46 protein-coding genes and 2 pseudogenes (1 of these 48 running past the window's edge) are annotated in these 57,671 nt (G+C 44.0%); 32 read left to right on the forward strand and 16 right to left on the reverse strand.

What is annotated here, in order from left to right; genetic code table 11:
- Positions 1–245, reverse strand: a pseudogene (locus ABYB02_RS00260) (urocanate hydratase); the annotation flags it as partial.
- A gap of 53 nt (positions 246–298) precedes the next feature.
- A complete protein-coding gene (hutC, locus tag ABYB02_RS00265) occupies positions 299–1,006 on the reverse strand; it encodes a histidine utilization repressor (protein ID WP_372759866.1) in 708 nt (235 codons plus the stop codon).
- Between the two features lie 111 nt (positions 1,007–1,117).
- Between hutC and hutI the strand changes: the two genes are divergently transcribed.
- Complete coding sequence (hutI, locus tag ABYB02_RS00270; protein WP_372759868.1) at positions 1,118–2,365, forward strand: imidazolonepropionase; 1,248 nt, start codon at positions 1,118–1,120, stop codon at positions 2,363–2,365.
- Positions 2,366–2,394: 29 nt separating this feature from the next.
- The gene (locus ABYB02_RS00275; RefSeq protein ID WP_372759870.1) at positions 2,395–4,155 is read left to right on the forward strand and encodes an EAL domain-containing protein; all 1,761 of its coding nucleotides are present in this window, start codon (positions 2,395–2,397) and stop codon (positions 4,153–4,155) included.
- On the opposite strand, the gene ABYB02_RS00280 is transcribed toward ABYB02_RS00275, so the two are convergent.
- Together ABYB02_RS00280 and rraA are read right to left on the reverse strand one after the other, a co-directional pair.
- Entirely contained in the window at positions 4,152–5,201 is a 1,050-nt protein-coding gene (locus ABYB02_RS00280; protein ID WP_372759872.1) for a formimidoylglutamase, read from the reverse strand. The genes ABYB02_RS00275 and ABYB02_RS00280 overlap by 4 nt on opposite strands.
- A 1-nt stretch (position 5,202) precedes the next feature.
- A complete protein-coding gene (gene rraA / locus ABYB02_RS00285; protein WP_372759874.1) occupies positions 5,203–5,700 on the reverse strand; it encodes a ribonuclease E activity regulator RraA in 498 nt (165 codons plus the stop codon).
- Positions 5,701–6,078: 378 nt separating this feature from the next.
- On the opposite strand from rraA, the gene ABYB02_RS00290 reads away from it, so the two are divergent.
- Complete coding sequence (locus ABYB02_RS00290; RefSeq protein ID WP_372759876.1) at positions 6,079–7,959, forward strand: methyl-accepting chemotaxis protein; 1,881 nt, start codon at positions 6,079–6,081, stop codon at positions 7,957–7,959.
- Between the two features lie 27 nt (positions 7,960–7,986).
- On the opposite strand, the gene ABYB02_RS00295 is transcribed toward ABYB02_RS00290, so the two are convergent.
- The 5 genes and pseudogenes from ABYB02_RS00295 to priA form a co-directional block, all read right to left on the reverse strand.
- Positions 7,987–8,361: a gamma-butyrobetaine hydroxylase-like domain-containing protein gene (locus ABYB02_RS00295; RefSeq protein WP_372759878.1), complete on the reverse strand. Its 375-nt coding sequence runs from the start codon at positions 8,359–8,361 to the stop codon at positions 7,987–7,989.
- Between the two features lie 64 nt (positions 8,362–8,425).
- Entirely contained in the window at positions 8,426–9,754 is a 1,329-nt protein-coding gene (hslU, locus tag ABYB02_RS00300) for an HslU--HslV peptidase ATPase subunit (RefSeq protein ID WP_372759880.1), read from the reverse strand.
- A gap of 11 nt (positions 9,755–9,765) precedes the next feature.
- Positions 9,766–10,284 (reverse strand): ATP-dependent protease subunit HslV, encoded by a 519-nt coding sequence (gene hslV / locus ABYB02_RS00305; protein WP_002958366.1) that lies wholly within the window; start codon positions 10,282–10,284, stop codon positions 9,766–9,768.
- Between the two features lie 79 nt (positions 10,285–10,363).
- Positions 10,364–10,891, reverse strand: a complete 528-nt coding sequence (locus ABYB02_RS00310; protein WP_372759883.1) for an SPOR domain-containing protein — start codon at positions 10,889–10,891, stop codon at positions 10,364–10,366.
- A 20-nt stretch (positions 10,892–10,911) separates the two neighbouring features.
- A pseudogene (gene priA / locus ABYB02_RS00315) lies at positions 10,912–13,098 on the reverse strand (primosomal protein N').
- A gap of 256 nt (positions 13,099–13,354) precedes the next feature.
- Here priA and rpmE point away from each other — a divergent pair.
- Positions 13,355–13,570, forward strand: coding sequence for a 50S ribosomal protein L31 (rpmE, locus tag ABYB02_RS00320; protein ID WP_372759885.1), 216 nt, complete (start codon positions 13,355–13,357; stop codon positions 13,568–13,570).
- 534 nt (positions 13,571–14,104) lie between these two features.
- Complete coding sequence (locus ABYB02_RS00325; protein ID WP_372759887.1) at positions 14,105–15,346, forward strand: malic enzyme-like NAD(P)-binding protein; 1,242 nt, start codon at positions 14,105–14,107, stop codon at positions 15,344–15,346.
- A 70-nt stretch (positions 15,347–15,416) separates the two neighbouring features.
- On the opposite strand, the gene metJ is transcribed toward ABYB02_RS00325, so the two are convergent.
- The gene (gene metJ, locus ABYB02_RS00330; protein WP_372759889.1) at positions 15,417–15,737 is read right to left on the reverse strand and encodes a met regulon transcriptional regulator MetJ; all 321 of its coding nucleotides are present in this window, start codon (positions 15,735–15,737) and stop codon (positions 15,417–15,419) included.
- A gap of 195 nt (positions 15,738–15,932) precedes the next feature.
- On the opposite strand from metJ, the gene metB reads away from it, so the two are divergent.
- A complete protein-coding gene (gene metB, locus ABYB02_RS00335; protein ID WP_372759891.1) occupies positions 15,933–17,171 on the forward strand; it encodes a cystathionine gamma-synthase in 1,239 nt (412 codons plus the stop codon).
- A gap of 5 nt (positions 17,172–17,176) precedes the next feature.
- On the forward strand, positions 17,177–19,522 hold the full coding sequence (metL, locus tag ABYB02_RS00340) for a bifunctional aspartate kinase/homoserine dehydrogenase II (RefSeq protein WP_372759893.1): 2,346 nt from the start codon (positions 17,177–17,179) through the stop codon (positions 19,520–19,522).
- A gap of 76 nt (positions 19,523–19,598) precedes the next feature.
- On the opposite strand, the gene ABYB02_RS00345 is transcribed toward metL, so the two are convergent.
- Positions 19,599–22,094 (reverse strand): penicillin-binding protein 1A, encoded by a 2,496-nt coding sequence (locus ABYB02_RS00345; protein ID WP_372759895.1) that lies wholly within the window; start codon positions 22,092–22,094, stop codon positions 19,599–19,601.
- A 130-nt stretch (positions 22,095–22,224) separates the two neighbouring features.
- Between ABYB02_RS00345 and ABYB02_RS00350 the strand changes: the two genes are divergently transcribed.
- From ABYB02_RS00350 to ABYB02_RS00370, 5 genes are read left to right on the forward strand one after another with little or no spacing between them, the layout of a single operon-like run.
- Entirely contained in the window at positions 22,225–23,304 is a 1,080-nt protein-coding gene (locus ABYB02_RS00350; protein ID WP_372759897.1) for a pilus assembly protein PilM, read from the forward strand.
- On the forward strand, positions 23,292–23,864 hold the full coding sequence (locus ABYB02_RS00355; RefSeq protein ID WP_372759899.1) for a PilN domain-containing protein: 573 nt from the start codon (positions 23,292–23,294) through the stop codon (positions 23,862–23,864). The genes ABYB02_RS00350 and ABYB02_RS00355 overlap by 13 nt, the downstream gene beginning before the upstream one ends.
- A complete protein-coding gene (locus tag ABYB02_RS00360) occupies positions 23,854–24,459 on the forward strand; it encodes a type 4a pilus biogenesis protein PilO (protein ID WP_372759901.1) in 606 nt (201 codons plus the stop codon). Before ABYB02_RS00355 ends, ABYB02_RS00360 begins: the two co-directional genes overlap by 11 nt.
- A complete protein-coding gene (locus ABYB02_RS00365; protein ID WP_372759904.1) occupies positions 24,456–24,992 on the forward strand; it encodes a pilus assembly protein PilP in 537 nt (178 codons plus the stop codon). Before ABYB02_RS00360 ends, ABYB02_RS00365 begins: the two co-directional genes overlap by 4 nt.
- A complete protein-coding gene (locus tag ABYB02_RS00370; protein WP_372759906.1) occupies positions 24,979–27,069 on the forward strand; it encodes a type IV pilus secretin PilQ in 2,091 nt (696 codons plus the stop codon). Before ABYB02_RS00365 ends, ABYB02_RS00370 begins: the two co-directional genes overlap by 14 nt.
- Here the strand turns inward: ABYB02_RS00370 and ABYB02_RS00375 are convergent.
- Positions 27,044–27,166 carry a hypothetical protein gene (locus tag ABYB02_RS00375; RefSeq protein WP_372759954.1) on the reverse strand — a complete coding sequence of 41 codons (123 nt, stop codon included), beginning with the start codon at positions 27,164–27,166 and terminating at the stop codon, positions 27,044–27,046. The genes ABYB02_RS00370 and ABYB02_RS00375 overlap by 26 nt on opposite strands.
- Positions 27,167–27,512: 346 nt before the next feature.
- Here ABYB02_RS00375 and aroK point away from each other — a divergent pair, with 346 nt between their 5' ends.
- The 4 genes from aroK to ABYB02_RS00395 are packed head-to-tail and all read left to right on the forward strand — an operon-like array spanning position 27,513 to position 31,371.
- Positions 27,513–28,031 (forward strand): shikimate kinase AroK, encoded by a 519-nt coding sequence (gene aroK / locus ABYB02_RS00380; protein WP_372759908.1) that lies wholly within the window; start codon positions 27,513–27,515, stop codon positions 28,029–28,031.
- 27 nt (positions 28,032–28,058) lie between these two features.
- Positions 28,059–29,129, forward strand: a complete 1,071-nt coding sequence (aroB, locus tag ABYB02_RS00385; RefSeq protein WP_372759910.1) for a 3-dehydroquinate synthase — start codon at positions 28,059–28,061, stop codon at positions 29,127–29,129.
- Positions 29,129–30,460: an AAA family ATPase gene (locus ABYB02_RS00390; RefSeq protein WP_372759912.1), complete on the forward strand. Its 1,332-nt coding sequence runs from the start codon at positions 29,129–29,131 to the stop codon at positions 30,458–30,460. The genes aroB and ABYB02_RS00390 overlap by 1 nt, the downstream gene beginning before the upstream one ends.
- 53 nt (positions 30,461–30,513) lie before the next feature.
- Positions 30,514–31,371 (forward strand): Dam family site-specific DNA-(adenine-N6)-methyltransferase, encoded by an 858-nt coding sequence (locus ABYB02_RS00395; protein ID WP_372759914.1) that lies wholly within the window; start codon positions 30,514–30,516, stop codon positions 31,369–31,371.
- On the opposite strand, the gene ABYB02_RS00400 is transcribed toward ABYB02_RS00395, so the two are convergent.
- Both ABYB02_RS00400 and ABYB02_RS00405 read right to left on the reverse strand, forming a co-directional pair.
- Positions 31,328–31,513, reverse strand: a complete 186-nt coding sequence (locus ABYB02_RS00400) for a DUF2970 domain-containing protein (protein ID WP_372759916.1) — start codon at positions 31,511–31,513, stop codon at positions 31,328–31,330. The two genes, ABYB02_RS00395 and ABYB02_RS00400, sit on opposite strands and share 44 nt — an antisense overlap.
- A gap of 1 nt (position 31,514) precedes the next feature.
- Positions 31,515–31,814: a hypothetical protein gene (locus tag ABYB02_RS00405; protein ID WP_372759918.1), complete on the reverse strand. Its 300-nt coding sequence runs from the start codon at positions 31,812–31,814 to the stop codon at positions 31,515–31,517.
- Between the two features lie 216 nt (positions 31,815–32,030).
- On the opposite strand from ABYB02_RS00405, the gene rpe reads away from it, so the two are divergent.
- From rpe to trpS, 3 genes are read left to right on the forward strand one after another with little or no spacing between them, the layout of a single operon-like run.
- Positions 32,031–32,714, forward strand: coding sequence for a ribulose-phosphate 3-epimerase (gene rpe, locus ABYB02_RS00410; RefSeq protein ID WP_372759920.1), 684 nt, complete (start codon positions 32,031–32,033; stop codon positions 32,712–32,714).
- Positions 32,714–33,379, forward strand: a complete 666-nt coding sequence (locus tag ABYB02_RS00415) for a phosphoglycolate phosphatase (protein WP_372759922.1) — start codon at positions 32,714–32,716, stop codon at positions 33,377–33,379. Before rpe ends, ABYB02_RS00415 begins: the two co-directional genes overlap by 1 nt.
- A 31-nt stretch (positions 33,380–33,410) precedes the next feature.
- On the forward strand, positions 33,411–34,415 hold the full coding sequence (gene trpS / locus ABYB02_RS00420; protein ID WP_372759924.1) for a tryptophan--tRNA ligase: 1,005 nt from the start codon (positions 33,411–33,413) through the stop codon (positions 34,413–34,415).
- A 99-nt stretch (positions 34,416–34,514) separates the two neighbouring features.
- On the opposite strand, the gene uvrA is transcribed toward trpS, so the two are convergent.
- Entirely contained in the window at positions 34,515–37,334 is a 2,820-nt protein-coding gene (gene uvrA / locus ABYB02_RS00425; RefSeq protein ID WP_372759926.1) for an excinuclease ABC subunit UvrA, read from the reverse strand.
- 162 nt (positions 37,335–37,496) lie between these two features.
- Here uvrA and ABYB02_RS00430 point away from each other — a divergent pair, with 162 nt between their 5' ends.
- From ABYB02_RS00430 to ABYB02_RS00455, 6 genes are all read left to right on the forward strand, one after another.
- On the forward strand, positions 37,497–38,864 hold the full coding sequence (locus ABYB02_RS00430) for an MFS transporter (RefSeq protein ID WP_372759928.1): 1,368 nt from the start codon (positions 37,497–37,499) through the stop codon (positions 38,862–38,864).
- Positions 38,865–38,884: 20 nt separating this feature from the next.
- On the forward strand, positions 38,885–39,583 hold the full coding sequence (gene ssb, locus ABYB02_RS00435; protein WP_372759930.1) for a single-stranded DNA-binding protein: 699 nt from the start codon (positions 38,885–38,887) through the stop codon (positions 39,581–39,583).
- 226 nt (positions 39,584–39,809) lie between these two features.
- Positions 39,810–42,617 carry a cadherin-like domain-containing protein gene (locus ABYB02_RS00440; protein ID WP_372759932.1) on the forward strand — a complete coding sequence of 936 codons (2,808 nt, stop codon included), beginning with the start codon at positions 39,810–39,812 and terminating at the stop codon, positions 42,615–42,617.
- Positions 42,618–45,329, forward strand: coding sequence for a TonB-dependent receptor plug domain-containing protein (locus ABYB02_RS00445; protein WP_372759934.1), 2,712 nt, complete (start codon positions 42,618–42,620; stop codon positions 45,327–45,329).
- A gap of 118 nt (positions 45,330–45,447) precedes the next feature.
- Positions 45,448–46,608, forward strand: coding sequence for a cytochrome-c peroxidase (locus ABYB02_RS00450; protein ID WP_372759936.1), 1,161 nt, complete (start codon positions 45,448–45,450; stop codon positions 46,606–46,608).
- 159 nt (positions 46,609–46,767) lie between these two features.
- Positions 46,768–48,423, forward strand: a complete 1,656-nt coding sequence (locus ABYB02_RS00455; RefSeq protein WP_372759938.1) for an EAL domain-containing protein — start codon at positions 46,768–46,770, stop codon at positions 48,421–48,423.
- A gap of 20 nt (positions 48,424–48,443) precedes the next feature.
- On the opposite strand, the gene ABYB02_RS00460 is transcribed toward ABYB02_RS00455, so the two are convergent.
- Positions 48,444–49,352: a 1-aminocyclopropane-1-carboxylate deaminase/D-cysteine desulfhydrase gene (locus tag ABYB02_RS00460; protein WP_372759940.1), complete on the reverse strand. Its 909-nt coding sequence runs from the start codon at positions 49,350–49,352 to the stop codon at positions 48,444–48,446.
- A gap of 403 nt (positions 49,353–49,755) precedes the next feature.
- On the opposite strand from ABYB02_RS00460, the gene ABYB02_RS00465 reads away from it, so the two are divergent.
- The 7 genes from ABYB02_RS00465 to ABYB02_RS00495 form a co-directional block, all read left to right on the forward strand.
- Positions 49,756–51,789 carry an SUMF1/EgtB/PvdO family nonheme iron enzyme gene (locus ABYB02_RS00465; RefSeq protein ID WP_372759942.1) on the forward strand — a complete coding sequence of 678 codons (2,034 nt, stop codon included), beginning with the start codon at positions 49,756–49,758 and terminating at the stop codon, positions 51,787–51,789.
- A 135-nt stretch (positions 51,790–51,924) separates the two neighbouring features.
- On the forward strand, positions 51,925–52,968 hold the full coding sequence (locus ABYB02_RS00470) for a rod shape-determining protein (protein WP_011329327.1): 1,044 nt from the start codon (positions 51,925–51,927) through the stop codon (positions 52,966–52,968).
- Positions 52,968–53,810, forward strand: a complete 843-nt coding sequence (gene mreC / locus ABYB02_RS00475) for a rod shape-determining protein MreC (RefSeq protein ID WP_372759944.1) — start codon at positions 52,968–52,970, stop codon at positions 53,808–53,810. Before ABYB02_RS00470 ends, mreC begins: the two co-directional genes overlap by 1 nt.
- Positions 53,803–54,282 carry a rod shape-determining protein MreD gene (gene mreD, locus ABYB02_RS00480; RefSeq protein WP_372759946.1) on the forward strand — a complete coding sequence of 160 codons (480 nt, stop codon included), beginning with the start codon at positions 53,803–53,805 and terminating at the stop codon, positions 54,280–54,282. The genes mreC and mreD overlap by 8 nt, the downstream gene beginning before the upstream one ends.
- A complete protein-coding gene (locus ABYB02_RS00485; protein ID WP_372759948.1) occupies positions 54,283–54,852 on the forward strand; it encodes a nucleoside triphosphate pyrophosphatase in 570 nt (189 codons plus the stop codon).
- 1 nt (position 54,853) lies between these two features.
- Entirely contained in the window at positions 54,854–56,326 is a 1,473-nt protein-coding gene (rng, locus tag ABYB02_RS00490; protein WP_372759950.1) for a ribonuclease G, read from the forward strand.
- Positions 56,326–57,671 carry part of the coding region annotated (locus ABYB02_RS00495; RefSeq protein WP_372759952.1) for a YhdP family protein on the forward strand (this coding region is incomplete at its 3' end). The annotated region continues 1,835 nt past the right edge of the window, so 1,346 of the 3,181 annotated nt are shown. The genes rng and ABYB02_RS00495, both read left to right, overlap by 1 nt.

The following is a 57,671-nucleotide window of genomic DNA, read 5'->3' on the forward strand; positions in this document are numbered from 1 at the left end:
ACCAATAAGGTTTCGTCATCTTCGAGCCTGTCGAGGGTGGCGATGATTTTGTCATAACTAGGCCAATCACGCGCGGCTCGGCCAATGCCGCCATACACCACAAGCGCATGTGGATGCTCGGCAACATCGGGATCTAAATTATTCATCAGCATGCGTTTAGCGGCTTCGGTTTGCCAGCTTTTCGCGCTAATTTTATCGCCATGTGGTGCGCGGATCACGCGGCTGTGGTCGAGTCGATTATTCATAATATGCTCCTGTTTTTGTGCCAAGTTACCCTAATGGCCTGATTTGGTTGTTGTTATTCTTTAATGGTTAAATGCCCACCTAAGCGGTATTTACTGCCCGAAGATACCAGCCGCGCAAAGCTAACAATGCCCTGACTAGACCAAGTACGGCGCATTATTTGCAGGCATGGCTCTGGGGTCGCTAACTGCAGGTGGTGGCAAATATCTTGATTGGGGGCAATGGCTTCGACGGTATGGCTTGCTTGAGTGAGCGGTGCAACACGGGTTAAATATTCGTGCGGAGTAAGCAAACTAAAGTTTTGCTGTAAGTAATCGGCTGCCAATTTAGGGTTTACAAAACGCTCTTCTACTTGCAGCGGCTGGTGGTTTTCGTTATGTACAATAACACTGCGATACACGCTACTATGAGCAGCAACACCCAGTGCAATAGCTGTACTCGCGGTTGCTTCGGTTGCTTCAAGCGCCACCACCTGAGCACTGTAATTGCCATTACGTAGTTTTACTTCGTCGGCAATATTTTTAATTTCCAGCAACGATGATTGCGATTTAAAGCTCGCCACAAAGGTGCCCAAACCTTGACTGCGGGTGAGTACGCCGGCTTCGGTAAGCTCACTTAAGGCACGTCGAGCTGTCATTCTGCTCACCGAAAACTGACTGCTTAGCTCGTTTTCTGAGGGCACGCGCTGATCTTCTCGCCACAATCCACGGCGAATATTGTCGATGATAAACTGCTTTATAAGCGCAAATTTAGGCGTTGTCATGCTGTACTTTTTGGTTTTAAAAATAAATTATATTTATTAAGATGGCACAATTACCTTGTATATACAAGTGGTGTTGTTAGACTAAATGGCAACCACATTAAGGAGAGTAACATGCCAAGTAACACAACCAATGACCGATTAGACGATATTGATTTACTGCTCACTGATGCCAATATAGCCACCATGGATGACAGCATTGCAGCGCCTTATGGAGCGATTGAAAATGCCGCTCTCGCCATTAAAAATGGCAAAATTGTCTGGTTGGGCGAGCAAGCTAATCTGCCTCCTTTTGATGTATTCGCCACTCCAACCCTGAGTATAAAAGGGCAGTGGCTTACCCCAGGGTTAATTGATTGCCATACTCATTTAGTGTTTGCCGGCTCCAGAGCCGAAGAGTTTGAGCAGCGTTTGCAGGGCGTAACTTATGAACAAATTGCGGCTCAGGGAGGGGGCATTGCCAGTACGGTAAGAGCCACACGAGCGGCCGATCACGAGCAGCTGTTTGTTGCCGCTAAAGACCGCCTTAATGCGTTACTTGCTGAAGGGGTGACCACAGTAGAAATAAAGTCGGGCTATGGCCTGGATTGCGCCAACGAAATAAAAATACTCGAAGTGGCCCGCTTGCTAGCAGAGCACCATCCAATTGATATTAAGAGCACTTTCTTAGGTGCGCATGCCTTGCCTGCTGAATTCCAAGGTCGCAGTGATGAGTACATAGATTGGGTATGCGGTGAAATGCTTGAGCAGGTGGTGGCCAATAACCTTGCGGATGCGGTGGATGTATTTTGTGAAAACGTTGGCTTTAGCTATGCGCAAACTAAGCGTGTTTTTCAAGCAGCACAAAAACACGGCTTAGCGGTGAAGTGCCACGCGGAGCAACTTTCTAACCAACACGGTGCCGAGCTGGTGGCTGAGTTTAATGGCTTGTCGGCCGATCATATTGAATATTTAGATGAAGCTGGTGTACAGGCGATGGCGAATGCCGGCACCACGGCAGTATTACTGCCTGGCGCGTTTTATTTTTTAAGAGAAACGCAACAGCCACCGATAGCGCTGTTACAGCAATATAATGTGCCAATTGCCATAGCCAGCGACTTCAACCCTGGCACCTCTCCGTTATGTTCGCTGCACTTAATGATGAATATGGCGTGTACGTTATTTCGCTTAACGCCAGAGCAAGCGCTTGCAGGGGTAACCCGAAATGCGGCTAAAGCCTTAGGCTTGCATGATCGCGGCGTATTAAAAGTAGGAGCTAGAGCAGATATTGCGCATTGGCAAATAGCTCACCCATCACAATTAAGTTACCAATTTGGGGTGAATAAACTGTTAAATTTATGGATATTGGGTAAACTTAATTAATTCGTATTAATTCTTTGCTTTGACTAACTATGCTTTTATCCAGTTTTTTAGCCAGTAATAGCACCGCAAGTTTAAGTGTGCTCAGCGTCAGTAATTTTGCTATTTTTTTTAGTGGCGGCTTACTGATGGCGATGATTGCAACTTTATTTACGGTGAAAAATAGTGCCATTAGGCTCAGTTACTTAACGACTGGCTTGGTAGGCTTAGCGCTGCTAAGCACAGGTATTAGCTGGTTGATCGGACTACTTGCGTTGGGGTTTGGCTTTAACTTGTGGCATACCATTACGCGAAACAATGGTTTAGCCGTGGTGTTAAGTAGCGCAGCAAATGTGTTATTAGTGCTATTAATTGCGGCCCACTTTTTATTAGCAATAGAGTTATTTTGGCTGGCCAGTGCGGTGATATTTTTATCTTTGCCTGGCTTTGTCGGGCATATAGCAGCGCAGAGTAAAGCAAATTTAGCACAGCCACTTGACGTGACCCCCTATATTGAAGACTCACCCCTGCATGCTTTTCCAGATAAACAAAAGTTGTGTCAAAGTTTTTATGCTTGGGGTAACAAACATAATCTACAAGCCGCATTGGTGGTTATTCGTTTAGAAGGTTTTGGGCAAGTTAATCAGCATATTGGGCGCGATTTCGGGGACTTATTACTGGCACAATCGGCGAACCGCATTAAAAACTTGCTGAATGATGACGAAGTCATTTCGTTAACTGACACAGAAAAACTGGCGCATTTGGGCGGCCTCAACTTTGCGTTTATTTGTAATTTAGCTCATCAAAAACATCTGCACGAAAAAATTATCGCGCAAATATTAGGGGCGACCCTCAAGCCTTTTAACGTCGCAAATTGCACCATAGAGGTAACAGCGAGAGCAAGTTATGTTTACTGCGATGAGCAAGATGATAACTTTGATAACCTAATTTCCTACGCTTACTTAGCGCTTGATAGCCGACCACAGCAGCAAATAGTGGCTTATCATCAGCAAATGTTAGTGCAGCATTTAGAGCAACAAACACGACTTAAAGAGCTGGCAGAAATTGATTTTCTTACCGAATTTGAACTTTATTTTCAACCGATTATACGCAACTCAGATGGGCAAATTGAATATTTAGAATTGTTACTGCGCTGGCAGCATAAAAAGCAGGGGATTTTATCTGCCAGTCGTTTTATTGAAGACATCAGAATTGCCGGATTGGCTTTTTCGTTAGCGACCTTTGTAATAGAACGTGCCGCTGAGCTGGCGATGGCGCTGCGTATGGAAGGGATTGCGATACCCTTGAGTATTAACGTGTTCGGCCCAGAAATGCTTAATGAAGAATTTGTCGAGTTTGTTGATAAAACCATTACTGAACATCATTTAAAAGCCGGTGATTTAATCGTTGAGTGTCCGTTGCATATCTTTACCAGCTTAGATGATAAAGGCAGAGCGATGATAGTGCGGTTGCATAATATAGGGCTAAAATTGTGTGTTGATGGCTTAGGCGATAACCCTATTTTACTGTCTAAACTACCGGGTTTAGCAGTAGAATATATTAAGGTCTCACCGTCGCTGACATCTGATTTTAGTAATCAAAATAATATACGCAGCCTAGTCGGGGGCATGGTTGAAATGCATAGCCAGCAGCGTAGTAAAGTGATTTTTGAAGGGGTAGAAACACTCGATCAGCTTAAATTTGTGAAAAGCTTAAAAGGCTATGCCGCTCAAGGTTATTATTTTGGTCACCCGTTAAGCAGTGTGGGGTTGATGAGTTGGTTAAAGCAATGGTTGCAAGCACAGCGCAGTTAACACGCTTCTCTGGCTTGTAAGTAACTGTTTACTAATGCACTTATTACTTGTCCACAATGCATTTTACCCACCTCAATGCCACTGGGGTGCTGTTGCGGGGCCGCTTCGCACAAATGTAAATACTGGCTACTGGCTTGGCTTGCCGCCAGATGTACGAAGTGCTCGGCATCACTGACACTAAAGCCACTACAGGTATAAGCACTTACCGGCATATAAGCAATACTATCGAGATCCACTTCGACTGCTAACGGCGCTGCATCAAAGCGGTTAAGGGCATCATTAACGGCTTGCGTTAGACTAAGCTCACGTTTAACTTGAATAGCTTGGTAGCTCGAAAACGTAAACTGTGCTGCATTCATTGCAGAAATAATTGCTTGGTTGTTTTTTAATTCATGTAAGCCAATAACATGGTAATTTTTTAGCTGCTGCTCGTTATAGGCATAACGAAAGCCATTACCACTATGACGGCCTTCGCAGTCTCTAAAGTCAGCATGAGGGTCAAAGTTAATGGCGTTTATGGCGCTGCGTTTAAACTTTGCCAAAGCACGAATAATGCCTAAGCAATTATTATGGCCACCACCAATAACAATAGGCTCAAGGCCTGCCTTGAAGATCATACTTAACACGGCTTCTACGCGTTGATCGAGCTGTGCACATAATTCGCGTAATTGCGCTAATTGGTCGGCTTGGCGGTTATCGAGTAATGCACTTTGCGCCATTAAATCGTGGCAATTCACCTCACCCAGTAATAGCACTTTTTGGCTGGCGATAAATTGGTTATGAGGTTGGTTTAAAAAGCGTTGTAAAAAAGCAGGCCATGCTTGCTCAGCACCACCGACACCTAAATTAGCCTTAGGGCCAATATCTTCACAAATACCCACTAACACATAGCGCATGCCAAATTGGGCGGCATCGCTAAGTGCTTGTTGAATATCTACGTCGGTATCAAGCAGTGACATTGCTTGCCATGCTTTGTTTTCATGCGCGCGGTGAGTACAAAAAGACTTTACCGCGCTTTCATCATAGACCGTTAAATACTGCTGCACGTTAGAGCTCTACGATTTCCAATTCTAGTTCTTCTGCAGATAACACAATACCTGTGCTGTCGGCGTAAACAAAATCGTCATCAAAAAACGACACCCCAGCAAAGTTAACGCCGATGCCTTCTTCACCAGCGCCTTCACTGTCTGCGGCAACGGGAATTGAGGCAATGGCTTGAATTCCTAAATCGAGTTCTTCAAGTTCATCGACATGGCGTACTGCGCCATAAACAATAATCCCTTGCCAGTTATTTTCTAGTGCCAGCTCTGCCAGCTCAATGTCTATTAGCGCGCGACGAGTAGAGCCCCCCCCGTCAATCAGTAGCACAAGGTCTGTACCATCTTGAGAAAGGAGTTCGCGGATCAGTTCATTATTTTCAAAACATTTAACCGTTTTAATGCGGCCACCAAAGCTGTGTCGGCCACCAAAGTTGATGAACATAGGTTCAAGCACATCAACCACATCTGCAAAGTGGTCACATAAATCAGAAGTGCTGTAATCCATTTTTATATCCTCAAAAGGTACGTTAGTTTAATCATCAGTATACCCTCCTTGTATGCAATAACAACGACTTAATCGCAGTAAATTTAGACAAATCAGCATTAACAACAGCATTAACTAACTATTAGCTAGCAGCACGCTATAGGCGTTAACTGCAAGCTGACTTATAATCCGCGATTATAGTGTTGTGTACATTACTGCTGCTAATAAACGCGCTTTAAGCGGTGTAACAAAACTGCAATATAACCAAGTTACACTGGCTAATTTTAACCCTTTAGTAGCACGTTTTTTTTCAGTATTTATCGGCATTTAGCTTTATTTTTAGCTTTACTTTTTTGTAGCAAAAATAGAGTGACTCACTCAACTTTTCTAGGTGTAACAATGATTGTTTTACAAAACTTTACCATTAAGCGTCGTTTGCAACTAAACGCTGCTGTTGTGGCGTTAGCGATGCTCGCTTTTTTATATATGATTATTAGCGGCTCCAAAACTACGCTTAAGTTAGCGAATATTACCCAGTTGGCTGAACAGTTAAATATTCATCAATTACAACTGCGCCAGCATGAAAAAAACTTTATATTTTATAAACAGCCAGAGGCACTTAGTTTATTTGCACAAGAGTACCAGCAGTTAAATAACCAGATCAGTACCTTACAGTCACAGATGCAGGGATTAGCCATCGCTACGCCACAACTCACCCGCTATAGCGAGTTAATTAAGCGTTACCACAATGACTTTAATGGTGTGGTCACGTTACAAAAAACCATAGGTTTAACCCCCAAAAGCGGTCTTTATGGGCAGCTGCGTAGTGCAGTGCATGACGTTGAAAGTGTACTCAAGCAACAAGATGAGTTTCAGTTATTAACTTTGATGTTGCAGCTTAGGCGGGCGGAAAAAGATTTTATGCTGCGGTTGGACGAAAAATATTTACCGATATTTCAACAGCACTTAGGCACATTGCAGCAAAAAATAGCCAGCTCTGCACTGCAATCGAGTATTAAAAGTAACTTAAGTGGCTTATTAACGAATTACCACCACGCTTTTCAAGCATTAGTCAGCGCGCAGCTCGAGCTGGGAGTTGATCTAAACGCCGGCGCACTGGGTAATATGCGGCAAACTATTGAACAAAGCGAGCAGCTAGTGATGCAACTGGTAGCCGATACTAAGCAACAGGTTGCAAGCAATATCGAAACCGCGCAACGGGTAGCCATTATAGTGTTTGTGCTTGCGGGAATGCTGGTATTAACTTTAGTGTATTTAACCAGTCGTTCTATTATTCTGCCGGTAGAGCGTATTTACCACTCTATTAATCAGATACGACGTCATAATGATTTAACAGTAAAAATTGAGCAGCAAGGCAATGATGAAATTACCGTGATGTCGAGCGACTTTAATAGCTTAATAAGTGACTTTAATAACCTTATTAATGAAGTGAATGGGGCGTTAAATAGCTTAAATATCGCCACCGAGAACCTCTCGGCCAGCACTGCAGCCACTAGTGCGGGAATGCAAGAGCAGTTACATGAAGCCGATATGGTCGCCACCGCAGCGACCGAAATGCAGGCAACCATTCAAGATATTTCGCACAATACTGAAGCGGCCGCTAAAAAAGCAGAGTCAACCAATATTAGTGCGCAACAAGGACGCAGCGAAGTGGAGTCAACGGTCAAGCATATTCATGGGCTGTCTGATTCGTTAGAGCATGCGTCAAGTGTGGTGTCTTTATTAGAAAAAGATGGTGAAACCATTGGCTCGGTATTGGATGTGATCCGTGCCATTGCCGAGCAAACTAACTTGTTAGCATTAAATGCCGCAATCGAAGCCGCTCGCGCTGGTGAGCAAGGGCGAGGATTTGCCGTCGTGGCTGATGAAGTGCGCTCATTAGCTCAGCGCACGCAAGAGTCGACCAGTGAAATAGAAAGTATTATTAATACCTTACAGCAACGTACTCAACAAGTTGTGAGCATCATGCAGCAATGCCGCTCGCAAGGTGATGAAAGTGCATCGCAAGCAAATAGAGCCGGCGAGCTGTTAGCCGCGATCACCGATGATGTACAAACTATTATGGAGATGAGCACGCAGATTGCGGTGGCAATTGATCAGCAGAGCCAAGTCGCCTCTGAGGTTAATAAAAATGTGGTGAGCATTCGTGATATTGCGCGCACTACCGCAGGGCATGCTGAAAATAACGCGCAAACAAGCGAAGAAGTGGCAGCGCAAGCTAAGGTGCTGTATGCCGCCATTGCTAAGTTTAAGGTCTAATATTCAGCTGACAAAGACCGATAATGTTTAAGGTATAAACTTTATCGGTACGCTGTCTTGATGATTATTATGCTCAGCAACACGGGCTACATAGTCATGCCATAAAGTGTCTTGCTGGGCTTGAAGTTTAGCGAAATACTGCCAACTAAAGAGGCCGCTATTGTGGCCATCATCAAACTCTAGGCGCAGTGCGTAATGCCCCACCGGGATGATATGGGTAATAGCCACAGCGTGTTTGTTGAGCACTAACTTCATCGGTGCTGATCCATGCCCTTGTACTTCGGCAGACGGGGAGTGAACACGTAAAAATTCAGTACTAAAGATGGCTTTGCTGTTATCGTCAAAGTAAACATCTAAGTTTTTGCTAACACGGTGATAATGCACTTTGGTAACGTGTTTCATAGAATATCTCTCAATAAAAAAGCCTCCAATAGGAGGCTTTGAGTATAATGCTTTTTTATTCTAATTACAGAATAAAGCGGCTTAAGTCTTCATCTTCAACTAAAGCACCTAAGTGTTTTTCAACATACGCGGCATCGATAACCAAAGTAGTACCGGCTTGCTCTGAGGCGTCGTAAGAAATCTCTTCCATTAACTTTTCCATCACAGTATGCAGACGACGAGCACCAATATTTTCGGTTTTTTCGTTCACTTGCCATGCCGCTTTTGCAATCCGATCAATGGCCTCATCGCTAAACTCAATACTCACTTGCTCAGTTTTCAGTAGTTCACGTTGCTGCTCGGTAAGTGAGGCATGTGGCTCAGTTAGAATGCGTTTAAAGTCATCGGCTGTCAGCGCTTCAAGCTCTACACGAATGGGTAAGCGACCTTGTAGCTCAGGGATCATGTCCGATGGCTTTGCCATTTGGAAGGCACCCGAGGCAATAAATAACATATGGTCCGTTTTCACCATGCCGTGCTTGGTACTAACGGTAGAGCCTTCAATTAACGGCAGTAAATCGCGCTGAACGCCTTCGCGGCTAACGTCTGGGCCTGAAGAATCGGCACGCTTACAAATTTTGTCAATTTCATCAATAAACACAATACCATTTTGCTCTACGGCAAAAATAGCTTGCTCTTTTAGCTCTTCAGGATTAACCAGTTTTGCGGCTTCTTCTTCGGTTAATAGCTTGAATGCTTCTTTGATTTTTAGCTTACGCTTAGTGCGTTTGTCGCCGCCCATGTTTTGAAACATGCTTTGTAGCTGGTTGGTCATTTCTTCCATACCAGGAGGCGCCATGATCTCTACATTAGGTTGTGCTTGGGCTAAATCAATATCAATTTCTTTGTCGTCTAATTGGCCTTCGCGTAGCTTTTTACGAAATGCCTGACGCGTCGATGAAGTATCATCGCGCTGAGCTTCACCGTACTGATCTTTTGCCGGCGGTAATAATGCATCTAAAATACGTTCTTCTGCGGCTTCTTCGGCGCGATGCTTAAACTTTTTCGTTTGTTGCTCGCGCGTCATTTTAATTGAAACATCCACTAGATCACGGATAATAGTTTCAACTTCTTTACCTACATAGCCAATTTCAGTGAATTTAGTCGCTTCCACTTTAATAAAGGGGGCATTAGCTAATTTAGCTAAACGGCGCGCAATTTCGGTTTTACCGACACCGGTTGGACCAATCATTAAAATGTTTTTTGGCGTCACTTCCGCGCGTAAGTCATCATTAAGTTGCATGCGGCGCCAGCGATTACGTAGTGCAATAGCAACGGCTTTTTTTGCATTCGCTTGACCAATGATGTGCTGATCTAGCTCGTGGACGATTTCTCTTGGGGTCATAGCAGACATAGCGGTTCCTATTACAATTCTTCGATAGTTTGAAAGTTATTGGTAAATACGCAGATGTTGCCGGCAATGGTAAGGCTTTTTTCTACTATTTCACGTGCGCTTAAATCGGTGTTTTCAAGTAACGCGGTGGCCGCCGATTGCGCGAAGTTACCGCCACTGCCAATCGCGATAAGGTCATTTTCGGGCTGCACTACGTCACCATTACCGGTAATAATAAGCGAGGCGGTTTCGTCGGCCACCGCCAATAATGCTTCTAGTTTTCGCAGTGCACGGTCGCTACGCCAATCTTTGGCCATTTCGACAGCCGCTTTGGTGAGGTTACCTTGGTGCATTTCTAATTTGCTTTCAAAGCGTTCGAACAGGGTGAAGGCATCAGCAGTACCGCCGGCAAAACCAGCGATTACTTTGCCATTATAAAGACGTCGAACTTTGCGGGCGTTGCCTTTCATTACGGTGTTACCAAGTGAAACTTGGCCGTCACCACCGATCACAACTTTATCGCCGCGGCGTACACTTACTATAGTGGTCATATTTTTCCTCATCATCGTGCTGCAGGGGCAGCACGTAAAAAACGATTATGAGGAGGTTATATGGGTGAATGCTTTATTTTCAAGTCCAGCCCCAAATTCCGCAGCCGACTATTTTTACGCGTTTCAGTTTGTTTTTATCGCTCTCGGCTTGGCGCTTGGTTTTATAAGGGCCTAAACGCACTTTATACCACTTGCCATTACTACCGGTGGTTTCTTTAATTTCAGATATTAATCCGGCAAAGGCAATTTTGGCTTTGAGTGATTCTGCCTGCTGGTAGGTTTTAAACGAACCACATTGCATCACATAGGGCCCTTTTTGTTCTAGTTCTTTTACTTCAACTTGAACTTCGTGGTTTTTAATTTCTTTAATAAACTCGGGAGTACGCGGCCTAACTACTGTCACGGCTGGAGTCGCCGTGGGGTTAGCTTGCTTTTCAACCAGTGCCGGATCTGCGTTATTTTTAATAAACCACAAGCCATAGCCAAATCCGCCCACGAGCAAAGCAGCAACCGTAACTAACACTATTGGGAAGGGTTTTTTAGTGGGGGCTTGCTTGGTTTTTTTGCGGTTAGCTGGTTTTTTATTAATGTAATCGTGCTGTGCCATAGCGTTATTTTGGCCTTAACCTAAATCATGTCTATAGGGTCTACGTCTAAGCTCCAACGTACTTTTTGTGCTAGTTTGCTGGTGCTGAGATAATTAACCATTTGTGCAAGATACTGATGCAATACGCGGCGATCTTGCGCTTGAATATGTAATTGAAAACGATACATGCCGGCGACCTTTTCTAATGGTGCCGGGATCGGACCGAGCAATTGTATACCAGTTACCCCAATAACAGGAACCAAATCCGTCAAAAAGTCGACAACGTGTTTTATATTATGCCCTTGCGCACGCACAATAGCCATATTGGTGATCGGTGGTAAGTCGGCATCCTCACGTTCGCTAAGTGCAAAGCGGGCAAAGTCTTGGTACCCATTATTCACTAAATCTTGTTACAGTGGGTGCTCTGGAAAGTGAGTTTGTAACAACACTTGGCCAGGCTCTCCGGAGCGTCCTGCTCGCCCTGCGACTTGGGTGACTAATTGGGCTAAATGTTCGGTCGCTCTAAAATCACACGAATATAAGCCGCTGTCGACATCTAAAATAATCACTAAACTCACATCTGCAAAATGATGGCCTTTGGCAAGCATTTGCGTGCCAACCAAAATACGAGCACCGCCACGATTTATTTCATCGAGGGCTTGTTCTAAACTGCCTTTACGCCGCGTTGAATCGCGATCGATACGGGTCACTGGTACCTCGCTAAATTCGCTGGCTAAAAACTCGGCTATTTGTTCAGTGCCTTTGCCGTTGGGGAATATTTGCGTGCTGCCACAATCGGGGCATTGATGGGGCACAGGGTGTTGCTCGCCGCAATGATGGCAAATCATTTGCCCAATTGCTTTATGAAAGGTGGCGCTGGTGCTGCAGCGACTACATTCACTTAACCAGCCGCATTCATGGCAAATAAGTGTGGGTGAAAAGCCACGGCGATTTAAAAAGACCATCACTTGCTTACCACGCTTTAAGTGTTGGCGCATGGTAGCTAGGCTTGCGTGACCAATACCGGCTTGGTCAGGTTGGCCTTTCATATCGAGTAATTGAAACTGGTTGTTTGTCGCTGTTTGCGCGCGCTCGGTTAGCGTTAAAAGCTGGTATTTATGATGAATGGCTTTATGCAAGGTTTCTAGTGCCGGTGTGGCACTGCCAAGTATCAGTGGTATGTTATGCTGATAGGCACGATAGGCGGCTAAATCTCGCGCATGGTAACGCAAGGTATCTTGCTGTTTAAATGACGAGTCATGTTCCTCATCAACAATAATCATCCCTAAGCGTAAAAAAGGCAGAAAAATACTTGAACGGGTGCCGATCACTATGGCACAGCTGGCTTTTTCGCAAAAACGCCAGGTTTGCAACCGCTCGTTATCGGTCAGTGCCGAGTGCCACAGCATAATCGGCGTGTCGGGAAAGCGGCGGCGAAAGCGGTTAACCGTTTGCGGCGTTAAGCCTATTTCAGGCACTAGCACTAGGGCTTGCTCTCCGCGTTTCAGTACTTCTTCTAAGCACTGTAAATACACTTCGGTTTTGCCGCTGCCGGTCACGCCTTCTAATAAAAAGCTGTTAAAACCGCGGCTTTGATTAATAGCCGTGCAGGCTACGGCTTGTTCTTTATTGAGTGTGGGTTTACTGCCGACGGTAGGCGCCGTGCTTTGCCATTGATTATCGTGTTCAATGGTTTGCGTTATTAGCGCTTTACTAATAAGGCTATCAATGGTTTTTTTACTAAACCCCAACGCTTTTAATTCGGTTAAGGAAGATTTACCCGATTGCGCTAATTGCGTTAATAGGTTGCGCTGAGTTTTAGCCTTTAATGACGGCAATTGTGCGCCTTTTTCGGTTAATGCCACCATGTTTATGCTGGTTTTATCGGGCGATTCGCCTTGGCGCAATGCATTGGGTAACGCAATATGAATGGTTTCACCGAGCGGGTAGCAGTAATAGCGCGCAGTAAAGCGCAGTAACTCAAGGTGAGTGGTGGATAAAATAGGGCTGTCGTCGATGACTTCAAAAATGTTTTTTAGCTTATTTTCAGCAATGTCACTGCTGTCTTTAATAGCCAGTACCACCGCCACTTTACGTTGCTTGCCAAATGGAACGAGCACACGCATACCGGGTACTAATTGCTTTGATAAGCCGATTTGCTGTTGATCTACTTTGTAATCAAAGGTGCGAGGGAGTGGGACTTTTATGGCAACTTCAACAAAATACATAGTAACTCAACTGTTTAAAATTAATCGGCGAGAGCAATGGTGCTATTGGGCTCTAATGTACTAAATATACAGCTAAAAACCTACTAACAAATAATGCCGCAGGCAGATAACGCTTACTTTATTAGCAGAAACGATAATTAAAGCTTGTGTGCGTGCTGGTTGTTGGATAAAATCCGCCACCAACAAATTTGTTTTAACGACGTATGGTGCCAGACTTCGGGTTTGGAGAGCGATGCGGCCTTAACTAGAGGTTTCTATGAAAGAAGGTATTCACCCTAAGTACGAAGTAATTTCTGCTACATGTTCATGTGGAAATAAATTCGAAACAAGCTCTACTCTATGTAAAGACATTCACCTAGACGTATGTTCTGCGTGTCACCCGTTTTACACTGGTAAGCAAAAGATTTTAGACACTGGCGGCCGTGTTGATCGCTTCAACAAGCGCTTCGGTGCACTTGGTAGCAAAAAGTAATTATTGCTGTCTAGTTAAAAAAAGCACCTTCGGGTGCTTTTTTTGTGGCTATTATTCACTCATCTCGCGCCAACGTTGAGGTTATGCGTTCTGCATAACTATTTCCTATTGTTATTCTCGGTATGCATAAACCTTTGCAGACAAAGCTGCAGATCTTCTCTATATTTTTACTAGCTTAGTTTTAAATTCGCAGCTAAAAGTAGTAAATGTGGCGCTATGTGTTGATAACGTGAGAAAACTAAGCGTTTCAATTGATTTGACTATATTTATAAGCAGAATTTTGGGCAAAACTATTAAACAACTAAAAATAGCGCTAAATATCCTTTTTAGCACAATATCTATTTTTTAAAGTGCGGCTATATTTGGGCGAAGTTGCTGAAATATCGGTTAAAATCAATAGAACTAGCATATAACAGGATAGACCTGATATTGCTTGGAATTTAAAATTAATAAGGGTATCGTACTTTAAAGCCTACTATAGATGTTGCTTTACTCTCTCTCACTTTAACTTAAATTGCAGGATATAATCGCGTTATGTCGGACTTTCGTGAACAAGCATTACATTACCACTCTCATCCCGTTCCCGGTAAAATTAGCATTGAGCTAACTAAGCCCGCAGAAACGGTTCAAGATCTCGCTTTAGCTTACAGCCCAGGTGTGGCTGAACCGGTGCGTGAAATTGCCGCAGACCCTGCAAATGCGTATAAGTACACAGGTAAAGGGAATATGGTTGCGGTGATCTCCAATGGCACCGCAATTTTAGGACTGGGTAACCTAGGGCCTTTAGCATCAAAACCTGTAATGGAAGGCAAGGCGTTATTGTTTAAGCGTTTTGCGGGCCTTGATTCAATCGATATCGAAGTAAAACACCGTACTACCGAAGACTTTATTAATACAGTGGCGAACATTGCCGACACCTTTGGGGGAATAAACCTCGAAGATATTAAAGCGCCTGAATGTTTTGAAATTGAAAAAGCATTAATTGAGCGTTGCAGTATTCCGGTATTCCATGACGACCAACACGGCACCGCGATTGTAACCGCCGCGGGCATGCTGAATGCGCTTGAAGTCCAAGGTAAGTCAATTGAAGACGCGGTCATTGTGTGTTTAGGTGCCGGTGCGGCAGCAGTTGCCTGTATGGAGTTATTAATTAAATGTGGCGCTCTGCGCGAGCATATTTATATGCTAGATCGCAAAGGCGTTATTCACACACGTCGTGATGACTTAAACGAGTACAAGCAACTATTTGCTAATAATACCGACAAACGTACTTTGCAAGATGTGATTGAAGATGCCGATGTATTTGTAGGTGTATCGGGGCCAAATTTACTGTCGGCTGAAGACTTAAAGTTAATGGCGCCTAAGCCCGTGGTATTTGCGTGTTCTAACCCCGATCCAGAAATTGCGCCTGCGCTTGCACATGCTGCACGCAATGATTTAATTATGGCAACCGGGCGCTCAGATTACCCAAATCAAGTGAATAACGTGTTGTGTTTCCCGTTTATTTTCCGCGGCGCACTGGATGTGCGTGCTAGTGCAATCAATGATGAAATGAAAATTGCAGCCGTTGAAGCAATTCGTAGTATAGCCAAAGAGCCAGTGCCAGCCGCGGTTCTAAAGGCGGCTGATATTGATAAGCTAGAGTTTGGTGAAAAGTACATTATACCTAAGCCGATGGATCCGCGTTTATTACCGCGTATTGCCAGAGCCGTGGCATTGGCGGCAATAGAGTCGGGCGTGGCGCAAATCGAGTTACCCGAAAATTACATGCAATAACGCTAACTGTAATTTAGCGCAAAAAAAAACCTCAGCATGCTGAGGTTTTTTTAGTTTTACGAAGTGCAGATTAATCTTCGTTTAAAATAGGCACTTCTAAGCCCATTTCTTGCATTATTCTTTTTACTTCATCCGGTACTTTTTCGGCATTATCTTTACGTAAGTCATCGTCATTAGGTAAAGGCTGCCCAGTAAAGGCGTGTAAAAACGCTTCACAAAGTAGCTCGCTATTCGTGGCATGACGCAAATTGTTAATTTGCCGACGAGTACGCTCGTCAGTCAATACTTTTAATACATTTAGCGGGATCGAAACGGTGATCTTTTTTACTTGTTCTGATTTTTTGCCGTGTTCTGCGTATGGGTGAATATACTCACCATTCCATTTAGCCATAAGATGTATCGTTGCCTCAGATTATTAATTGCTCACCTACTGAAAAGTAGCGTGATTATGCGTGAAATTCTATCGATTTACACAAGATAGTCAAATACTTGTTAAATAGACGTCTAGATGCTTAAATGTTTGACATCTTTAGTGGGATATATTATCTTTTAGACGTCTAAACATCTAAATAGGTATAGGGTAACTATGAGCACAACAAATAAAGCAACAATCGCCGTGCGCAGTGGAGTAGATGCCGATAAGCATCATGGTGCCGTTGTACCGCCGTTGTATTTATCCACCACGTATTCATTTGCTGACTTTGATACTAAACGTCAATACGATTATGGCCGCAGTGGTAATCCAAACCGTGATATTTTGGCCGACACATTAGCGCAGCTTGAAGGCGGCGCGAAAGGCATTATTACCGCAACGGGCATGGCCGCTGTGCACTTAACTACCCAACTCCTGAATAGTGACGATACCTTAGTGATCCCCCATGACTGCTACGGCGGCAGCTACCGGTTATTTACTTCTCTACAGCAGCGCGGCTTATTGAAACTCGAAGTGCTAGATTTAACCCAGCCAGACAGCCTACAGCAAATTTTAGCCATAAAGCCTAAACTTATTTGGGTTGAAACACCCAGTAACCCTATTTTGCGTCTTACCGACATTAAAGCGGTCACCGCCGTTGCTCAGCAATGCGGGGCATTGGTTGCGGCCGATAACACCTTTTTATCACCGGCACTACAAAACCCCATTAAGTTTGGGGTTGATATTGTGGTGCACTCCACCACGAAATACATTAATGGTCATTCTGATGTCGTGGGGGGGGCCGTTATTGCGGCAACACAACAACTAGGTGATGAATTGGCATGGTGGGCCAATAACATTGGCATTACCGGCGCCCCGTTTGATAGTTATTTAACGTTACGTGGTTTGCGTACCTTAAAGGTACGGTTACGCCAACATCAAGAAAATGCATTAGCGATAGCTCAGTATCTGGAAAATTCGGAATTTGTGAGTCAGGTTTACTATCCGGGGCTCACTTCTCACCCGCAACATGAATTAGCTAAAACGCAGCAGTTGGGTTTTGGCGGCATGGTGAGTTTTGCTATAAAAGGTGATATCAATGATGCTGCAGCCTTCTTAACCGGCCTTGAACACTTTAGTTTGGCGGAGTCACTGGGCGGTGTAGAGAGCCTGATTTGCCATCCTGCAACGATGACACACGCTGGTATGGAAGCGACAGCACGTTTGGCCGCAGGCGTTGGCGATACATTGATCCGCGTGTCGGTAGGTATTGAAGATATTGCAGATTTAATTGCTGACTTAGAGCGGGTATTTAACTTGGTAAAACCGGGACAAAAACAGCCAGTAGCAATAGCCGCCGGTCAATCCACTGGCAAGGTGACGCTAAGCGCTGCGCACCCGGCATTATGGTAATAACAATGAACAACAATATTCATAAATTTGGTGGTTCGAGCTTAAGTTCAGTAGAGTGCTATAAACGCGTTGCGAATATTGTTTTAGCGCATAGTCAAGCCGGTGATTGTGTGGTGGTATCGGCGTCGGGGAAAACCACCGATACGTTAGTCACCCTTTGGCATAGTTATCAGCAGCAAGATAGCCACGCTGTGGCGAATATTTTATTACAATTAAACACGCATCAAGCTGAGTTAATTGAGCAGTTACTGCAAGGTGATGCTAAAAACGCTGCACTTAGGGCATTACAGCAACAGCTACAAGCGGTGGCGCAACAGGCTGAGTGCCGACAATTACACGAAGCGGCGTTATTGGCACATGGCGAGCTGTGGTCGGCAAGTTTACTGGCGGCATACTTACAACAGCTAAGCGTTGCAGCGTGTATGCATGATGCAAGAACGCTGTTTACCCTTAATGCAGGGCAGTTATTACATGCACAAAATCAGCAGCAATGCCGTGCGTTAATCAGTGCCACGCAGATTAATGTGGTGACGGGCTTTATCGCAGCAAATAGCGCCGCTGAAACGCTTACCTTGGGGCGTAATGGTAGTGATTACAGCGCCACATTACTTGCCAGCTATTGCGATGCCAAACATGTCACTATTTGGACCGATACCCAAGGGATATTTAGCACCGATCCACGCAAGGTAAACAAAGCGATTAAGTACGCCAAAGTATGTCGAGCGCAAGCGAATTTATTAGCTAAATTAGGTAATCCGGTATTGCATGCTAAAACATTATCCCCTTTAAAAGATACCGATATAACACTGAGTGTACGCAGCAGCTTTGACCTTCAGGCAAGCGCTACAGAGGTGGTTAAAGAAGGTGGCGTGAAGCAAAAGCGCTTTATTACTAGTTTACAAAATATTGCTTTACTGACTGTTGAGCAGCTTGTAACAGCAGAAATAAGCGCTGTAAGCCAACTGATTCAGCACAGTGTGCATCATTTTAGCTCTGGCGATGATACTTACCTAGTGGTGCCTGAGGAGGCTACTCACCAAGTGATCAGTTATTTTGCTGGCCGAGCAAATATAGCTGAGTCGAACTTACATGGCTGCGCCATTGTGGCGCCGTCACCAGCTATTAATAACCTAACCGCACAAGCTCGTGAGGTATTAAGCGAGCATAATATTGCACCTCGCTTAATACAACAAGATAACGGCTATGTGTTGCTGCTAACCGATCAACTGATTGATAGTGATGTGCTGAGTGTACTGCACGATAAACTCATTAATAAAGGCCAAGAAATAGCGCTCATAGTGGCGGGGGTAGGTAATGTCGGGGAGGCGTTTATTGCGCAATTAGCCACGCAAGTTACACGACTTTCCACAGATTATAGTATTAAGTTGGTAGGCTTAGTACGTTCGCAACAGCTGTTATTTAATGCCAGTGGCATTAATATAGCGCAATGGCAACAGCAGTGGCAGCAGGAAGCGAAAAGTTACACCACCGAAGGCTTATTAACGGCGATTAGCCAGCTAGATTATGAACATAAAGTGGTGATAGATATTACTGCTAGCGAATCATTTAGCCAGCTTTACACTGATTTTGTTGAGCGGGATTGCCATTTGATCAGTGCCAATAAATATGCTGGTACAGCGCCAATGGCATGGTATCAAGCGCTACAAACTCGTTTAGCAGCACGTAATTTGTATTGGCGTTATAACACCAGTGTGGGTGCAGGATTACCGATTAACTTTGCTTTGGCAGACTTACAACATAGTGGCGATAAGATAACCCGTATAGAAGGGGTGTTTTCGGGGACGTTATCGTGGTTATGTAGTCAGTATGACGGGTCGGTGGCATTTTCTGATCTAGTGCTGGAAGCACAAAAAATGGGCTTTACGGAACCCGATCCGCGTGAAGATTTATCGGGGCGTGATATGCAGCGTAAATTACTGATTTTAGCGCGAGAGCTGAATATAGCGTTAGACCTGGACGATATCAGTTTAGCGCCATTAATGCCCGATGAGCTGGCTTTAGGCGCATGGGATGACTTTTTGGCCAATAAACATCAGCTTGATGCTTTTATTGAAGGGCATGCGCGCGAGGCCAAATTACAACATGCAAAACTATGTTATACCGGTTTACTCAATATTGCAGATAACAAAGTAACAGCGAAAGTGGGTATCGCTTATGTTGCAGCCAGTGATGTGTTGGCAAATTTAACCCCCGGCGACAATATTTTTGTCATTAACAGTCACTGGTACCGTGATAATGCGCTGGTGATTCAAGGGCCTGGTGCGGGTAAAGAGGTCACCGCTGCGGGGGTGCACTCCGATTTATATTGGTTAGTTAAAAACTTAAAGTAAGCCACTAAGAAAAGCATTCAGTGTGTGTCAAAACAAAAACGGCAACTTAACTAAGTTGCCGTTTTTTTATAACCAGTTAAAACAGCTCTTCTTCTGTTTTAGTGCTTTCTTCAAAAATATCACTAGGCTGCGATAGCACGTATTTAGTGGGGGCGGTGCCTTTTTCAAAGTATTCAAAGCGACTAGTGTAATCATTTTTATGGCTTAGTAACCCAGTGGCTAAGTCAATACGAATAGAGACTAAGCCTTCGGGGGGCTCAATGGGAGCCTCAGGTTGGCCAGCAAGTACTAATTTCATAAACTTGTTCCAAGCCGGCTGAGCGGTTTTCGCGCCTGACTCGGCCCCCGAAATTTGCCCACTATCGAGGTTATTATTATAGGTTGATCGTCCTAACGGATTACCAGGGTTATCAAAGCCCACCCACACTGAGGTTAATACATTACGGTTAAAGCCGCTAAACCAGGTGTCTACGGAGTTATTGGTGGTACCGGTTTTACCCGCTAAATCTCTGCGCTCTAACGCTTGCGCTCGCCACGCGGTGCCGCTCCAACCGGTTTTATGGGTCCAGCTGCCGCCGCCCCAAATTGCGCTATGCATGGCATCGGCAATTAAAAACGCATTTTGTTTCGAAATAATCCGTGGTGCACACTGGATTGGTTGTTGCGTCTCGACCTCATCACTTACAGAGGTTAAGGTGCTACTTGCTAATGATAATTGGGAGTCATCACAGGCGAGCTTTGGGTTCGTTTTAAATAGCTGGTTACCAAATGCATCTTGAATTTCGGTAATAAAGTACGGTTCAATTAAATGTCCGCCATTGGCAAAAGCACTCATACCGCGAGCAAGTTCCAGCGGGGTAATGGAGGCACTCCCTAACGCGAGTGATTCGCTACGGTTTATATCTTGGTTTTGAAAGCCAAATTTAAGTAAGTGATCGGCTGTGCGCTGTAAGCCTACACCGCGTAGCAAACGCACCGAAATAACGTTCTTAGATTGCGCTAAAGCACGGCGAATGCGAATTGGACCATTGTAAACTGCTGGGCTGTTTTTAGGGCGCCAAGCAATGCCTTGGCTTTTATCCCATTGGTTAATGGGCGCATCATTTAAAATAGACGCTAACGTGTAGCCTTTTTCCAGCGCCGCAGAATAAATAAATGGTTTAATGTTTGAGCCAACTTGGCGTTTCGCTTGCACCGCTCGGTTAAATTGGCTTTGTTCAAAACTATATCCTCCGACAATGGCTTTAATACGACCATCTTGGGGGTCTAACGATACTAAAGCACTGGAGGCTTCAGGGATCTGGCTCAACAGGTAGCTATTATCTGTGTTTTTGCGCAGCCAAATTTGTGCACCGGGTACTAATATATCGGAGGCTACTTTTGGTGCAAAACTTTGCCGATAGCGAGTAATAAATTTACGCGCCCACTTTAAATTATCCCATGTTAATGTAGTTTGCTGGCCATTTTTAAGTATTACGTCGGCTGTCTTTTCATTGACCGCAACCACCACGCCGGCGTGTAAATCGCCCAGTTCGTAAACGTCTTTTAGCGCGTTTAAGATTTGGCTAGTTGTAAATGGCGGTTGGCTGTCGGCATCCCATAATAACCGCTCGGGTCCTCTAAAACCGTGGCGCATATCATAATTATGTAAATTATTAACTAACGCTGTTTGCGCAGCTTGCTGCACCTGAGACTCCACTGAGGTGAATACTTTAAAGCCAGAATTATAGGCTTTATCGCTGCCGTAGCGGGCTACCATTTCAGCTCGCACCATCTCTGAAATATACGGAGCGTATAAATCGATTTCGGCGCCATGATACACAGCCGTAATCGGCTGGTTGATGGCGTCGTTGTATTGCGAGCTAGTGATGTATTTTTCTGACAGCATACGGCCCAGCACCACATTACGGCGTGCTTTAGCGCGCTCGGGGTTGCGAATTGGGTTAAGTGCAGAAGGTGCTTTAGGTAAACCTGCAATCATCGCCATTTGTGCTAGGCTTAGTTCATGTAGTTGTTTACCATAATAAACTTGTGCTGCAGCACCAATACCAAAGGCACGATTACCTAGTTCAATTTTATTCAGGTAAAGCTCAAGAATTTCGTTTTTAGATAATAAGTTTTCGATATGAATGGCAATAAAAATTTCTTTTACTTTACGAATGTATGCTTTTTCGCGCGTTAAGAAAAAATTTCGCGCTAATTGCATGGTGATAGTGCTAGCGCCTTGCTTTTTTTCGCCGGTAGAAATAAGCACCAGCGCAGAGCGAACAATACCAATAGGATCGATGCCCATATGATCATAAAAGCGACTGTCTTCGGTGGCTATAAATGCGTCAATCAGTGGTTGTGGAATTTGCTCAATGGTGACTGGAATACGGCGTTTTTCACCAAATTGATTGATCAATAGGCCATCTTTGGTGAATACTTGCATAGGAGTTTGTAATTGCACGTCTTTTAAAACTTGCACACTTGGAATATCAGGTTTAACGTAATAATAAAGGCTGAACAGTGTGATCAGTCCAATTAACGCGCAAATGATAATAAATTGTAAAGTTCTTTTTAATAAAATCACTGATATTTCCCTAAGTGGACTCCCAATTACAGGTTGAGGCTGCTAGTATATATTGATTAAAAATTGAATAATATTTTTTCAGATAAGAATTATAACTTGTTTATTATTAAAACAAAGGCAAAGTTGCAACATGCTAAGTCAACTATTTAAAAAGCCATCAACTATGATGGTCGGCATTGATATAGGTTCACACTCTATCAAAGCGGTACTGTTAAGTGAAACAGACTCAGGACTTCGACTAGAAGCACTTGCCATTGAGCCTATGCCAAAAGGTGCCATGAGTGAGCGTACAATTCAAGATATTGAAGCGATTGGCAATGTAATAACCAAGTTAAAGCGCAAGCTACCTAAATCGATAAAAGCAGCAGCGGTGGCTATTTCTGGACAAACGGTGATTACCAAAGTTATTTTCATGGATGTTTCCTTAAGTGACGCTGAACTTGAGTCACAAATTGAAATTGAAGCCGACAGCTTAATTCCTTACCCATTAGATGAAGTTAATCTCGATTTTGAAAAGTTATCGACTAACTCGGCCGATCCCAGCAAGATGAATGTACTACTTTCAGCTGCTCGAACGGAAAGTGTTGAAGCGCGAGTAGGGGCATTAGAAGCTGCTAATTTAGAGGCAAAAGTGGTTGATGTTGAAAGCTATGCCTTGAGCCGCACCATGGATGTGTATTATCAGCAATTACCCAGTGATGCCTTTAATAAAAGTGTCGCCATTATAGATATAGGCGCAGTTTTAACACTTGTCAGTGTGGTACAGGCGGGCGAAACCATCTATACCCGAGACCAAGTGTTTGGTGGCGATCAGTATACCAATAGCATTGTGGCTTATTATAATAAAGGCTTTGATGAAGCTGAAATTGGTAAGACGACCGGTGACTTACCGCCAAATTATACCTTTGAAGTACTCGCCCCTTTTCAAACCGCGTTATTACAACAAGTACGCCGTGCGGTACAAATGTTTTTAACTACCACAGGCAAAGAACAGCTAGACTACATAGTGCTTACTGGCGGCACCGCAATGCTCAATGGCCTTGATAGATTGCTAATAGAAGAATTAGGCATCCATGCTGTGGTGGTTGAGCCATTTGTAAATATGGAAATTTCTCCTAAAGTTGACCGTAATGTATTGCAACGCCATCGCACCCAATTTGCTATCGCAACAGGACTGGCATTAAGGAGCTTTTCATCATGCCACATATAAATTTATTGCCTTGGCGTGAACAACAGCGTGAAGAGTCAAAAAAGAAATTCATCACCATCTTGATAGTGGTTGTTGCCCTGTGTTTTTTAAGCATGTACTTACTAAGCTCGTTTTATAGCGCATTGAAACAAGGGCAAAATATAAAAAATAATTACCTCAGTTCAGAAATCACCTTGTTAGATAAACAGATTAGTGAAATAAGAGAGCTGGATAAGAAAAAAGAAAACTTACAGCAACGTATGCGCTTAATTGAAGACTTACAAAGTAGTCGAAATTTAGGCACCCAAATTATGGATGAAGTTGCAAAAATTGTCCCTGCCGGTGTGTATTTAACTAAGCTAGAGCGCCGCGGAAGTCAAATTCATGTACTGGGTAAAAGTGAGTCTAATAACCGCCTGTCTACTTTGCTTCGAGAGGTGCAGGGCTCTTACCTACTAGAACGCCCCATTATGCAAGGCATAGTCGCTGGCGATAAGTCCTCGCGTTTATTGAGTGATTTTAATATGGAATTTTATGTAAAACCATTCGATAAAATTGGCGAGGTGCGCAATGAACCTTGATTTTAAAGCGCTTACAGAGATTGATTGGAATGAAATAGAACTTGATAACATTGGCGAATGGCCGGTTATTGTTAAAGCGATTTGTTGCACACTGGTTGCGGGATTAGTGTTATTTTTTAGTTTTAGTTTTTTAGTTTCGGATGAAATTGACAGCTATCATTATGCCGTAGCGAAAGAAGTTGAGTTACGCACAACATACCGCACTAAGTACACAGTAGCGAGCAAACTTGATATTTATCGCCAACAAATGAGTGATATGGAAGATAAGTTTTCGCAGTTGTTAAAACGCTTACCTACCTCAAATGAAACGCCTGGCTTATTAGATGACCTTTCGTATGTAGGTACCACTAGTGGCTTAACGTTTTTAAAGATAGGCTGGTTACCTGAAGTAAAAAAAGAGTTTTACACCGAATTACCGATTAAAATAGAAGTGGTTGGCAGCTACCATGAATTTGGCCAGTTTGTAGGAAAAGTAGCGCAATTACCGCGAATTGTAAGTTTACATGACTTTTCTATTTTATCATCAGGAGAAAAGCAGCTAACATTCAGTGTGGTGGCAAAAACATATCGCTATGAAGAGGGAGTTAAGCAATGAAAAAATTCCCTTTAGTTGTGCTCATGGCATTGTTGTTAAATGGCTGTAATGATGATACTTCAGAGCAAAAAGAGTTTATCGATCAGGTAAAAGCAAGTACAACGCCTAAAGTTGAAAAAATACCTGAGTTAATAGAGTTTGAATATTTTGCTTATAGTGCTGCGAATTTGCGTAGCCCATTTGTGGCGCCGCAACCTGAAATTATACAAAATAACTTAACGCAGGTTAAAAATTGTTTGCACCCCGATCCACAACGGGTGCGACAGCCTTTAGAAAAGTATCCGTTAGATAACTTAGCTATGAAAGGCACAATAGGGTCAAATGGACAAACGTGGGCCCTTATTACCGCCACCGATGCGACGTTACACAGAGTCACCGTGGGGAGTTATTTAGGCACCTACGATGGCAGAGTAAGTCAGGTCAATAGCGACTATATTGAGTTAATTGAATTAATCCCCGATGGGTCAGGGTGTTGGAAAGAGCGCCAGACTAAGTTGGAAATGTTAGAGGCGGCAATTGATGGCGCAAATTAATAACAAAAAAGGTAATACTCATATGTATAAGGATGTAGCATCGCATCATCGTGTATTGTCAGCATTATTAGTGGTTTTTGCGCTATTAGTGAGCAAAGCAGCCGTGGCTGAGCCGCTGCTATATGACGTGCGTTATAACCCCTTATTAAAAGGCGAAACCGAGCTACAATTGGTCTTTGATGAAGAGCTAGCACAGCAACCTCATATTCAAGTATTTAATAGCCCAGCGCGGATAGAAATGCTGTTTTCAGAGGCTAATTTCGAGCAAGGCTTAGCCAATGTAACGGTTAATCAGGCGGGCATAAATAACGTGACCAGTGTTATGACCGATCAGGGGTTAAAAGTATCGGTAAATCTTGAACGCTTAAAAATTTATCAAACTGAGGTCAGTAACAACTTAGTATCATTACGTATTTCCGATAACCCATTAACCGAAAACACTGCAATGGCAACGGATAGCGCAGCGGATATTAGCGGTAATTATATTAATCGTATTCAATCGATTGACTTTCGTCGTGGGGAAAAAGGGGAAGCTAAAGTTTTAGTGTTTTTGCAAGACACCCAAGCGGCCATTGAAGTACATGAGAGTGGTGGCAAAATTATCGCTGAGTTTCATCATACCGATATTTTAGATGATCTGCTTTATGAATTAGATGTACTTGATTTTGGCACTGTGGTGAGCAGTATCGAAACGTTTAAAGAACCGAACTTAAGCCGCGTGGTTATTGAGCCTAATAAAGCGTTTACTTATACCTATCAGCAAATTGATAATATCTTTACCTTAAGTGTTGAAAAAGATGACACACAAAACGCCTATTTAGATGGTGGCAAAGAATATCAAGGTCGCCCGATGACGTTGAATTTTCAAGATATTTCAGTACGTGCTGTGCTGCAGATTATTGCTGGCTACAACGACTTTAACTTAGTCACCAGTGACTCGGTAACGGGAAATATTACCCTGCGTTTAGATGGTGTGCCGTGGGATCAGGCGCTAGATGTGGTATTGCGAATAAAAGGCCTTGATAAACGTATGGATGGCTCCATTTTAATGGTGGCACCCTCAGAGGAGTTGGCGGCTCGTGAGGCCAAAGAGCTGAAAGCGAAGCAGCAAGTAGAAGATTTAGAACCGTTATATAGTGAATACATTCGCTTAAATTACGCCAAAGCAGAAGATTTTGCCGATTTACTAAAAACCGATACTAACAGTATCATTACCCCTAGAGGCAGTGTATCGGTTGACCAGCGCACTAATACCTTGTTAATTAAAGATACTGCAAAAAGCATTGAAAGTGTGCGTCGTATGGTTGAAACCCTTGATATTCCAGTAAAACAGGTGGTCATTGAAGCCCGTATGGTTACGGTGCGCGACAATGTTACCGAAGATTTAGGGGTACGCTGGGGCTTTAGTGATCAGCAAGGGAGCGATGGCGTGTCGGGGACACTTGAAGGCGCCGAAACTATTTCAAATGGTGTTATTCCTAGTTTATCTGATCGCTTAAATGTAAACTTGCCTGTGGCTAATCCATCGGCTAGTATCGGCATGCATATCGCCAAGTTGGCCAATGGCACATTAATTGACCTTGAATTAACGGCGTTGGAAGAAGAAAACAAAGGCGAGATCATTGCCAGTCCACGTATTACGGCAGCTAATCAGCAAAAAGCGCGTATTGAACAAGGTACCGAGATACCTTATGTGGAATCAGCGTCAAGTGGTGCCACCACGGTAAGCTTTAAAAAAGCGGTGTTGAGTTTAGAAGTAACACCCCATATAACACCTGATAACAAAGTTATTTTGAATTTAATTATCACCCAGGATACTCGAGGTGATACAGTGCAGACCGGAACCGGCCCTGCGGTTGCAATTGATACACAACAAATTGAAACTCAGGTGTTGGTAGAAAATGGTCAAACAGTTGTTTTAGGTGGTATTTTCCAACAGCAAATAATTAACTCGACCAAAAAGGTGCCTTTATTGGGCGATATTCCTTATGTTGGAAGGCTATTTAAAAGCACCAGTGAGTTTAATGAAAAACGTGAACTGCTGATTTTCGTCACACCGAAAATACAAATAGATTAGAGCGTGTGCATATAGAGCAATGAACGTTACTGGCGCTGCTTGGTTTACCTAGCAGCGTTTTGCAGTGAGGTTGTTTGCAGTAAATATGCGATTGCAGCTATAAGCCAAACATGAGCTGCCATTCGGGTGTACGCTAACGTTGTTTTACTGTTTATTGCTTAAACTTTACATAGTATCGCTATGCTAAAGCACTTAGTAATGTGATTAAAATGACAATGGCTTGCACAAATATTAACCATGAAAAGTAAACACTCCCTAAAATAAATTGCTTAAATGTTAACTAATGGATGATTATTTAGATTAATTGCTCGTTATGTGGCTTTTTATGCTAATTGACTTGAAATACCTGACCGATTACTGAGATAATCCTCTCCTTAATTTTGGGGCCAGGTCGTTAGGCGGGGTTTTATTTCAAATTTTAGAGTTCGTTTGTACTAAAAGATATGGCTGAGAAACGTAATATATTTCTAGTTGGCCCCATGGGGGCTGGCAAAAGTACGATTGGTCGTCACATCGCTGACCAATTACACCTTGAATTTGTTGATTCTGATCAAGAAATCGAACGCCGTACCGGTGCAGATATTGCCTGGGTGTTTGATCTTGAAGGTGAAGAAGGCTTTAGACTTCGTGAAGAATCTGTTATTGGCGATCTAACCGAAATGCAGGGTATTGTACTTGCAACCGGTGGTGGTTCAGTAATGAGTAAAGAAGTTAGAAACAAGCTTTCGGCTCGTGGTATCGTCGTATACCTAGAGACACCAATAGAAAAGCAAGTTGCACGCACACAACGCGACAAGCGTCGCCCATTACTGCAAACAGAAGAAGCACCTCGTGATGTATTAGAACGTTTAGCAGAAGAACGCGAACCGTTATACAAAGAAGTGGCTGATTTTATTGTACGCACCGATGAGCAAAGCGCAAAAGTTGTTGCCAACCAAATCATCGAGAAATTGGATTTTTAATTACTAATATTTAAGGAATGACTAAGCATGCTTGAATTAACTGTTAATTTAGACGAGCGAAGTTATCCTATTTATATTGGTCAATCTGCACTTCAAGATAATGGCCGTCTAGCTCACCACATTGGTGATTGTCGGCCTGTCATCATTACTAACGAGACTATTGCGCCTCTGTATTTAGAGCGCTTATTAGCCCAGTTAGCACCGCTTAATCCGCTACACTTTATCATTCCCGATGGCGAGCAATACAAATCGCTGGCATGGTTTGAGCAAATTTCCGCTTTTTTACTGGAAAATAATTGCGGCCGTGACACCTGCTTAATTGCACTCGGTGGCGGTGTTGTAGGGGATTTAACCGGTTTTGTTGCAGCGTGTTATCAGCGCGGTATTCCCTTTATTCAAATCCCGACCACGTTATTATCGCAAGTTGACTCGTCGGTAGGCGGAAAAACCGCGGTAAATCATCCGTTAGGTAAAAACATGATTGGGGCTTTTTATCAGCCACAAGCCGTTTTTATTGATACTCAGTCACTGCATACCTTACCCGTGCGTGAGTTTGCGGCCGGTATGGCTGAAGTGATTAAATATGGATTAATTTACGATACCGAATTATTTGCTTATTTAGAGCAACATATTTTAAGTTTACAACAACTTGATGAAGCCTGTTTACAGCATGTTATTTATCGATGCTGTGAAATTAAAGCACTGATTGTTGCTCAAGACGAAAAAGAGCAAGGCTTGCGTGCTTTATTAAATTTAGGGCATACCTTCGCCCACGCAATTGAAGCGCAGATGGGTTACGGTGTTTGGTTACATGGTGAAGCGGTTGCTACCGGTATGGTGTTGGCTGCAAAGCTGGCGCAAAGCCGTGGCGATTTAAGCAGCGACGACGTTGCTCGCATTACACAATTGATTGCGCAGTATAATTTACCAACCGCAATTCCACCGCAAATGACCAGTGAGCAATTTTTGCTGCATATGCGTAAAGATAAAAAGAATAAAAAAGGCACCATACGTTTTATTCTCCCTACCCAATTTGGTCAGTGTGCATTGGTGGACGATGTGACAGATGATCAAGTTCGAGCGTTAATCGAGCAATAATGCAGCCACAAATTTTACCAAGCCGTGCGGCTTTGGTGGATAGAATCGCACTGCAATTTGAATACGGACAAAACCTCATTGTAGTGCTTGGTACTTCTGGCCTAGGTAAAAGCTACCTGCTTGAAACCTTTATTACTGATAAGTATAACGATTTTAATAAAGCGTTAGTGCAAGTCAGCGCGCAAATGAGTGATGTACAATTAATGACCGAGCTATTAGAGCAAAGCTTTAATGCCCCCTTAATTGACCACAACCTCACCCTAGCAGAAAACTTTTACCAATTATTCCAACAACAACCCTGTGGACCGTGTTTATGGGTATTAGATGGCGGACGCCATTTATCGACTGAATTTTTGCACGAGTTAGAGTTACTGGCTAAAAATTCCCCTGGTACCTTGTATATTATGCTTGCGGCGCAATCTAAATTACCGCTCAGCGCCGCTGTGAATATTCATTTAGAGCCACTCAGTCTGGCTGAAAGTAAACAACTAATGCGCGGCTACTTTAGCACCTTGCCTTATGATGAAGATCCGGTTTTTCAGGCTTTTCTAACAGCGGCACAGGGCAATCCCAGTTTGTTATTATCATGGCAGCCCAACGAACATGTAGCTGATACTACTGCTAAAGATACAGTAACGTGGCGCGTGCAATTAGTGGTGTTATTACTGCTTATTATGCTGTTGATAATCGGTTTATTATATAAATCGGATATGACTCAGTGGTGGCAACAATACTATCAGCAGCAACAGCAAAATGTGCTGACTACCGCGATTCCGGTAACACAACTAACCAGCGACGCGCTTCCTCCGCAAATGAGTCTGCAAACACAGCAAAATGAAGCGCAAGCGATTACTCAAGCCGATACTGCTCAGGCATTACCTCAACAGGATATCGCAGCGATTATGCAAAGTTTGACTGTAACCGCTGTACCCCAACCAAGTGACTCAGCTATGCCAGCGCCGCCGCATGTGCTTGATGACGCAATACCAAGCGATCGCGAAAATAAGGCCACTGCAGCCACCCCGCACTTACAAGGTAATGCTTGGTATTTACAACAGCCAGAAAATAATATGGTTATTCAATTGTTAGCGATTAGCCAACCACAGATTAAAGATGAATTTATTAGCCAGCATCAGTTGCAAACATTGGCGCATAGCTATCAAACCATCAGGAATAATAATACCTGGTGGGTCGTTACCATAGGCAGTTTTGCGAATATAAATGAAGCCAAATTAGCGATGCAAAGTTTGCCGCCAGAGGTAAAGAAAAATAAGCCGTTCTATAAAAAAATAAGCAAAATAAAACAAGAAATTGCACTCGTAGATCAGTAAACTTACTGGCTTTAGTGTAAAATCGCGCAACACCAAATTGAAGTAAAGAGCCAATGCAACAAAAGAGTAGAGCCTTCCTTAAATGGGCTGGCGGAAAATACAGCCTAGTTGAAGATATTAATGCGCGCTTAAAGCAAGCCAGTCAGCAGGCTGACACTTTAGTTGAACCTTTTGTTGGTGCCGGCTCAGTGTTTTTAAATAGCGACTTTAAACACTATATTCTGAATGATATTAATGCCGATTTAATTAACTTATACAAAGAGCTTAAAAACGCGCCAGATGAGTTTATTAGTGATGCTAAAAAGTTGTTTGTCGATTTAAATAACCACCCCGACGCCTATTACCAATACCGGGTGCAGTTTAATCAAAGTAGCGATATATACGAACGCGCCATGTTGTTTTTGTATATGAACCGCCATGGTTATAACGGTCTCTGTCGTTACAATTTAAAAGGTATTTTTAATGTGCCATTTGGCAAATATAAAAAGCCTTACTTTCCTGAAAAAGAAATGCACTACTTTGCCGAGAAAGCACAGCGAGCCACGTTTACTTGCTTAGATTACGACGACATATTTAAACTGGTGCCGAAAAACTCGGTAATATATTGTGATCCACCGTATGTGCCGTTAAGCAAAACCGCCTCGTTTACTTCATACGCCAAAGGCGGCTTTAATTTAGATGATCAGGCAAATTTGGCTAATCTGGCAGAGCAGGCGGCTTTTGAAAATCATACCCCAGTGCTTATTTCTAACCATGATACGGTATGGACGCGAAAAATTTATAGTCAAGCCACGCTTGAGCAAATTCAGGTAAAACGCACCATTAGTCCCAAGGGCGGGTCGCGTAATAAAGTGAACGAACTAATGGCTATGTATTTAGCACCGCCACAACCACAGCGTAAATTGCGCTAATAAACACCACAAAGAGAATCACAGCTAAGCTGATAATGACTCGCGGCGAGTGTTGTTTAAAGTCGCTTTGGCGTTTATGTTCCGATTGCACGCCAAAAAATGCGGCAAGCACACTTTGTAACGCCGCAAAAAAATGGCGCACGTTAAAAAATCGGTTTTAATGAGGGGGGCTGTTTTGCATCGGCGGAGCCAGTCAGTAACTCTAAAAAATCTAAATAATGAAACTGAGCGCTGCGGCTATCGCCGGTAAACCAGGCTAGCCAAGAGGAATCTGCTGCGGTTTTATAGCAGTTATTTGTGCTTGCTTCTGCAGTCACAGTTTGCTGTTGCTGCGTACAGGCGTTAAGTGCGCCCGTGGTGGGTTGCGAATGTGATGTCGGCTTTAGCCCTATAACCAGCAATAATACCGACGCAATTAATATCCCTGTTTTAACAGCTCGCATGATATAACCCAATAGTTTGTTCCTGTTTCAAGCATAACAAAGGCTGTTTAAATAATAAACATAAATTTCATGGTAAACGACTAAATGCCATAAAATATAGAGAGTTAACTTCAGCTTAGCGTTTTTTTCAGCGGATTATTTTTTACTGAGATCACTTGGGTAACGTTATTAATTAAGTTACATTAACGCCCTACAATATTCATTGACGGATTAGCTATGTTGAACCCAGCACAAAAATACTTAATTGCCCCTTCAATTTTATCGGCGGACTTTGCCAAACTCGGTGAAGATGTTGATAACGTCCTAGCGGCGGGGGCCGACGTAGTTCACTTTGATGTCATGGATAACCACTATGTACCCAACCTAACCGTTGGTCCTATGGTGTGTAAAGCACTGCGTAACTATGGTATTACGGCACCAATCGATGTGCATTTAATGGTAAAACCGGTTGATAGTTTAATTCCACAGTTTGCCGAAGCGGGGGCATCCATTATTACCTTTCACCCAGAAGCCAGTGAGCACATTGACCGTACCCTACAATTAATAAAAGATCAGGGTTGCCAAGCCGGATTAGTGTTTAATCCGGGCACTAGCTTGAGTTTTCTTGACCATGTGATGGATAAAATCGATGTTATTTTAATTATGTCGGTTAATCCAGGCTTTGGTGGGCAAAGCTTTATTCCTCACACTTTAGAAAAACTACGCCAAGCAAAACAACGTATTGTAGAATCGGGTCGTAGTATCCGGTTAGAAGTCGATGGCGGTATTAAAGTCGATAATATTGCAGCGGCTGCAGCGGCGGGAGCCGATATGTTTGTTGCTGGCTCTGCTATTTTCAATCAGCCCGATTATCAAGCCGTGATAGAGCAAATGCGTGAGCAATTAGGAACGGTAAAATAATGAAGTACGATGTAGCTCTGTTTGATTTAGATGGTACTTTAGTTGATAGCGTTTACGATTTATATATCGCACTTAACCTCACTTTAAGCGATTTAGCGTTTCCCATCGTCAGCCAGCGCTTAGTTGAAAGCTGGGTAGGGAACGGTATTGAAGTGTTAGTAAAGCGGGCGCTCAGTGGCGATATGGATATTAGTGAGCATTTAGATGAAGCGTTGAGTAACCAAGCGATTGCTTTATTTTATCAACACTATGAACAACAAGTTGGCGAATACAGTGTGTTATATCAACATGTTGAAACGGGGCTGGCAGCACTGCGCAGTATGCCAAAAGCGTTGATCACCAATAAGGCGCGCATTTTTACCGAAAAATTACTCGATAAATTAGCGCTAACCAGTCACTTTGAGGTGATAATATGTGGCGATGATATGGCGAAAAAGCCGTCTCCAGAGCCGTTATTATTTGCCTGCGATAAATTAAATATCCCCCCCAGCAAAGCGGTGATGATTGGCGACTCAAAAAGCGATATATTGGCGGCCCAAGCAGCTAATATTGATGTTATTGCGCTTAGCTATGGTTATAACCAAGGTGAAAACCTCGAGGACTATAATCCGCAGTACCTATGCGATAATTTCTTAGCTATAATACCCGTTCTTACACAGCGCTAAGTGCTGTTAATTAAGCAAATAAAGGAAAATCATGAGTAAACCAGTAGTTTTAAGTGGCGTTCAGCCAACCGGTGGTATGACAATAGGCAACTATGTTGGCGCTATTAACCAGTGGCTAAAGTTACAGGAAGACTATGATAGCTACTTTATGTTGGCCGATTTGCATGCCATTACTGTTCGCCAAGATCCTGCGCTACTGCGCTCACGGGTGCTTGATGGCGTAGCCCTTTATACGGCCTGTGGCATAGACCCAGAAAAAGCCGCGCTGTTTGTGCAATCGCAAGTGCCAGAGCATGCGCAACTGGCATGGGTATTAAATTGTTATGCACAAATGGGCGAGCTTAACCGCATGACCCAGTTTAAAGATAAGTCAGCTACCCACGCGCATAATATTAACGTGGGCTTATTTGCTTACCCGGTGTTACAAGCGGCAGATATTCTGTTGTATCAAGCTGAGCAAGTGCCGGTGGGTGAAGACCAAAAACAGCATCTTGAATTAACCCGCGATATCGCTACGCGCTTTAATAATCTTTACGGCGACGTGTTTAAAATACCGCAAGCGTATATTCCTGAGTTTGGTGCTCGAGTAATGAGCCTGCAAGATCCATTGAAAAAGATGTCTAAATCAGATGAAAACCTAAATGGTTTTATTATGATGTTAGACGAGCCGAAAAAAATTGAGAAAAAGCTGAAAAAAGCGGTTACCGATTCAGACGAGCAAGCACGCATTTACTTTGACCGTGCAGAAAAGCCCGGAGTATCAAACTTACTGACTCTGTTAAGTGTGGCAACAGAGCGCCCAATTGCAGACTTAGTACCAGAATACGAAGACAAAATGTATGGTCATCTGAAAAAAGACACCGCAGATGCGGTAGTGGCGATGATAGAGCCAATTCAGGCTCGCTTTAAGCAGATCAGAGAAGATCAAACCCTGCTTGATAACATCATGAAACGCGGTGCAGACAAAGCCAGCAGCCAAGCTGAGGGCACCTTAAAGGCCGTATACGACGCACTCGGATTTATTCCGCGCGGCTAAGATTTATAGCAATTTGCAATTAATAACAAAAAAAATGCCGCTTTATTTATAAAGCGGCATTTTTGTTTTTAGCTTGTTGCCATTAAAGGCAACGTGAGCTCAAAGGAGCGGTTTAAGGTAATGGCCAGTATGTGAACGCTCACATTCAGACACTGCCTCTGGCGTGCCGGCAATCAGTATTTCACCGCCACCGGCGCCTCCTTCAGGCCCTAAATCAATCACCCAATCGGCGGTTTTTATGACGTCGAGGTTATGCTCAATAACCACAATTGTATTGCCGTGATCGCGCAGGCGATGTAACACCACCAGTAATTGCTCTATATCGGCAAAGTGTAAACCGGTTGTTGGTTCATCAAGTATATACAGGGTTTTACCGGTATCGCGTTTTGACAGCTCGCGGGCTAGTTTAACCCGTTGTGCCTCACCGCCCGAAAGCGTAGTGGCGGCTTGCCCTAAGCGTATGTACGATAAACCAACATCCATTAAGGTTTTTAGTTTACGTGCAATGGCCGGTATTTTATCAAAGTAATCGTGCGCGTCTTCCACAGTCATTTCGAGTACTTGGTGAATATTTTTACCTTTGTACTGTACTTCAAGCGTCTCGCGATTATAGCGGGCACCTTTACAGACATCACAGGGCACGTATACATCGGGTAAAAAGTGCATTTCTACTTTAATTACGCCATCGCCTTGGCAGGCTTCACAGCGCCCACCTTTCACATTAAAGCTAAAGCGACCTACTTTATAACCGCGTGACCGCGACTCTTGCGTACCCGCAAATAGCTCTCGAATGCCAGTAAAAATACCGGTATAGGTGGCGGGGTTAGAGCGTGGTGTACGGCCAATTGGGCTTTGATCAATGTCGATCACTTTATCAAAGTGCTCTAAACCTGCGATCGATTTATACGGCGCCGCTTCGGCGGTGGTGGCGCCATTTAGTTCGGTGTGTGCCAGTTTAAATAAGGTATCGTTGATCAGGGTCGATTTCCCTGAGCCCGACACACCAGTGACACAGGTTAATAAGCCAAATGGAATTTTTAGATCCACATTTTTTAAATTATTACCGGTCGCACCAAACAACTCCAGCCACTTATCGTTTGTGGGGTGACGCTGTTGCGGGATTTCAATTTTACGCACTCCCGATAAAAACTGCCCCGTAACTGAGTCATCGCAGGCTAAAATGTCGTCTCTAGTACCTTGGGCAATAATATGCCCGCCATGCACACCGGCACCCGGGCCAATATCAATAATATGATCCGCAGCGCGAATAGCATCTTCATCGTGCTCAACCACAATAACGGTGTTACCTAAATCGCGTAAATGCACTAAGGTTTTTAGCAAGCGGTCGTTATCGCGTTGATGCAAACCAATTGATGGTTCATCTAATACGTACATGACCCCCACTAGGCCAGCGCCAATTTGGCTAGCAAGGCGAATACGCTGTGCTTCACCGCCGGAAAGGGTATCGGCGCTTCTTTCAAGCGACAGGTAATTTAAACCCACATTGATTAAAAACGATAAACGATCGCGAATTTCTTTTAATATTTTTTCCGCAATTTGCCCTTTTTGGCCGGTTAGTTTTAACCCGGCAAAAAAGTCCATGGCTTCACCAATACTCATATGGGTAATGGTAGGTAAGTTGGTTTGGCCAATAAATACGTGACGCGACTCTTGGCGTAAACGCGAGCCATGACAACTTGGACAGGCTTGGCTGGTTTGATATTTAGCCAGCTCTTCACGCACCGAGTTAGACTCGGTTTCACGATAGCGGCGGTACATATTATTCAGTACCCCTTCAAACTCGTGATTACGAGTAATTAAGTCGCCGCGGTCGTTGCGGTAACTAAACGCTATTTTTGTGCCGGCGGAGCCTTCTAAAATCACTTGCTGCACTGCGGGCTCAAGGCTTTGAAAGGGCACATCTAAATCAAAATTGTAATGCTCAGCAACGGCTTGCAGCATTTGGTAATAATAAAAGCTGCGTTTATCCCAGCCTTTAATGGCACCGCCTGCTAAGCTGAGCTCGGGGTTTTGCACAACACGATTCGGATCAAAATATTGTCGTACACCTAAACCGTCACAGCTTTGACAAGCCCCCGCGGGGTTGTTAAACGAAAACAGCCGAGGCTCTAACTCGGTCATGGCATAGCCACAGGTGGGGCAAGCAAAATTAGCTGAAAACAGCATTTCTTCTGCGCTGCTATCATCCATATAAGCAATATTGGCAACGCCGCCCGACATTTCTAATGCCGCTTCAAATGACTCGGCTAGGCGCTGTTGTTGCCCCTCTTTTACTTTAAAGCGATCGACCACCACTTCAATGGTATGTTTTTTATGCAGATCTAGCGGCGGAGGATCGGATAAGTCGCAGACTTCGCCATCAATACGGGCACGAATGTAACCTTGGCTTGCTAGCTGCTCAAGTAGCTTAACGTGCTCGCCTTTACGGTCTTTGATGACTGGAGCAAGCAACATTAGTCTACTGCCCTCAGGCAGTGCTAACACGGTATCGACCATTTGGCTGATGGTTTGTGCCGCCAGCGGTAAATCGTGAGTAGGGCAGCGGGGTTCACCCACACGGGCAAACATAAGACGTAAATAGTCGTAAATTTCGGTAATCGTGCCCACGGTTGAGCGTGGGTTATGCGAGGTCGACTTTTGTTCAATAGAAATAGCAGGAGAAAGTCCTTCAATGTGATCCACATCAGGCTTTTCCATTAATGATAAAAACTGTCTTGCGTACGCAGACAGTGATTCTACATAACGACGCTGTCCCTCTGCATACAAAGTATCAAATGCCAGCGAAGACTTTCCCGAACCAGATAGGCCAGTGATAACAATGAGCTTATCACGTGGGATGGTTAGGCTGATGTCTTTTAAATTGTGCGTGCGTGCGCCTCGGACTTCAATGTTTTCCATGCTATCTCGTTTATTGCCAAAATTATTTGTTCAGTATCGCATAATACGCAGTAAGATTAATCCTTGATCAATGAAAAATCCTTAGTTATAGGCGATTAATTATTGCTAAGCTTATGGTAGAATCGCGGTCTAATTTTTTTACTCAGTAAGATCATTTGAATAATGACCGCATCTTCACTTAATTCACGAGAAAAACGCGCTGCCGTATCGTTAGCGAGTGTGTTTGCATTTAGAATGCTTGGCTTATTTATGCTGATGCCTGTATTAGCAATTTATGGTCAATCGTTGGCAGGCTTTTCCCCGATTTGGATAGGCTTTGCTATTGGCGCTTATGGTTTAACCCAAGCGGTACTGCAAATTCCGATGGGGCGGCTGTCTGATAAAATAGGCCGTAAAAAAGTGATTGTAGGTGGCTTACTGGTGTTTGCCTTGGGTTCAGTGGTTGCCGCATTAGCCGATTCAATTCAAATGGTTACAGTGGGGCGAGCGCTACAAGGTATGGGGGCCATAGCCAGTGCGCTATTAGCCTTTGCATCCGATTTAAGTCGTGATGAACAGCGACCCAAAGTGATGGCCGTTATTGGCATGAGCATCGGGATGAGCTTTGCCTTGGCTATGTTGCTGGGACCGATAGTCGCCGCGTCATGGGGCGTATCTGGAGTGTTTTGGCTCACCGCCGTGTTAGCGCTTGTGGGTATCTTTATCGTCACTATGTTAGTGCCCAACGCCATAAGTAAAGCGCCGAAAGGCGATACGCTGGCAAGCTTTAGCGACATTAAAAAGTTAATTAAAGATCCGCAGTTATCACGCTTAAATGCGGGAGTGCTATTGCTGCATTTAACCTTAACCACTATTTTTGTGGTGTTGCCAAGCCAATTAATTAACAGCGGTTTAGCGGCTGATCAGCATTGGTATGTATATATACCCGTATTACTATTAGCGTTTATATTAATGGTGCCCATTATGATTGTGGCCATTAAAAAAGAGAAAGAAAAGCAAGCATTTATAGGCTCTGTGCTGTTACTTACCTTGAGTATGTTCGCCATGTCTATTTGGGTAAATAGCTTAGTGGTAATGGCGGTGTGTATGCTGCTGTACTTTGTGGCATTTAACTTTTTAGAAGCCACGATGCCGGCATTGGTTTCACGTATTGCACCCGCGAGTCAAAAGGGCTCTGCAATGGGGGGCTTTTCGTCGAGCCAATTTTTTGGGGCTTTTTTAGGGGGCATACTGGGCGGTTATATAGCGCAAACCACAAGTGCACACGCTGTATTTGCGGCAGCAGCCCTTGTTGGGTTATTATGGCTTATTGTTGCGTGGAACATGCAAGTTCCACCCAAAAGTAAAGTTATTAGTTTAATGACCCAATTAGATTCAGAAGAGCAAGCCCAAACTTTGGCTTCTCGGTTAGTTGCTTTACCCGGCGTAATTGAGGCAACCGTAGTGCGCGATGAAAGCCGCAGCTACTTAAAGATTAATGATAAAGAATTTGACCTAGACCAAGCGCGTAAAGTGGCTGGTTTAATCTAACGTTTATAGGAGATAGTTCCATGGCACGCGGTGTGAACAAAGTAATTTTGGTGGGTAACTTAGGACAAGATCCTGAAGTACGTTACATGCCTAATGGTAATGGCGTAGCAAATATTACCTTAGCAACTTCTGATAGCTATAAAGACAAAAACACTGGCCAAATGGTTGATAAAACTGAGTGGCACCGTGTGGTATTTTTTGGCAAATTAGCTGAAATTGTTGGTGAATATTGTCGTAAAGGGTCACAAATTTACGTAGAAGGTAAATTGCAAACACGTAAATGGACCGACCAACAAGGCCAAGAAAAATACACCACTGAAATCGTGGTAGATGGTTTTACCGGTCAAATGCAAATGTTAGGTAGCCGTGGTGGCGATCAGCAAGGTGGTGGTTATCAAGGTAATCAATCGCAAGGCGGTCAACAAGGTGGCGGTTACCAAGGTAATCAAGCACAGGGCGGTCAGCAAAGTGGTGGGTACCAAAACAACCCAGCGCAAAATAGCCCACAGCAAGGCGGTTATGCACCACAGCAACAGTCAGCGCCAGCCGCGCCTACGAATAACCAATACCAGCAGCCACAAGGTGGCTTTGCGCCGCAGCAAAATAATGCGCCGCAACAGCAAGGTGGGTTTGCACCTAAGCCGCCAAGTGCGCCACAAGGCGGCGCGTCTAATCCAATGGAACCTACCATAGATTTTGACGACGACATCCCGTTCTAGATCATAGTTAATTAATAACTGTAGATAAAAATGTTAAAACCCAGCTAAATGCTGGGTTTTTTGTTTTATACCCTCCTCAGTATTTACCGTGTGCAGTGAGGTAGGTGATCACAGTTGTAAAGTAGCGTGAATAGCTCACTTAAACTGGATTTTGGTTAATAAATTAATTGCCAATGATAATGGTTTGCATTACTATGCGTATCAAGTTGTTATTTGAGAAATAGGCATGGCGTATAAACTTTTAGCTTTAGTAATAAGCACAGTGGCACTCACTCTAACTGGGTGTGGCTCTGGTGGTGGCGCAAACTCAGCCCCTGTTTTTTCGCAAGCCAATTATGCAATCAGTGTTAATGAAGACAGTGTTGCCAGCTTAATGGTGACAGCATCGGATGCAGAGCACGATGCTATTAGCTTTTATTTAGCCAATGCGGCGGCCAATGGCGCCGTCACGGTTAATGCAAATAACGGCCATATTAGTTATACCCCTCAAGCCAATTTCAATGGCACCGACAGCTTTCAAATAGCGGTATCAGATGGTGAAAATCTGACTACCGCGAACGTACTGGTGACGGTGGTCGCCATCAATGATGCACCGGTTATTCATGGTGATACGGTGCTGGTTAGTGGCGGCGAAATTAAGCGGGGCAAAGTCACGGTAACCGATGTTGATAATGATACGCTGAGCTATAGAATTTCGGTTGCTGCCGAGCATGGCACATTGTTACTTGATGCTGATAATGGTGAACTTAGTTATCAAAGTACGCGCCTAGAAAACCAAGCTGATAGCTTTGAACTAACGGTAACAGATGGCAATGGTGCAGTGGTCAGTAAGCGATTAACGCTTACCACTAATTTATCGACCAATGCGGACCGTGCTTATTACTATTACGCCAGTGAGCAATCGCACTTAAAACACGCCGAGCAGTTAGCCGTTGGCTTACAAGATGATATTAATTTAAGCAGCATTAACGCATCATTGGCGATAGGTTACGCTCAGGCTGGGCTATACAATCAAGTAACTCGGCTAACAACGATTGAAAACATCGCGCGCAATAATATTCGCGCTAATGCGTTATTAGCCATAGCCAGTGTATATAGCAAACAAGGTAAACACGAGCAGGCAAATACGCTGCGCTTAACTGCAAAAAATATTTACTCTGAGTATGTGGCAGCTAAAGGGATCAGTGCCTTTAACAGCGAGGATCAGCGTTTTTATAATGATTTAGCGTTATCTTACTTACAAGCGGGTGAATCGGCGTTGGCTAGTGAGAGCTTTAATATTCTCGATGTGTTATTTAGCGCAGCACTAGGTGATGAGCAAACAACCCAAGCGTTAAAGTTATTTTTTGGTTACCGTGATCGTGTGGCTGAGGTCATTGAGAGCTGGCGCCAATCTCGCAGCCAAGCCGACTACGACTATGCGCTTGCGATGAGCGACAGACTTTATCGCTATGCCAATATGATAGGTTATAGCTACGTAAAAAATAATAAACATGGCAATCAAGGTAAAGCCTACTTTAGTTCACGCCAAGCGGCGCTTGGTAATGTTGTGGCGAACTACCTAACGTTAAATGTGCCGCAAAAAGCGAAGTCAGCATTAGCCGATATATTTGCTTTATATGGCATAGTAAACCTTGATCCAGCCTATCCACGTAGCGCTAATAATTATGCTGCAGTGACGCAAGTTGAATACCCGTACGGTTTGATCAATAGCGCTGGCTATTTTGTGCAGTTGTATCCAGAGCTTGATATTGAAACGCATTTTTTAACGGCGTTTGCGCCAGAGAGCATCCACTATACTTTAGCGAAAAACAAAGCCAGCGATGCTCAGCTATTAGCACAGGTACGTAATTCTGCAGATATAGAGGGCAGTTTACAGCGCGTGTTAGCCAGCGGTGATGCTAATAATTTACGCGCACTGTTTACGCAGCTGGTGGCGTTTAATGCTCGTACACCTGGAGCCGCAGCTGTGTATATTGAGTTGGGCAAGTTTGATGCAGCGGCTAAGTTTATTGCTGCAGGGATTGAACTGTTAAGCTCAGCCGATTATTTAGCGCAAAATATTAGCAACCCTGTTTTTGTTAGTGGTGCTACGGGCTGTCAATTAGCGCTAGACCAGCTATTAACCATTATCGACATCAGCCAAGACGAAAAGTATCGCAGCCAAGCTGCTACGACGCTGCAAACATGCCGTGAGATAGTATTAACTCACTATCAGCACGCCGATGGGGTAACTGTTTTTCCAGCTGACATTGTTGATGCCAACATTGACCTGATAGCTTATCACCAGGCCTTAGGGCAACTAGACGCAGCGGCGCCGTTAATTAATACCGCGCAGCAAGCGATCGCCAGTTATGCAGAGCACGCGTTAATACAACAAATAAACGATACCGGAAAACTAGCCAGTGCCGTTGCTTTAAATAGCCAGTTTGCATTAGCCAATCATTATTATGCGCAATACATAGAGCTGATCAAGCAGGCAGAAGAGCGCGTGCAACCGGCAGAGCGCTTTGCAATAACCCAGCAGTTTTTTGCAAGCACGCGGTTTGCTAAGGTTCACTATCAGCAGTACCTACAGCAATTATTGCGCGTAGCAGGCACTAAAGCCGAGTACAGTGCATTGATAGCTGTCGCTAAAAACAATTGGGCCGAGCTGATTGCTTGGAATTTAGCACGCCTAGAAAATGCTGCATTACAGTTGCAAGTTCGCTATTACCCAGCGTTTGCTAAACAATACCTAGAGTTAGCAATGTTTGACAGTGCCTACCAATTAAAAAATCACCCCGCATTAGGTGTGGTAGAAGCAGACGCTATCGCCACCGAGGTAATCGCATACTTGAGCCGTTATGATGCGTTTATTGGCTCAGACGTTGCCAGTGTCGATACCGATAACGATGGTAAAGCGAATTTTTATGCCGCGCATGCCAGCGCTGCAATGATTGCTAATTCAGGGATAGAATTAGACTTAGACAGCGACAATGACGGTGTCAACGACGACAGCGATGCGTTTCCACTAAACCCGAACCGACATTAAATGCACTATATTACACTCACAGGGCTTATATCTACTGGGTTCGCGCCCGCCGTATTGGCGGCGCACCTTACCACTAGCACAACAGCGGATGACACGGCTATTAAGCTGATTGAAAGCAGTCACTACCAACAATGCGCAACTAACGCGAAGCAGTGTCAGCAAAATATTGAAGTGATTGAAGTTACAGGGCAGCGACCCAACCCGATTTCGGTGAGTAGCCAAGGGGTGTACACCCTAGATAGAAAAATGCTGCGCGATTATCGTTTTGGTAATGGTAACTTAAATGATGTGCTAGGGGTTTTACCCGGCGTGCAATATGGTGAAACGGCTTATGCGGCGGAGCAGATCAGTAATATTAAGCCCGCAGAAGTGTCGCTTGCCGGCACACAAGGTAATGCCACAGGGTATTTAATTGATGGCTTATCAAATAATTCCAATCTTAATAACGGCAGCGCCAATGTGGATAAAAACTTACTGCAAGATGTCAGTGGGCACACGCAAGCGGTGTTTTTAAATTTAGATTTAATTGATCATTTAGAAGTCTACGACAGCAATATTCCGGCAAAATACGGTAATTTCTCTGGTGGAATGGTGAAAGCCGAAACGCGAAAAGCAGGTAATCAGCTGCAATTTGGCATTAATTATCGGCAAACCAGTGATGATTGGGTTACATACCATAAATTTTATGCCCCCGATTTTAATGGTGAAAACGAACTGAATAATGCAATTTTTAATAAGCGTGACTTCAGCAGCTACCTTGCTACGCCGCTCACCGATAAGCTGGGGTTTATTGGTCAATTTCAGTATATGCAATCACAAGAAAGCCTTCAGCAGCTAGGGCAAACGCGACTGCAACAACAAAGCAACTATAACGGGCTCGTTAAATTTGATTACGCGGCCACGGCGAACGATGATATTTCATTAAGCCTGCTCTTTGCCCCGTATGAAGGCGATTATTTTGATGTGAATGCGAAAAATAGTGATTACAGCATTGCCGGAGGAGGTAATAACCTCTCGCTTACGTGGCAAGCCGATAGAAACTGGGCCTATATTAAAACGCAGTTAGGCTATAACACTAGCCGCAATAGTAAAAATACCAGCTCAATTCGTTATGCATGGTTAAATATACCGGGTAAAGACTGGGGCGATATTGATGGCTCTATTACCAGTTTAGAGGGCGGCTATGGTGATATAGAAAAGCGTCAACAAACAGTTAGTTTAAAACAAGATTTTGAACTGGCCAGCCGCCCCTGGCTAGATGCCGATAATACCTTTTCCTTTGGCTATGAGTTAGCGCAGCACAATGCTACGTTTGATCGTCTCGAAGACGCTATTGTTTATAACGGGGCGATTGCGGCACCACAAATAGAATGCGCGGGTTATGCACTCGATTGTATCGAAACTCAGTTGTATCAATCAGTGGCGGAATTAGAGGCGCAATTAGGTCATTCGCTGGATTTATCTAACCCCGATGACTTTTTAATTTATCAAAATAACTTTGCCGTAACGGGGCAGTATTTTCAGTACCGCCAAGTCACCCCTAAAGCAACTACGCATGCAGAACTAAATCAGTTGGCGGCCTATGTCGAAAACGAATTTGCATGGCAAAATTACACCCTTAACTTAGGCATTCGCTACGATTATAACGACTTTTTAAACAACCATAACTTAGCGCCGCGAATGCGCGGTAGCGTGTCGGTGTTTGCCGAGCAAGGTAAAATCGTACTCGGCGCTAACCGCTATTACGCCAACGACTCTATGAGTTATAAGTTAAACCAAGCAATGCAGCCTAGCTATACTGAAGTACGAGCCACTTATCAACAACAGCCACAGCAATGGCAAGCACAGCTCAGTAATCGTGGTTATCGTTATGTATATACGGATTTAAAAACGCCATATAGTGATGAACTATCGGCTGCTTATCGCCATCAATTATTGGGCGGAACACTAGAGCTAAAGTGGCTCTACCGTGAACAACATGATGCGATTAACCGCGTGAAAAGCACTAACGAGGCGGGCGAGGCTATCTTATTGGGAGCCAACTCAGGCCACAGTCGCTATCAGCGCTATAGCTTATCGTGGATGGCAACCTATGCTAATCAACATGTTGAATTTAATCTATCGCATGCCAGTAACACCACCAGTCGTGAGCAATTTGATGGGGATCCGCGCTCATTTGATGGTAATGGCGACAGTGTGCTGGATTTTTCTTATGATGATAACGAGTTAGTGTTTTTACGCGCGGATCATTATGACATTGCCAGCAGTACCAATAACGCTAATTATTATTTAGTGACTCGCCATGATATGGCGCTCGAAAAACAAGATTTTAATCGCCCCATTATTGCCAACTTAAGTTGGGGCGGGCAGTGGGACAATTGGACGCTATCGGCTCATGCGCGTTACAACGGTGGTCAAGATGCGATTTATGCGACCGGTAAAACTAAATCGCTTAAAGAGGCGAGCAATATTTGTGATGGCTGCGCACCTAACCGTCGCGAATACCCGGTATACCGTATTGAAAAGCGGCCGGCATTTTGGCTGTTAAATAGCAGTGTTAAATACACCACGCTGGTGGCTAATGATTACCAACTAACCTTAAGCTTTGAAGCGGAAAACCTGTTAAATAAACGCACCTATCAAATTAGCCCGTATAATACCGGCATTGAATTGGGGCGCCGCTTTTGGCTTGGAGCAAATATTAATTATTAGTCCCGAAGCCGTTGTTGGTTTGTTTAATTACGGCTTTAGTGGCTGCTTTAGTACTGGTTTTAATGGCACGTTAACTTCATAACCGACTATTTATTACTCTCAAAAAAGAATCCCATTTATGCGCTTAATCTTTATAAATACCTTACTCTTAGTGACTGTGTGGAGCACTTTAGCTCATGCTGAGCCAGTCGACTTTAGCGATTTACGTAAGCAATACTTAAAGCCGCAACCGCAGTGGCCCAAAGCGCACCTTGACGCCGATATTGAGTTTGCAGAAATAACCAGGTTACCGGCGGTTACATTTCCGCAAGATAACCCATATAGCACGGCAAAAATGCGTTTGGGCGAGCAATTATTTAATGACCCTAAGTTGTCGCGCTCCGGCCAAGTAGCCTGCGCCAGTTGCCACGATAGAGATTTAGGCTGGGCCGATGGGCGTAAACTGTCTTTTGGCCACGATAGGTTAACTGGTAAGCGCAATGCTCCGAGTATCGAAAACGCCGCTTTTTGGCAGTCTTTATTTTGGGATGGACGCGCTCAAAGCTTAGAGCAGCAGTCGCTGATGCCGGTTGAAGATCCGGTTGAAATGAATTTTACCCTCACTGAACTGGAAGCACGGTTAAATAAAAATACCGACTATCAAAAAAAGTTTCGCCAAGTATTTGCCAGTTCTCCCATTACTGCTGAGCAAATTGCACAGGCGCTTGCCACCTACCAACGTACGATAGTGTCACGCAATTCTGCGTTTGATTACTTTGTGAAAGCGGGGACAACAAAGGATAAAAAGTTACAACAGCAACTACAGCAAAAGCTGAGTGATCAAGCACTGTGGGGACTACATTTATTTAGAACCAAAGCGCGATGTATTAATTGCCATTCGGGGGCGCTGTTTTCAGATAATAAATTTCATAATTTGGGATTAACTTATTATCAGCGGGAACGTGAAGACTTAGGGCGTTATAACGTCACTAAAAACCCAAATGATGTGGGTAAGTTTAAAACACCTAGCCTTCGTAATGTGATGAACAGCAAGCCATGGATGCACAATGGCGTGTTTCCTTCTATTGCCGGTATTTTAAATATTTATAATGCAGGAGGCTTTGTCTTTAATAAAGATCCGAATGATCCGCTTTCGCCACAAACCTCAAAAATATTACAGCCGCTATCGTTAACTGCTGCAGAAAAGCACGCGTTGCGTGCGTTTTTACAAGCGATTAGCAGCGCACCAGCGACAGGGCCCGATGCCCGTTTTATTGTACGTGAAAGAAATGAGTCGTAACTCATTCATTTAATGGCAGATGCGCAATTATAGGGTGTTTCCCCTCAGGGCAAGCGGTAAAACGTTCGCTTCGTCACCCAGCTAAAATTTCATTACAGCCTTGTACTAATGGGAATGTTGAACAACACTTTAACTAATTAGTTAAGCGGTGAGAGTGTTATGCAACAGGGGAAACTGAAGTTTTTCAATCGCTTTAAGGCGCTCTACTTAGTATTGCTGCTATTAGTGTTATTTAGTGCAAATAGTGGCTTAAGTCATAGGCTAGAGCAGCAAACTTTGCAATCGGGGCAGCAACTGACTGAGCAGCTATACCAGTTACAACTCACCACACAGCAAGATAGCCCGTCAGTTACTAAGTTACTCGCGGCGCAAAACTTTAGCTTATCGGCTGTAAATCTACCGTTTTATTTAACCCCCTTTGTCGCGATGCAGCAGCATATGTTTAGCTATGAAACTATCAATGTGACGCTGTATTACTGGCCACTGTGGGTGCAACGTAGTGAGCTATTTATACTATTAAACTTGATTATTTTAGTGCTGGCTTATGGGCTGGCGCGTTATTGGCAGCCTGTGTGTAAAGCGATGACGTTATCACCTCACACTCAACCTGAGTTAGCCACACTGTTAGGCACAGTAAACAGCGGCGTTACTGATGAAGTAACACAATATAAGCAAGCCGCAACGGGTCACTATGATATTTTTGCATTAATTGCCTACCCTACACAGGGGGTTGTTAGCGCGGAATTTGAAGTATGCTTTAAACGGCACTTGGCTCGCGCTTTTCCTGCGCTCGCTTATATATCGATTAAAGTATTAAATGCAACAAACGCCACAGTTACCCTGAGGCATATTCCCGCCACCGAGTTAGAGCAATATATAGAGCGGCTGCAGCAAAACGCAGCTACCGTGTATAACAGCGTGGTAGGCCATACCTCGCAGCAAGATGTAAAAATAGGGCTTTGCAATTACCGTGCAGGCGCCGATCAAATGTTGGTGTATCAATTGGCTAAATCGGCATTGGCTTTATCGCAGCAGAGTTTAATCTTGTCGTGTCATCGCCTTGCGTTAACACCCAGCCAAGTAACCACTTTGTCAAATAGCCAGCTGATCGATAGCATTAAGGCCAACAAGTTTATGATTTTTTTTCAGCCTTTAGTCGCGCTAAACAGTGGTCATATTCTACAACATGAAGTATTAGTAAAAATAAGGGGGGCAGGGAATGACTTACTGCTTGCTAATTACGGCATTAGCCAGCTTCACAACAGCGAAGATGCGTTATTGTTTGATCAAGCGATTATCATGAAGTTAAAAACGCTGTTATTGACTGATCCAGCCTCGGCGGTGATCAGCATTAATTTACACCCTAAAAACTGGTTCAACGACGTATTTTGGCATTGGCTGCCGGCGCATGTAGGTAAGTTAACCGCTGCGCATAAATTGCAATTTGGTATTAATAAAGCAGACTTTTTTAACTACCAACAGCGTTTAACCGTGCCGCTGAGCATAATGAGCCAATTTAATTATCAAATAATTATAGATGATGTACAAAGCAGTGAACATATTTTACAGCTCGCGCACTACCCACAGGTGGCGGGAATAAAGCTAGCCTACGACTTAGTGCATGCGATTGCACGACGCCCTTTACAGCAACGGTATGTTAAAAAAATTGTCAATGCGGCTAATTTAGCCAATCTCGCGGTGTTTGCCAGCGGTGTAGAAACAGAGCAAGAGTTGCAGTTGTTAACCCGCTTAGGGGTAAATGCGGCGCAAGGGGGATACTTTTCACAACTATTGCCCGACTTTACACTCAGCTAGTTGATTAACGCCGTAACGGGTTAAATTACCTTTCGATACTTGAGGCCCGCTAAGCCCTGTAAGCCACCTGTGTGTAGCGCAATAATTTTGCTTCCCGGTGCAAAATAATCTTGAGCAATTAATTGCCATAATGCATACATCATTTTACCACTGTAAATTGGCTCTAAGGGTAAGTGGTGTTGAGTCGACATGTGCTGGCAAAATTGCCAAAGATCGGCAGAAAATTTGCCATAGCCGCCATCATGAAAATCGCATAGTAAGTGCCAATTACTTTGCTGCGCTGCTTTTGCACTCAATGCTGTTATATGCTCGCGTAGGTAATCGGCTTGCTTTAATACCGCAACTCCCAGCACCTGAGTGGACGCTGGACTGCCTTCGATTAACCCCGCTAATGTGCCGCCACTGCCAGTGGGGCAAATTAAATAGTCATGCTTGGGTAAGCTTTGTGCCAGCTCTGCACAGCCAGCTAAGGCAAATTGATTGGTGCCCCCTTCGGGTAAAATATAAGCGTTGGGAAAGCGCGCTTGTAACGCTGCGATGTAGTTTGCATTATCACGTTGTTGGTACTCAACTCGAGTGACGGGGTGCAATTGCATGCCGTATTGCTGTGCAAATTGCAGAGTCGGGTTATTAGCGTCTAAATGCGGGCCGCGAATAATGCCGTGGGTTTTTATATTAAAATAGTGGCCCGCTGCGGCGCAGGCATGAATATGGTTTGAAAACGCGCCGCCAAAAGTGAGTAATTCGGTTTTGTTGCGCGCTTTCATCTGTGCCAAATTATATTTAAGTTTACGCCATTTATTGCCGCTGATCAGTGGGTGCAGTAAATCATCGCGCTTAACCGTTAAAAATAGCTTTTTAGCGGTTAATAAATCGCACTTTATTGGCTGCAGTGGGCTATTTTCGTGTACGGTAAATGAGTTAGGCATTGTTTTTGTGATGTCGCGTGGCGGAATAGCTGTATTGTAACCTGTTGCTGCTCGTTTTGAGTATTGCGCCGCTAATTTTTCTGTTAACTGTGTATTTTAAGTAAATAATATCGCTCCTTGAGTTGTCAGTAGGGCTGTAGTGTACTTATATTACTGTTGCTTTGCTTAGTGAAAATATCGCAACTTGGCAGAGAAAACGCCACGAAACCTTGTTGCTTGATATAATTACGCCATTTTCAAGAAAATGATCCAGTTATTTACTGGCGTGAAACACGTGAATAGTTGTAAACTCAGATAATAATTGAACAAAGCTTGTGTTTTGTGCTGCAAGTACATAGCATAAGGCCTTTATTATAAAAAATAATAACGACCAAATAATTGCCGCTTTTTGGGACTAGAATATATGAGAATTGCCCCTTTATCTCTGTTAATTTCAGCAAGTTTGTTAGCTAGTAGTGCATTTGCACAAGATACTGCAACTGTAACTGGCCTTGAAGCAGAGATCAGTACAAAACAAACAGAATTTGATAGATCAACCACCATACTTGATAAACATTTAAAAGAAGAAAATCAACTGCAAACACAGTTGCAACTTCTGCGTTCACGGTCAACCGAGCTAGATAAAGAAAAAAACCAAGCGCTCGATGCGATGAACGAAATGTATCGTCGGTTAATTGATGATCCTACCCTTGATATATCAGCAGCTCAGTCGCGCTATCAAAAAGCGGTGGTTGATCACAAGCAAAACAAAGATGATATTTCTATGCAGTTGGCGGCAATTGCATCCCACCGTAAAGACATCGAACAAATTCGCGTGGCTAAGCACACCTTATTAAATACCCTTGAAAGCTTAAAAGAGCAGCTCACCACCGCGCGAGTAGAGCGTTTACGCAACGAATTTACCCGCGAAGGAACACTTGAGGTTAATCATACTATTAACTGTAAGCGTACTGAAACGTTGGCAGCGTGTGAGCAACGAGGGCAACAAATGGGACTGCAAAAAGCGACAAAACGCTTTGTAGACCAAATATTTGCTAACTTAACCGAAGAACGCCTGGTAGAGCCAAAACGTAATTTGGCGGGTGCGCAGGTGCAAATATTAACTAGCCATGTAGTCAGTAGTGCATTTAGCGGACAAGGCAATTATAACGTTAATTTAAGTGTTACTATGCGCGGCGAAGTAAATAGCAGCCGCTTATGTAATTTATTAAGCATAGATAACCGCTATTGTTCAGAGTACGGCACGCCACTGACGGCAAGCTATCAACCGGCTTACGGCACCACCTTTAGCGATAGTCAGTTAACATTCAGCAGTAATGCGGATAATAGCCCAGTTTCAAGCGCCATCAATCAGCAATCAGTGCGTAAATATTCAGCACCCGCTGCGGCAAATAACCGTTTAATAACCAATAACGATAATAACAAAACGGTAGAGTTGACACTTAGATCAAACGTGTATGATGATGAAGTGTTTATTGATGGGGTGAGCTTTGGTTCAACACGGTTAGTCACAAGTTTACCGCGTGGTGTACACAATGTTGAAATACGTAAATTAGGCTACAAACCTTACCAAGTACGAGTAAATTTAGATAAAGCACAAACAATTTACGCTAACTTAGTAAAAAAGCCTGAGTCGATTGCTGCACCGACATACACTCGTGAGCAACCAGAACAAACAACCCGTGCCATTACAGAAAACGTAAATGCGCTTAATACGAATCTTGAAACACCGGTGGTGGTTATTCCTGCTGGTAAATTTCGGATGGGGGATATTAGTGGTAACGGTTTAGCGAATGAGCGTCCTGTTACTGAAAAAGCCATCGCCAATTCTTTTGCTATGCAAAGTAAAGAAGTGACTGTGGGCGCATACGACGAATTTGTCACGAATACCGGTTATAAAACGCAAGCCGAACAAAATAAAGGCTGTGCCTATTATTTAAATGGCGAACCCATTTGGGATGTAAATTTAACGTGGCGCAACCCAGGCTATGAGCAAAACAATGATTTTCCTGCAGTGTGCTTAACCTACGGCGACGCTAAAGCCTACGCCGAGTGGCTGTCAGGGCAAACCGGTCAACAGTTTCGTTTACCAAGTGAAGTTGAGTGGGAATACGCTGCGCGCGCCGGCAGTGAAACAGAATACCCTTGGGGTAATGACATTGGTAAAAACTTAGCAAACTGTGGTTGGTGTGGTAGCGAGTGGTCAAACAACAGCGCGGCACCGGTAGGATCATTTTCTCCTAATGCATTTGGTTTGTACGATACCGTAGGCAATGTGTGGGAATGGACCAGTAAAAAGGCCGGCGAGTCTGATGTCGCTGTGCGCGGTGGGGCATGGAATTTTGCACCGAGCTTAGCGCGCGCCTCAACGCGATTAATTTTAGCGCCCGATTTTAGGTCTAATTACATTGGTTTTCGCTTAGTCCGCGAACGATAATATTTAATTAGGAAGCAATGCTTCCTTTTTTAACCCGATTACAAAGGCAGCTGTGCTTAATTACTCACATACCATGTAAGTGATAGAGTGAAAGCAGCTTAAATAAGAACGAATTTTCAAAGGTCATCCAGCCTCATGTTTAAAAAACTCCGTGGTATTTTTTCAAACGATCTATCGATCGACTTGGGTACAGCCAATACCCTCATTTATGTAAAAGAAGAAGGTATTGTATTAAACGAACCTTCAGTGGTTGCTATTCGTCAAGAACGTGCTGGCGGACCTAAAAGTGTTGCCTCGGTAGGCACCGAAGCAAAGCAAATGTTAGGCCGTACACCGGGTAATATTAAAGCGATCCGCCCAATGAAAGACGGGGTGATTGCAGACTTTTACGTGACCGAAAAAATGCTGCAGCACTTTATCAAACAAGTGCACAACAATAACTTTATGCGTCCGAGCCCCCGCGTGCTGATTTGTGTCCCATGTGGTGCCACGCAAGTAGAGAAGCGTGCCATTCGTGAGTCTGCTATGGGCGCGGGTGCCCGTGAAGTGTATTTAATTGAAGAGCCGATGGCGGCAGCCATTGGTGCCGGTTTACCTGTGTCTGAAGCAACTGGCTCAATGGTAGTTGATATTGGTGGTGGCACCACTGAAGTGGCAATAATTTCATTAAATGGTGTGGTGTATTCATCGTCAGTGCGTATTGGTGGCGATAAATTTGACGAAGCAATTATTAACTATGTGCGTCGTAACTTTGGCAGCTTAATTGGCGAAGCCACGGCTGAAAACATTAAACACCAAATCGGTTCCGCGTTTAAAACCGATGAGCCAATAGAAATTGAAGTGCGTGGCCGCAACTTAGCCGAAGGCGTGCCGCGTTCATTTATACTCAACTCACACGAAATATTAGAAGCACTCCAAGAGCCGTTAATGGGTATTGTGAGCGCAGTGATGGTTGCCCTTGAGCAGTCGCCACCGGAGCTTGCGTCTGATATATCAGCCCACGGCATGGTATTAACCGGCGGTGGTGCATTACTAAAAGATTTAGACCGCTTGCTAATGGAAGAAACCGGTATTCCCGTTGTGGTTGCCGATGATCCATTGACTTGTGTCGCACGTGGGGGCGGTAAAGCGCTTGAAATGATTGATGTGCATGGCGGTGACGTTTTTAGTTACGACTAATGAAATCAATGTTTGGGCATACGATCTCTTTGCAACTGCGACTTTTTGTCGCAGTGCTTTTGAGTGTCATACTGATTATTGGCGACAAATACACGCAAGGCGGCACCACAGTTCGCACCAGTTTAAATACCTTAGTGAGCCCATTGATTTATGTGGCAAACTTACCCTATGAGCTGTTTAGCCTAGGGGCCAAAAGTTTACACACCCGCGAGCAATTACTCACTGAAAATGAAGCGCTGAAAAAAAAGCAAATGCTGCAAAGTGAGCAATTACAGCAGTATCAATTTCTAGCCAGAGAAAATCAAAAGTTACGTGCTTTATTAGGCTCATCGGCAAAACACCCCAATCGTAAAATAATTGCGCAAGTACTTTCGGTGCATTCCAACCCGTATAGTCATCAAGTGGTTATTAATCGCGGCACCACCAATGGCCTTAGCGAAGGCCAAGCGGTGATAGATGATATGGGAGTGGTAGGGCAGTTAACTAAAGTGGGCTCTACTACGTCGCGGGTGTTGTTAATGACCGACACCACACATGCGACACCGGTACGCATTTTACGTAACGATGTACGCACTGTGGTTGAGGGTATAGGTAAAATTAATGTGGTTAAGCTCTCCCACGTACCCCATAGCTTAGATGTGCGGATTGGCGATGTGTTAGTGACTTCAGGGCTTGGTGGCACGTTCCCTGAAGGTTACCCGGTGGCGGTGGTTACCGAAATTAACCGCGATGAAGGGCAACCGTTTGCGCAAGTTTATGCCGAGCCGATAGCGCAACTCGATAGGATCCGCTTACTCGTGGTGTTGTGGCGCAACCAACAGGAGCAGATAAGCGATGATTAACCGCTCTTCTTTGCTTATTGCACTGAGCATTTTTTTTGCTCTCGTAATGGCGTTAATGCCATTACCTTTTTCGTTTGAACCGTTTCGTCCCGACTGGGTATTACTGGTACTGATGTATTGGTCGCTGGCTGTGCCCCATAAGTTAAATATAGGCAGTGCCTGGGTGGTCGGGTTACTGATAGATCTAGCCAGTGGTTCGCCACTGGGAGTAAACTCACTGACCTACTCAATATGTATTTTTGTAACAGCGAGTAACTTTCAAAAAATTCGTAACTTTTCGCTTTGGCAACAAAGCTTGTTAATCGGTTTGTTTTTAACCCTCTACCACTTAATGCAGTTTTGGCTGAATCACTTTTTATTGAGTGTCTATTTTAGCCCCCACTACTTATGGCCAGTATTAACCGGTATGTTGAGTTGGGTTTGGGTGTTTTTATTATTACGTAAATATCGTAGACACTTTAGGATCAGATAAATGACCAGCGCAGTATATTTGGCATCTGCCTCTCCTCGCCGCAAAGAGCTGTTAACGCAATTAGGCATCGAATTTACTCAGTTTAGTGTCGATGCTGATGAGCGCCAGCTTGCCAGTGAGTTACCCCGCGACTACGTAGAACGTCTAGCACGCTTGAAAGCCAGCTCAGGGGTTGCGCTGGGCTATACCGATCGCCCAGTGTTGGGCAGTGATACCGTGGTGGTTATTGATAATCAATGCTTAGGCAAGCCTCGTGATAAAGCCGATTTTACCGACACCTTGCAACGTTTATCGGGGCGCACACACCAAGTATTAACCGCCATTGCTTTTGCTAGTGAAGATAAAGTGTTGAGTTGCATAGTCACAACCGATGTGACCTTTAAGCGCTTAACGGATGATGAAATAAATGCTTACTGGCAAAGTGGCGAACCGCACGATAAAGCAGGCGGGTATGGTATTCAAGGCTTAGGTGGACGCTTTGTTAGCCATATTTCGGGTAGCTATTTTGCCGTAGTAGGCTTACCTTTATATGAGACAGAACAATTATTACACAGCTTCTTAAGAGGGTAACATGAGTATCGAATTACTAATTAATGTCACGCCAAGTGAAAGCCGTGTCGCCCTAATTGAAAACGGTGTGTTGCAAGAAATACAACTGGAACGCATTGGTAACTTAGGTATTGTTGGCAATATTTATTTGGGAAAAATTAGTCGCGTGCTGCCCGGCATGCAAGCGGCTTTTGTCGATATTGGCTTAGATAAAGCGGCCTTTTTGCATGCTTCTGACATTGTTAATAGTGCTTCACTGGTTGAAGGCGTTGACGACACACCGATTAAAAAAGTACAAGATATTAGAGAGTTAGTACGTCAAGGCCAGTATATTATGGTGCAAGTGGTGAAAGATCCACTGGGCAGTAAAGGTGCTCGCTTAACCACAGATATCACCATCCCTTCGCGCTATTTAGTGTTTATGCCCGATGCCAGCCATGTTGGCGTCAGTCAGCGTATAGAAACGGAAGAAGAGCGTGCTCGGCTGAAAAAAATAGTGGCCGAATATAGCGATGAAAACGGCAGTTTTATCGTTCGTACCGCCGCCGAAGGTGCCAGTGAAGCTGAACTACGACACGATGCGGCATTTTTACAGAAACTCTGGCAAAAAGTGGTATCACGACGTAGAAAAACCAGTAAGGCTAGTATTTTACACGAAGACTTAACGCTTGCGTTTAGAACGCTACGCGACTACGTGGGCGAAGATATGGAGCGCATTAGGGTAGACTCTAAGCTAACCTATCAAGAACTAAAAAAGTTTACCGAAGAATTTGTGCCGTTACTGACCCCAGTGTTGGAGTATTACCCCGGGGAGCGTCCTATTTTTGACTTGTTTGATGTTGAAAACGAAATTCAAAAAGCGCTACATCGCAAAGTGACCCTTAAGTCGGGCGGTTATTTAATCATAGATCAAACCGAAGCGATGACCACGGTTGATGTGAATACCGGCGCGTTTGTCGGCCACCGTAATTTAGAAGAAACCATTTTTAATACCAATGTCGAGGCTACCTCTGCAATTGCGCGTCAGCTTAGGTTACGCAACTTGGGCGGCATTATTATTATCGACTTTATCGATATGGTGAGTGACGATCATAAACGTCGCGTAATGCATTCATTAGAGTCGGCGCTGGCGAAAGATCGCGCCAAAGCGAATATTAATGGCTTATCGGCACTGGGGTTAGTGGAAATGACCCGTAAGCGCACCCGTGAAAGTTTAGAGCATATTTTATGTGATGTGTGCCCCGCCTGCTCAGGACGAGGTTCACAAAAAACAGTGGAAACCGTGTGTTACGAAATCCTGCGTGAAATCGTGCGGGTCAATCGTGCGTATGATGCTGATAAATTTGTGGTTTATGCGGCGCCCGCAGTAAGCGAAGCGTTGTTAAATGACGAGTACCACAACTTAGCCGAGTTGGAGTTATTTATTGGCAAGCAAGTCAATATTCAAACCGAGAGTCTCTACAGCCAAGAACAGTTTGATGTGGTAATGATGTAATGAAAGCCAAGGCGGTGTGTTTTTATTGTTTCAGAAAATTATGGCAACTCAGCGCCATAATTTTAGTGTTACTGGCCGTCATTGTTTCCATTTTAAAATACACTTTACCCTACGCCAACGACTATAAAACCGACATCGAAGATTACCTGCATACTCAGTTTGATATTAGCCTATCAATCGGCTCTATTTCAGCTAGTTGGCAAGGTAGTGGCCCCGCTTTAGTGCTTGAAGAACTCTCATTTAAAGACAATCAAACCGCGCCGATATCACTCACTATTGCTAAAACAAGCTTAGAGCTTAACTTGTGGGAAAGCGTAAAAACCTTACAGTTAAAGTCGAACTACTTTGTGATTAATGGCTTTCATACCACGGTTAATGTCGCTAACTTGTTTACCAGTAACGAAGGCGAAGTGTCGTTTGAGCAAAAAGAGCTAATAGAAGAGTTATTTTTAGGCGAAACCGGCCACTTTGCGATAGAAAACTCCAGTATTAACTTTATCTTAGAAGATGGTAAAGAGCGCAAGCTGCTGCTAGAAAATATTGTCTGGCAAAATCAAAATAAACAGCATTTAGGCAGTGGCAGCTTAGCATTGCCGGGCATATCGGTAGGCAATTTTGACGCGCGCATTGCCTTAAAAGGCGAAACCTTAGAGCAAATGGCGGGCGATATTTATGTGCACGCGAACAAAGTCGATGTTGCTAATTGGTTAGCACAATACATTAACACCGAAAAACAACAGCTGCAGAGCGATATCAATTTACAGGCTTGGTTACAGCTCGATAAAGGGCTGGTTAGCGATGTGAAGGTGCAGTGGCTGCCAAGCTTTGTGCATTGGCAATTAGCCGATGAAAAACAGCAACTCAGCTTAAGCGAAGGGGGCTTTCATTTGTACCCCGAGCAAAATAGTTGGCATTTAAAAAGTACTGGCTTGGCATTTACCAGTAATCAGCAAGCATGGCCCAGTTTAGAGTTTGAAGCCGTATTAGGTAAACAAAATAAAATATGGTTACAGCAATTTGATTTTGCCTTGCTGAGCGATTTAGCCGAGCTGACCAATTTTGCCGATTTACAACCTTTTTTGATTCGTCAGCCGCGCGGGCAAATAGACCAGGCTTATTTGGCATTTAACCATCAGCACGATTGGCAATTGTGGTTTGAGGCCAACGACATTGGCTGGCAAGAGCACAATGGCATACCGGCAGCACAAGGGTTACGCGTGAGCGGTTTGCTTAATCAGCAATATGGCAAACTGACGCTCTTTGGTGAAAATAATCATTTAATTACCGGTGAAAGCTTTAGTCACGACATCGCCTATGCACAATTAAATGTGGTGCTCGACTTAGC

The organism is Pseudoalteromonas sp., from assembly GCF_041613455.1.
Lineage (GTDB): Bacteria > Pseudomonadota > Gammaproteobacteria > Enterobacterales > Alteromonadaceae > Pseudoalteromonas.

What these genes read in the sequence shown, in the direction of transcription:
- hutC (WP_372759866.1), bottom strand. Translation starts at nt 1,006, where the DNA reads ATGACAACGCCTAAATTTGCGCTTATAAAGCAGTTTATCATCGACAAT.
- hutI (WP_372759868.1), top strand. Translation starts at nt 1,118, where the DNA reads ATGCCAAGTAACACAACCAATGACCGATTAGACGATATTGATTTACTG.
- ABYB02_RS00275 (WP_372759870.1), top strand. Translation starts at nt 2,395, where the DNA reads ATGCTTTTATCCAGTTTTTTAGCCAGTAATAGCACCGCAAGTTTAAGT.
- rraA (WP_372759874.1), bottom strand. Translation starts at nt 5,700, where the DNA reads ATGGATTACAGCACTTCTGATTTATGTGACCACTTTGCAGATGTGGTT.
- ABYB02_RS00290 (WP_372759876.1), top strand. Translation starts at nt 6,079, where the DNA reads ATGATTGTTTTACAAAACTTTACCATTAAGCGTCGTTTGCAACTAAAC.
- ABYB02_RS00295 (WP_372759878.1), bottom strand. Translation starts at nt 8,361, where the DNA reads ATGAAACACGTTACCAAAGTGCATTATCACCGTGTTAGCAAAAACTTA.
- hslU (WP_372759880.1), bottom strand. Translation starts at nt 9,754, where the DNA reads ATGTCTGCTATGACCCCAAGAGAAATCGTCCACGAGCTAGATCAGCAC.
- hslV (WP_002958366.1), bottom strand. Translation starts at nt 10,284, where the DNA reads ATGACCACTATAGTAAGTGTACGCCGCGGCGATAAAGTTGTGATCGGT.
- ABYB02_RS00310 (WP_372759883.1), bottom strand. Translation starts at nt 10,891, where the DNA reads ATGGCACAGCACGATTACATTAATAAAAAACCAGCTAACCGCAAAAAA.
- rpmE (WP_372759885.1), top strand. Translation starts at nt 13,355, where the DNA reads ATGAAAGAAGGTATTCACCCTAAGTACGAAGTAATTTCTGCTACATGT.
- ABYB02_RS00325 (WP_372759887.1), top strand. Translation starts at nt 14,105, where the DNA reads ATGTCGGACTTTCGTGAACAAGCATTACATTACCACTCTCATCCCGTT.
- metJ (WP_372759889.1), bottom strand. Translation starts at nt 15,737, where the DNA reads ATGGCTAAATGGAATGGTGAGTATATTCACCCATACGCAGAACACGGC.
- metB (WP_372759891.1), top strand. Translation starts at nt 15,933, where the DNA reads ATGAGCACAACAAATAAAGCAACAATCGCCGTGCGCAGTGGAGTAGAT.
- metL (WP_372759893.1), top strand. Translation starts at nt 17,177, where the DNA reads ATGAACAACAATATTCATAAATTTGGTGGTTCGAGCTTAAGTTCAGTA.
- ABYB02_RS00350 (WP_372759897.1), top strand. Translation starts at nt 22,225, where the DNA reads ATGCTAAGTCAACTATTTAAAAAGCCATCAACTATGATGGTCGGCATT.
- ABYB02_RS00355 (WP_372759899.1), top strand. Translation starts at nt 23,292, where the DNA reads ATGCCACATATAAATTTATTGCCTTGGCGTGAACAACAGCGTGAAGAG.
- ABYB02_RS00360 (WP_372759901.1), top strand. Translation starts at nt 23,854, where the DNA reads ATGAACCTTGATTTTAAAGCGCTTACAGAGATTGATTGGAATGAAATA.
- ABYB02_RS00365 (WP_372759904.1), top strand. Translation starts at nt 24,456, where the DNA reads ATGAAAAAATTCCCTTTAGTTGTGCTCATGGCATTGTTGTTAAATGGC.
- ABYB02_RS00370 (WP_372759906.1), top strand. Translation starts at nt 24,979, where the DNA reads ATGGCGCAAATTAATAACAAAAAAGGTAATACTCATATGTATAAGGAT.
- aroK (WP_372759908.1), top strand. Translation starts at nt 27,513, where the DNA reads ATGGCTGAGAAACGTAATATATTTCTAGTTGGCCCCATGGGGGCTGGC.
- aroB (WP_372759910.1), top strand. Translation starts at nt 28,059, where the DNA reads ATGCTTGAATTAACTGTTAATTTAGACGAGCGAAGTTATCCTATTTAT.
- ABYB02_RS00390 (WP_372759912.1), top strand. Translation starts at nt 29,129, where the DNA reads ATGCAGCCACAAATTTTACCAAGCCGTGCGGCTTTGGTGGATAGAATC.
- ABYB02_RS00395 (WP_372759914.1), top strand. Translation starts at nt 30,514, where the DNA reads ATGCAACAAAAGAGTAGAGCCTTCCTTAAATGGGCTGGCGGAAAATAC.
- ABYB02_RS00405 (WP_372759918.1), bottom strand. Translation starts at nt 31,814, where the DNA reads ATGCGAGCTGTTAAAACAGGGATATTAATTGCGTCGGTATTATTGCTG.
- rpe (WP_372759920.1), top strand. Translation starts at nt 32,031, where the DNA reads ATGTTGAACCCAGCACAAAAATACTTAATTGCCCCTTCAATTTTATCG.
- ABYB02_RS00415 (WP_372759922.1), top strand. Translation starts at nt 32,714, where the DNA reads ATGAAGTACGATGTAGCTCTGTTTGATTTAGATGGTACTTTAGTTGAT.
- trpS (WP_372759924.1), top strand. Translation starts at nt 33,411, where the DNA reads ATGAGTAAACCAGTAGTTTTAAGTGGCGTTCAGCCAACCGGTGGTATG.
- uvrA (WP_372759926.1), bottom strand. Translation starts at nt 37,334, where the DNA reads ATGGAAAACATTGAAGTCCGAGGCGCACGCACGCACAATTTAAAAGAC.
- ABYB02_RS00430 (WP_372759928.1), top strand. Translation starts at nt 37,497, where the DNA reads ATGACCGCATCTTCACTTAATTCACGAGAAAAACGCGCTGCCGTATCG.
- ssb (WP_372759930.1), top strand. Translation starts at nt 38,885, where the DNA reads ATGGCACGCGGTGTGAACAAAGTAATTTTGGTGGGTAACTTAGGACAA.
- ABYB02_RS00440 (WP_372759932.1), top strand. Translation starts at nt 39,810, where the DNA reads ATGGCGTATAAACTTTTAGCTTTAGTAATAAGCACAGTGGCACTCACT.
- ABYB02_RS00445 (WP_372759934.1), top strand. Translation starts at nt 42,618, where the DNA reads ATGCACTATATTACACTCACAGGGCTTATATCTACTGGGTTCGCGCCC.
- ABYB02_RS00450 (WP_372759936.1), top strand. Translation starts at nt 45,448, where the DNA reads ATGCGCTTAATCTTTATAAATACCTTACTCTTAGTGACTGTGTGGAGC.
- ABYB02_RS00455 (WP_372759938.1), top strand. Translation starts at nt 46,768, where the DNA reads ATGCAACAGGGGAAACTGAAGTTTTTCAATCGCTTTAAGGCGCTCTAC.
- ABYB02_RS00460 (WP_372759940.1), bottom strand. Translation starts at nt 49,352, where the DNA reads ATGCCTAACTCATTTACCGTACACGAAAATAGCCCACTGCAGCCAATA.
- ABYB02_RS00465 (WP_372759942.1), top strand. Translation starts at nt 49,756, where the DNA reads ATGAGAATTGCCCCTTTATCTCTGTTAATTTCAGCAAGTTTGTTAGCT.
- ABYB02_RS00470 (WP_011329327.1), top strand. Translation starts at nt 51,925, where the DNA reads ATGTTTAAAAAACTCCGTGGTATTTTTTCAAACGATCTATCGATCGAC.
- mreC (WP_372759944.1), top strand. Translation starts at nt 52,968, where the DNA reads ATGAAATCAATGTTTGGGCATACGATCTCTTTGCAACTGCGACTTTTT.
- mreD (WP_372759946.1), top strand. Translation starts at nt 53,803, where the DNA reads ATGATTAACCGCTCTTCTTTGCTTATTGCACTGAGCATTTTTTTTGCT.
- ABYB02_RS00485 (WP_372759948.1), top strand. Translation starts at nt 54,283, where the DNA reads ATGACCAGCGCAGTATATTTGGCATCTGCCTCTCCTCGCCGCAAAGAG.
- rng (WP_372759950.1), top strand. Translation starts at nt 54,854, where the DNA reads ATGAGTATCGAATTACTAATTAATGTCACGCCAAGTGAAAGCCGTGTC.